Here is a 56,189-nt window from a genome sequence, read left to right on the forward strand (position 1 = left end):
GTTTTAACGGTGTCCTTCGTGCTCTCCTCGGGGAGCGATGCACTATTGCCCCCGTCGTCTTGCGGGTGACCGATGCGCGTGACCGGTTGGCCGCTGCATCACCGCAAGCCTTGACGCCAGACCCCGGGCGTCAGGACCACACGACTTCTCCGTCCGCGGACGGCCCCGCCGAAATCCCCGAAGGCTTGCGTGTGCTCGCCCTCAGGTCTCAACGAGACCGCTGTGACCGCGCCGGGTCGTATCGCGTCGCCCGATGGCTCACGGTTGCCCGCCCTGTCATGAGCTGATCGCGCCGGCGCTGCCGCGTCCACCGCACCCCGGCCCGCATCTCGTGACGATCGCGAAGCGCCCCTTTGGAAAGGGCCGGGATGACGGTGTATGCCACAAATCCGAAATTCGGGAAAGTGGAATATTTTTGGAGCGAGGGCTTGACCAAGTGTTTTGCCCGACGCCTCGCGAAGCGCCTGCCCGGGCAGATGCTGGTCATTCCGGGGCGCCCCGAAAGGGCGAACCCGGAATCCATGGTGCGGCGGAGCACGCGGCCCGATAAATTCCGGGCCTGCGTGCTCGCGCACGCATCCCGGAATGACGGTGGTTGCGGTGACGGTTCATTTCAGCGGCAGAAACAGATCCGCGGTCGCCTCGTGCTCACCGACCTCGGGGACGAAGCTCAGCCGCTGGCAGTAGATCGGGAAGTCGCGGGCTTCCTCGCCGCTGGCCGGAAGCCAGTCGCGATAGAGGTAGAGCGCGGCGGGCTCGAGATTGTCGGTATTGCCGACAACGCGCAGCACGGCGCAGCGCCCGCCGGGAATCTCGCCGCACCTGATCGCTTCGCCGTTTGCCTCGATCGGCTGGTCGGTTCCGACGCAGAGATCCACGCTGTAGTCGGCCGGCGAGGCCGGCCGCCGCTCGGACCGCCAGACATTGAAGGTCGGATTGGTCCTCGGATGCAGGCCGGTGGCTTTGCGCCAGGCGATGAAGCGCTGGATGGTGGCGGGAAGGGTTGCCGGGTCGCCCCGATGCTCCATGATCGCCACGGCCGTCGTCGGCACGTTCCGGATCGTCACGTCGTCGGTGGTAAAGGTCTTCTGCATGAACTTGCTCCTCGCGATGTCGAGAGGCCCGAAGGCCGCAAGCCACGGCTCCCAGTCGGGAGACTTCCGGAACGACGACGGCGATTGCCCGAACCGTTGCCGAAAGGCGCGGGCGAAGGCGTCGGGTGCGTCGTAGCCGGCATCCATGGCGATGTCAGTGACGCTTTCGGCGTCGCTGTAGGCCAGCTGGTATGAAGCACGCTTCATGCGGGCGAGCTGGATATAGCGATGCACCGACAGTCCGAAGGTCGCCGTGAACTGCCGGTGGAAATGAAATTTCGAATAGGCCGCGACGCTGCTCAGCGTGTCCAGGTCCAGATCGTCGTCCAGGTGCCGGTCGATGTGATCCAGCACCCGCAGCATCCGGGCATGGTAGTTTTGAAGCGCCGCCGTCATCGTTCCGTTCTCCGTGGCGGCACCAGCTAAAGCGCAGGCCGGCGTCGCACGCTCGACCGATCTTGCGGTTTTGCCACGGGCGACAGAACGTCGCCAGTCGGCGACCGGCACGGCGCGGAACTCGTGGCCGCGGATGTGCTCCAGGGGCGTCGCAGGGCTCATGAAGGGTGGCTCGGCCTGCAGTGACGGGGTGAATGCAACTCTGTGCGTTCGCGATTGGAAACCCGTGCGTCCGTCTCGCGTTCTAGTCCGCTGAACCAAGGCCGGGCGCATCATCTGATGGAGCCGGCGTGTTTTTGGCGGCCCCATGGACAAAGCCCACGACGTGCTGATCCGGAACCTGTGCGCGCACACGGTGCTCGCCGAGGAGGATCTTGCCGAGATCCGCGCGCTCACCTTCACACAGCGGGATTTCGCGCCGAACGAGGATTTCATCCGTCAGGGCGACAAGCCCGAACACTCGGCGCTGGTCGTCTCCGGCATGGTCGCGCGCTACCACCTGCTCGGCAGCGGGCGGCGGCAATATCTCGCCTTCCATCTGTCCGGCGACCTGCCGGACTCCCAGGGACTGTTCATCGACCAGATGGATCACGGGTTGAGCGCGCTGGGGCCGGCCACGGTCGCCTTCATCCCGCATCGCGAATTGTTCAGGGCCTTCCGCCAAAGGCCGAGCTTCGGGCTCGCCGTCTGGCGCGAGACGCTGCGCGATGCGGCGATCTTTCGCGAAGCCATCACCAACAACAGCGCTCGGCCGATGCAGGCGCGCATGGCGCATTTGTTCTGCGAGCTGTTCTACCGCGCCCGCGTCGCGCAGCTCGTTCGCGGCAATCGCTGCCGCGTTCCGATCAGCCTGGCGCAGCTTGGAGAGACGCTGGGCATGGCGATCGCGACGGTGAACCGGACGCTCGCCGCGCTCCGGCGCAGCGAAGTCATGGATCTGCGCGACGGCGAGCTGATCGTGATGAAGTGGCGGGAATTGCAGCGGCTCGGGGATTTCAGCCCGATCTATCTGCATCTGAAGCGGCAGTCGTCGCCTCAGGCATGAGGGCGGCGTTAGCCGCGGGCAGCCGCAGCGCCCAGCACTTCGTCAAAATGCTTCCTCACCCAATCGTTGCAGCAGCAGGCCCTGGCTTCGAGCGCCGGCTTGTCGAGGATCAGGATGGCGCCGCGGCGGGTGGCGAGGATGCGCCTCGCCTTGAACATCTGGATGACGCGGCTGGCATAGCTGCGGGAGACGCCCAGCATGCCGGCGAGCTGCTCGTGGGTGAGGGGAATCTCGGCCCGGCCGATGCGTTCCTGCGTGGAGATGATCCACTTGGCGGCGCGCTGCTCGATCGAATGCGCGGCGTTGCAGGCCGCGGTTTGCAGCAATTGCGCGAACTGGCAGTCGGCATAGCGCGAGAACACCTCCTGCAGCACGGCCGACCTCGGCTGTGCCTGCTCGAGCGCGCGCCGGGGCAGCCGGATGAGGGTGCCGCCCAGCTTCACGACGATGCGGGAATAGGCGAGCGAAGGATGGGGTCCCGCAGCAACGCCCACCGCACCCTCATGCCCCACCAGCAGGCTTTCGACCTCGCGATCATCCTCGACCGGCACGGCGAACGAGACCAGCGTTGGACCGCAAGGGAAGTGAATCGCCGCGACGGCGTCGCCGGCGTGATGCAGGATGTGGCTCGCCTAGACTTCGACCGGCTGGAGGTAAGGTGCGAGCAGCTCGAAATCCTGGCGGGGGAGCAGCCGGAGCAGATCGTTGTGGGGCCGACCGGTCACAGTTTCTTCTCTGGGCTGGCCGGGAATCGGCGCCAGCCAGAACCCTACGTTTCTGCGGCGGAACCGACGGTTCCAAAGTGCACACAACGGCGCCTCGATGCCCCGGAAGTTGGCGCGGCGGAATTTCGCAAATCCGGAAATTGGAAGGAGAGGTTGTACCCGACCAGGCCGCGGTGATCGCCTGAGGTCTGTTCAGGAGTGAACATAGCGGGCTTGCGGATTGGCGTACCGTCCCGGTGCCGGGCGCCGTACCCCGTGCGCTCTGCCCAACGGACCGCCGGCCTCAATCTGCCCGAATGCCGCCGGGCCGGCGGCCCCGAGGGGCGGCAGGATGTTCAGCACAAGCGCGTTTCGCGAATCTGCGACAGGCGATGTTGGGCCGCCTGCGCGCGGTAGGCATCGATCGCCTTGTTGGCGAGCATCAGCTGCCGGCGTTCGCCGGTCCTGAGCTGGGCTTCGATGGCGTCGAGGATGACGTTGGCGCTCTCGTCCGGCGAGCCGAGCTCGCCGCTCTGCTCGAGGCAGCTCCAGGCGATGAAGAATGCGCTTTCGACGGTGCAGCGGATGGACATGCGCTGCCAACGCGGCGGGACCGCAGGCGTTCCGTGCGGCGGGAGCGACCTGCGCCGGGCCCGCCGCAGCGATGCGGTCAGTTCTTCAGCACGATGCGGCCGACGACCTTGCCGGCGCGAAGCTCGTCGATCCATTTCTGGACGTCGCCCATCGGCTCCTCGCGCATCGGCGTCGGCTTCATCTTGCCGGCGCGCGCCAGCGCCATCAGCTCGTGGGCCTCGGCGAGCGTGCCGACCATGAAGCCTTCGATGGTCATGCGCTTGTAGACCCACTGCACCATCGGCAGCGTGAACTGGCCGCCCATCAGGCCGGAGACCACGATCTTGCCGCCGCGCGCGGCGACCGCGACCGCGAAGGCCATCGACTTCTCGTTGCCGGCGAAATCGACGATCTCGTCAAAACCGCCTTCGGTCTCTTTCAGGATACGCTTGATCACGTCGGGCTCGGACGGATCGTAGGCATTGGCGGCGCCGTTCTTCAGCGCGGTGTCGCGCGCGGCCGGCGAGAGGTCGGCAACCGTGATCGGCTGCTTGAACATGGCTTGCGCGAACGACAGGCCCATCATGCCGACGCCGCCGAGACCGATCAGCAGCAGGTTGCGCTGACGCGGACGGTCGACCAGGCGCTTGAGCGCGCCATAGGCGGTGACGCCGGAGCACATCAGGGTCGCGGCCTGGTTGACGGGCAGCGGATCGTAGTCGAGCAGATATTTCGCGTCGGGCACCAGCACGTGGGTGGCGAAACCGCCGTCGATGGAGACGCCGAGGAAGCGCTGCTTCACACAGAGATTCTCGTCGCCATTGGCGCAGTCGCGGCACTGACCGCAGCCGATCCACGGGAAGACGGCCTTCTTCGTGCCGACGAGACCCGCGGCGACGTCCGGGCCGACCTCGTCGACCACGCCGGCGATCTCGTGGCCGAGCGTGAAGGGCAGCGTCATGCCGCGTGTGGTGTCGAGCTTCTTGCCGCCGCCGAGATCCGCGTAGCCGTCCTGAATGTGCAGGTCGGAATGGCAGAGGCCGCAGCGCTCGATGCGCACCAGCACTTCGCGTCCCTGCGGCTTGGGCGTGTCGACGATGGTCTCGCACAGCGGCGCATCGAACTTGACCAGGGACTGCCGACGCATCAACGCCATTTTCTTTCCTCCGGAATATGAATTTCTCAGCTTTCGCTGCGTATATCCGCCAATTCACGCGCCATGGCAACAAAGCCGGCGATCGGAATCGTCTCGGCGCGACGCGTCGCATCGACGCCTGCGGCGGCCGCAAGTCGCGCCGGATCGACGCCCAGCGATTTCAGGCTCTGCCGCAGCATCTTGCGGCGCTGGCCGAAGGCGCTCGCTGCGACCTGCTCGAGCATCTTGCGATCGCAGGCCAGCGGTTCTGCGCGCGGCGTGAGGCGCACGACGGAGGAGGTGACCTTCGGCGGCGGCACGAAGGCGGACGGCGAGATGTCGAACAGGATCTTGGTCTCGCAGCGCCAATTGGCGAGCACGCCGAGCCGGCCATAGGCCTCCTCGTCCGCGTGCGCCACGATGCGCTCGCCGACCTCGCGCTGGAACATCAGCACCATCAGGTCGAACCACGGCGGCCAGGGCTCGGTGGTGAGCCAGTTGATCAGGAGCTGGGTTGCGATGTTGTAGGGCAGGTTGGCGACGATCTTCGCGCGCTCGCCGGCGAGAAGCGGGCGCGGATCGAAGGTCATGGCATCGCCATGCACGATCTCGAGCCTGCCGGGATAGCGCGCGGAAATATCCTGCAAGGCCGGGATCGCGCGCTCGTCATGCTCGACGGCGATGACGCGCCGCGCGCCGAGCGCGAGCAGCGCGCGCGTCAGGCCGCCGGGACCCGGGCCGATCTCGAGAATAGTGGAATCCTCGAGCGGCGCTGCCGCGCGCGCGATCCGGGCGGTGAGGTTGAGGTCGAGCAGGAAATTCTGGCCGAGCGATTTGCGCGCCGACAGCGCGTGCTGGCGAATGACCTCGCGCAGCGGCGGGAGGTCGTCGATCGCGCTCATTCGCCGTTGGCAGCCGCCATGCGGCTGGCAAGCTGGAGCGCCGCGATCAGGCTCGCCGGATTGGCCTTGCCGGTGCCGGCGATGTCGAAGGCGGTGCCGTGATCGGGCGAGGTGCGGATGAAGGGCAGGCCGAGCGTGACGTTGACCGCATCGTCGAAGGCGATGGTCTTGATCGGGATCAGCGCCTGGTCGTGATACATGCAGACGGCGCAGTCATAGCTGCGGCGCGCGGCCTCGTGGAACATGGTGTCGGCCGGCAGCGGGCCCCTGGCCTCGATGCCCTCGCCGCGCAAGGTCTTGAGCGCGGGAGCGATGACCGTCTGCTCCTCGTGACCGAGCGAGCCGTCCTCGCCGGCATGCGGATTGAGGCCGGAAATCGCGATGCGCGGCTGCGCGATTCCGAAGCGGGATTTCAGCTCGCTTGCGACGATGCGCACGGTCGAGACGATCAGCTCGCGGCTGAGCTCGCCCAGCGCATCGCGCATCGAGACGTGGATGGTCACGGGCACGACGGCGAGCCGCGGCGACCACAGCATCATCACCGGCTGCGGCACGCGGCCGTTCGCCGCGGCGAGCTCGGCGAGGAATTCGGTGTGGCCGGGATGACGGAAGCCGGCGCGGTAGAGCACGCTCTTGGCGATCGGATTGGTGACGATTGCGCCGGCACGGCCCTCGCGGACATCGCCGACGGCCTGCCGGATCGAGGCGAGCGCGGCGGGCGCGCTTGACGCGTCGGGCTTGCCCGGCTCGGCGGTCGCGCGCTCGCTGGTTTCAACGATGGGGAGAGCCTCGGTGAAGGCGGAAGCGGCCTCGCCGGGGCTCACCGCGGCGGTCCTGACGTCGACACCGATGGATCGGGCGCGGCGGGCGATCAGCGCCTCGTCGCCGCGCAGATAGAAGGCGGGCAGGTTCAGCTCACGGCGCCTCAGCCAGGCTGCGATCGTGATGTCGGGCCCGATGCCGGCGGGCTCTCCGAGGGTCAGCGCGAGGGGCTTTGCTGCGGAAGCGACCATCAGCGGTGGTTGCGATATTCGATCATCGCCGCCTTGCGGAGCTCGTCGAGATAGGCCTTCTGGGTCTTCTCGTACTTCTCCTGATACATCTTCTCGCGGACCTCACGCTTCTTGGGCGTGTCGATCATGGTCGGCTTGCGCGAGCACAGCACCACCATCTCGATGCCGTTCTTGGTCATCTCGGGCGCGGTCAGGTGGCCGATCGGGGTGTCGTCCAGCACCTTGCGCAGCGCCTCGGGCAGCTCAGCGGTGGTCTTGGTGACGGTGTCGCGGATGGTCGCGTTCGGCGTCGAGCGGAACAGCGAGTTGGCTTCCTCGCAGCTGCCGACGCGGGCGCGATAGGTTTCGGCTTCCTTCTTCCGCGTCTCCAGGAACGCCGCCGACGAGCCGCGCGGCACGATCAGCACGATCGGCTGCATCTTGTATTCGGTGCCCTCGATCTGGAGCTTGTCGCCGGTCTGGGCCTGCACGGCCTGCGCGACGTCGCGCTCGCCGACCTGGAGGCGCTCCTTGTAGCGGCCGCGCACGAGACTGGTCCAGACCATCTCGGCTTTCATGCGGCCCTTCAGCGTCTCGGGGCGGACGCCCTTGGATTCGAGCGACTTGGTGAGCTGCTCCGGCGTGATGCGCATGCGCTGCGCCATGCCCTCATAGGACTGGTTGATGTCGGAGACGCCGGGATCGACCCCGTACTTCTTGCCCTCCTTCGTCTTCACCTTGTCGTCGATCAGCTCGTTGATGACCTCCTGCCGGCTCGGGGTCTTCTGCGTCGTCAGCTGGTCGAGCTTGGAGCGCTGCTCGATGTCGAAATCGGTGATCGGGTCGCCGTTGACCATCACCACGATGTTCTGCGCGCGCGAGGGCGAGGGCAGTCCGGTCAGGATCAAGCCGGCACTGATGGCGAGCAGGAGGCGGAAGGCGGGCAATTGGATCGTCATGATTGTCGCTCGCATGTCAGCCGCGTCGAGCCTGTGTTGGGGGCAAGCGCGGCCGGCACTTCAAACCGTTCACTGGAGGCCGGCGGAACTGCTGGTCGTCGATGAGTTCGCCAGCGTGCGCAGGCCGATCTGGAACATGAACGCGTGGCTCAGTACGGGCGGCGCGGTGCCCGCAGAATAGCTATACGAAGTTACGTAGTTCGCCGCCAGCACGAAGCAATCGTCGACATAGCCGGCACCGAGCACATACTGGTTGATCTTGTTGGCCTCGAGGTCCCACCGCGCCGAGCCCGACACCACCCAATTGGTCGCAAGCTTTATGGAGCCCGAGGTCAGGATGCCCTCGCGGCGGGTCAGATAGCCGAGCTCCGGCTGCGGCGCGTAATTGCCGTACATCACGCTGACCGCCCAGCGGTTGAAGTTGGCACGGCCTTCCGCCTCGAAGCGCTGCACGTTCCAGGTCTGCTCGTCCATGCGGGAGCGGACGCTGAACGTGTAGGTGCTGTTGGGCGAATAGCTGGCGCCCGCGACGTAATCGGAGCGCGGCTTGTCCAGGCCGGAATCGAGGCCGGTGTTGATGGAGTCCTGGACCGCGAAGGAGTTCATGCCGAACAGCTGGTAGGACTGGCCGAACAGCACCTTGACCGCGCCGCCCTTGTCGAACTGCGTGGTGGACTGCACGCCGACATTGGCGCGGCCGCCGCCCTCGACGCGGTCGTAGCCGGAGAACTTGTCGACGCTGAACAGGTTCGAGGCGTCGAACACCATGCTCTGGGCGTCCTCGTTCGGGAGCTTGCCGGCATAGGTCTCGTTCGGCCGGATGATGATCTGCGCGATCGGCTCGACGGTGGTCGAACCCCAGGGCTGAACGTTGATGAAGGGATAGCGGTATTCCAGGCCCACCGTCGGCATCAGGCGGAACGCCTGGGTGTCGCCGACGGGAAGATAGTTCGACACGCCCGGCTGGTTGGAGACCGAGGAGTTGATCGCGTCGGCGCGCAGGCTGGCGAACGGCGTCCAGATCTGGCCGAACGGATCGGTGAACGACTTGCGCCACTGCGCTTCGGCCGTGAGGCGGGTATAGGTGCCGGGGAAGCCGCGCAGCAGGCACTGCGACGGCGTGCGGGCGAGCGGATCGGCCGATGCCGTCGTGCACAGGCTGTTGGTGTTGGCGATCGTCGTGATCGGGTCGAACACCGCCTGGTCACGCGACAGGTTCACGAAATTGGTCTTGTAGCTGAACTCGCCGCCGAAGACCGGATAGTTGAGCACGTTGGAATAGTCGATCACCGGGTAGACGATCGGCACCTGGCTCTGGTTGCCCGAATAGCTCAGCCAGTACATCGTCCGCGCGTCGAAGAAGCTGCGGTTGCCGACGCCGGTCAGGTAGAGCTGCGACAGCGCTTCCGTCGGCAGCAGCAGGAACGAGCCGAGCGGATCGCGGTACTGATAGAGGCGGTAGTCCGAGAAGAAATAGTAGTCGGACATCAGGACGCCGTCCCAACCCCAGACCCATTTGTCGTTCAGCGCGAACTGACCCTTGGTGTCGACGGCGCCGCGGAACTGCTTGTCGCCGGGCTGCCCGGAAAACGCGCCGGGATCGAGCTGGTCGATGCCATAGGCGCGGATCTGGTAGGCGCCGTCGATCAGGCGCTGCCGGAACTCGCCCTGCAGCAGCACGCCCTGCCGCGACAAGATGCGGGGCGTGATGGTGGCGTCCATGTCGGGCGCGATCGCCCAATAGTAGGGAACCTCGACGCCATAGCCCGTGTTCGACGTGCCGGAAATGTAACCCGGCATCAGGAAGCCGCTCTTGCGCTTCACGGTCGGGTCGGGCGTCGAGAAATAGGGCATGTAGGCGAGCGGCACGCCGAAGAACTCGAGCTGGGCCGTCTCGAAATACAGCATCTTCTCCTGCTGGTCGTGGATGATGCGCGCACCCTTGACCTGCCACAGCGGCGGCTTCTTCGGATCGTCCTTACACGGCGCGCAGGCCGTGTAGACGCCGTTCTCGAACACCGTGTAGTTGCCGCTGGAGCGGTCGGCGCGGCTCGCGGCCATGCGGGTCTGGTCGGCAGTGTCCACGCGCAGCGAATCGACGAACCCGTCGCGGTAATCGTCGGAGAGATCCATGATCTCGGCATAGGTGATCTTGCCGTCGGCATCCGTCATGCGGATGTTGCCTTCGGCATGCAGCCGCTTGGTCTTCTGGTCGTAGATGACCTTGTCGGCCTCGACGCTGGTGCCGTTGTAGAACAGCTGGACGTTACCGACCGCGGACACGCGCGAATTGTTGTAGTCGTAGTCGACCTCGGTCGCCTGAACCAGCATCTGGTTGTCGTTGGGGGCCTTCGGCGGCTTGGGGCGCTGCGGCAGCGGATTGTAGGTGAAGCTCTGGGCCGAGGCGGGGGCGACAGTGGCGACATCGATCAGCGCGCCGAGCGATGCCACGGCAGCGACAGCCATCATGAGCCTGCGCAGGGACAAGCCGCGCCCGTTCGCGCCCATCACGATGCGGCGCGTCAAACGAGACACGGGTCCTCGATGGACGGCAGTCACTAACCGTCCTCCTGGTACAACAAGGCCAAAAAGCCGGTGAGGCCGCCCACCACCACGGGCAACCACGCCGCAGCGATCGGATGCATCAACTCAGCCTTGCTCAAGTCTTCAGTCACTTTCGACAAAACGTAGAGCAGAAAGCCTGCGCCCACGCCACTCAAAACCATCTTTTGCACGCCGCCCATCCGGAAGAAGCGCAACGACACGGAGGCCGCGAGCATCACCATGGCCGCCAGCAAAAACGGCTGCGCCAGAAGCTTTTGATACTGGAGTCGGTATCCCGCTGTCGCGAAGCCCGAGCTCTCGGACGAGCGGATGTAGCTCGGTAGTTGCCAAAAGGACACAGTCTCTGGGGTGGAAAAGCTGTTGCGGACCTGCGCTTCGGTCAGGGTCGTCGGAATCTCCAGGATGGCCTGGTCGACCGGCGGCGCGTCCAGCGAGAAGCGGCGGACCCCCTTGAACAGCCAGCGGCCGGTCTCGAGCGTCGCCTCGCGCGCCTCGACCCGTTCCTTGAAGTGCTGCTCCGGGTCGAACCGGAACAGCGTCAGTCCCGTCAGCCGGACGCCCTGCTGCTCGCTGCGCGCCGCATTGATGATGGTCTGGCCGTCGTTGGTCACCTGATTGAGCCAGAAGCCGGAGGCGTCCTGGATGCCGCCGCCGGGCGCCGAGCCGAACAGCTCGGCCTCCATGCGCTTGGAGAGCTCGCGCAAGTTCGCCGACATTGGATTGTAGGCGACGGTGGCGATCACCCCGATCAGCAGCGCGCTGCCGAGCGCCGGCGAGATGAACTGCCAGGCGGAGATGCCGGCGGCGCGCGCGACCACGAGCTCGAGCCGGCGGGAGAGGGCGAGATAGCATGTCATGGCGCCGATCAGCATGCAGAAGGGCGTCAGCTTCTCCAGAAGCTGCGGCACCCGGAACAGCGAGGTCTCGGCCACCATGAGCGCCGAGGCCGAGGCCAGCCCCGAGGTCTTGCGCACCATCTCGATGTAGTCGACCAGCACCAGCAGCAGGAAAATGCCGGCGAACACGCCGAGCGCCGCGACCACGAAGCGGCCGGCGAAATAGCGCCCGAGTGTATTGGTGAGCATGCTCATGCGGCGGCCGGACGTCCGAACAGCCGCGCGATGCGCGCATTCGACCTGTTGATGGCCTCCATCAGGCCGGGCGGCGGCTCGACCACGATGCCGCCGATGATCATCCACAGCCCGACGCCGATGCCGCCAAAGACCATCGCGTATTGCACAAGCACCGGGGCAGACGACTTCACGGCCATCACCGAACAGGCAAATCCCGCCATGCGCAGGCCGAACACGGCGAGCACCGAGCCGCCGATCGAGAAGTTGCGGCTCTGGCGGGTGGTGCGCGGCGCCCCGAGGAAGGCGAAGGTCAGCACGGCGAAGGCGAAGGGATAGATCGGCGCGAGCAGGCTGTCATGCAGGGCCGAGCGGAACTGGCCGGGAATCTGCTTGTAGACGGGATCGTTCTCGGACGGCGAGAACAGCTCCCAGAGATAGCGCTCGCGGATGCCCAGAGTGACGTCGCGGCCCTGGTTGGAGAATTTCGACATGTCGAAGCCGTAGCGGCCGAAAGCCACCAGCGCCGGATCGCGCTTGCCTGCCTCGAAGCGCTGCAGATTGCCTGTCTCCAGCACCAGGAACGAGCCGGTGGCGTTCTTCACGACCTCGCCGCGTTCGGCGACGATCGAGACGCGCTCGTTGGGATCGCGGCGGTCGTCGATGAAGATGCCGGCAAGGATGCCGCCGGGCTGGCGTTCGCGAATCCGGATCGTGAGATTCTTGTCGAGCTGGGCGAAGCGGCCGGGCTGCAGGATGTTGGTCAGCACGTCCGCGGTGATCTCGGCATCCCACTGCTTGATCCGCCGCATGCCGTCGGGGGCGAGATAGGCCGCGATGAAGGCGACCAGCAGCGCCACCACGCAGGTGGCGTAGAAGAACGGATAGAACAGCCGGAATGGCGAGAAGCCGGCGGCGTTCATCACGATGATCTCGGAATCGGTCGCGAGCTTGTTCAGCGTGTGCGAGATCGCGATCATCAGCGCGATCGGCGAGATGATCAGGACCAGGGCCGGCACGACGAGGCTGGTGATGCCGAGGAAGGTGAGGATGGTCTGACCCTGGCTCGTCATCAGGTCGATGCCGCGCAACGCTTGCGTAATCCAGATCACGCCGGTGAGGCTGACCAGGACCAGCGCAAACGACGCCAGCGTCGTGCGGAAGATATACCTATCGATCGACCCCATGCGCTACCGCACGAACCCCACCACGTCCCCAATGTCGGCCGGAAATCCGGCTGTCCGACCAATCCCCGAAAGGGGATCCCCAAGGTCGACCGGCAAGGCTCTTCCGACGGTTCACTCTCTCACTACCATCCCTTTGATCCGTCAACAAAATGGCTGCCCCGTGGCACCCTCAATATATGGTTAATATTTCCCTCGTTGTGGCCTTGAGGCCACGGGGGGTGCTTGGCATCTGCCGGGCCGCTGGCCCATAGTGCGCTCGGCTCAGTGAATCGTCATTCAGATGCGGCCTCGGCCGCGACCGGGAATGATCAAAAGATCAAGATTTTTGAAGGAGTTACCCATGTCCAATGCCATCAAGGTCGGCTTCGTCCCGCTGTCATCAGCCGCCCGTGGCATCATGGTCGTGTTCTGTGACGACAGCCTGATGGTCGGTCCGGCATCCGCCAAGGCCCTCGGCGGGGGTATCGAAGTCGTGAAGCGCGCGGCGGCAGCCGCCGCCTTCAAAGGTAAAAGTGGGGCCGTGCTGGACATCCTGGCGCCGGAGGGGGTGAAAGCCACCCGTCTGCTCGTGATCGGCGCCGGCAAGGCAACCGGCCTGAAGGCGAACGATTTCCTCAAATTCGGCGGCGTGGCGGCGGGCAAGCTTCCCGCCGGGACCGCCGCCATGACCCTGATGGCGGAGCTGCCCACTGGAGCCATGACCGGCGAGCAGGCGGCCACGATCGCCTCGGGCCTGCGCCTGCGCGCCTACAAGTTTGACCGTTACAAGACCAAGAAGAAGGACGGCGAGGAGGGCGGCTCGCGCGCCGACATCTCGCTTGCGGTCGGCGACGTCGCGGCTGCGAAGAAGGCGTTTGTCGCCGCCGGCCACGTCGTCGACGGCGTGGTCATCGCGCGCGACCTCGTCAACGAGCCGCCGAACGTGCTCTTCCCCGAGGAGTTCGCGCGCCGCGCCAGTCAGCTGCGAAAGCTCGGCGTCAAGGTCGAGGTGCTCGACGTCAAGGCGATGCAGAAGCTCGGCATGGGCGCGCTGCTCGGCGTCGGCCAGGGCTCGGCGCGGCCGAGCCGCACCGTGATCATGCGCTGGGACGGCGGCAAGAAGGGCGAGGCGCCGGTCAGCTTCATCGGCAAGGGCGTCTGCTTCGACACCGGCGGCATCTCGATCAAGCCGGCCGGCAGCATGGAGGACATGAAGGGCGACATGGGCGGCGCGGCCTGCGTCGTCGGCCTGATGCACGCCCTGGCGGCGCGCAAAGCCAAGGCCAACGTGGTCGGCGCCATCGGTCTCGTCGAGAACATGCCCGACGGCAACGCGCAGCGGCCGGGCGACATCGTCACCTCGATGTCGGGCCAGACCATCGAGATCATCAACACCGATGCCGAAGGCCGGCTCGTGCTGGCCGACGTGCTCTGGTACGTCGCCAAGAAGGTGAAGCCGAAATTCATGGTGGACCTGGCAACGCTCACGGGCGCCATCGTGGTCGCGCTCGGCACCGAGCATGCCGGCATGTTCTCCAACAATGACGAGCTTGCCGCCCGGCTGCTCGCGGCCGGCGCGGAGAGCGGGGAGAAGGTCTGGCGCATGCCGCTCGGCCCCGAATACGACAAGCTGATCGATTCCCAGTTCGCCGACATGAAGAACACCGGCGGCCGTCACGGCGGCTCGATCACCGCGGCGCAGTTCCTCCAGCGCTTCGTCGACGGCACGCCGTGGGCGCATCTGGACATCGCCGGCACCGCCATGGGCGCGCCCAAGACCGACATCAACCACAGCTGGGGCGCGGGCTACGGCGTCCGTCTCCTCGACCGGCTGGTTGCCGACCACTACGAGCGCAAGTGACCTCACGATGACGGAAGTGCTGTTCTACCATCTGCAAAACATGACGGTGGAGAACGTGTTGCCGCCGCTTCTCGAGAAATCGCTCGAGCGCGGCTGGCGCGTCGTGGTGCAGTCGACCTCGGAGGAGAGGGCCGACGCGCTCGACGCGCATTTGTGGACCTATCGCGACGATTCCTTCCTGCCGCACGCGACGTGGCGCGTGAACGATGTCGCCGATCAGCCGATCGTGCTGGCGATCGAGGAGGGCAATCCCAACGGTGCGCATGTCCGCTTTCTGGTGGACAGCGCCGCCCTCCCGCAGGACGCCCAGGACTATGCGCGCATGGTGCTGCTGTTCAACGGCGACGATCCGGATGCGCTCGCGCTCGCCCGCAGCGCCTGGACGGATTGCAAGGCGCGGGGATTTGATGTCACCTATTGGCAGGCCGACGAGCGGGGCCGGTGGCAACGTCGGAATTAGCGTCCTTGGCTATCATCCCAGGCAATTAATGATAATTTGCACTTTTCGAGCGATGCTGGCTTTTGTCACCTTCGTGCCGCAAAGTGATGTTGGGACAATCGCTTAGGGCTGGTCCTTCACGCAGGGAATTTGGTTTATCGTGCGACATCAAAAGCTTCCCGGCTCGCTCATAGTTGCGTTGATTACCGTAGCACCGCTGGTCGCGGGCTGTTCGGGCGGCTCCGATCTGTTGTCGAAGGACGCCGAATGGTTCCAGAAGCCCGGCCGTCTCTTCATCAAGAACATCTCGATCGAGTCGCCACCGCTGACCCCGGACAAGCCGGTCGGCGCTGAGGATCTCGTCAGCGCCGACGGCGCCTGTCCCGGCATGGCGCCGCCTCCCGGTCCGTCTGATGCCAATGCATCGACGTCGCCGGCCCCGATAGGCGGCACGGTCGCGCTCGGCCATACCGAATGCGACGTGGTGCGCGGCATCGGCGCGCCCTCGAATGTCAATCTCTCCAACGACGCCGCCGGCCGCCGCGTTGCCGTCGTCACCTGGGCCACGGGGCCGCGCGCCGGCATCTACACCTTCACGGCCGGCCGCCTGTCATCGATCGAAGGCAATCCCGAGCCGCAGCCGGTGCCGAGGGCGGTGAAGCCGAAGAAGAAGCACGCGTAAGGCGAGCCCGCAGGACGGCTATGGCCGTCCTTTCATCGCATCTTCGAACGACAGGATCTGGCCGCTAGGTCCCCGGAACGTGGTTTTCTCGGGCCACATCTTCTCGATCTCATCGAGCAGATGGCGGGCGAGCAGTCTCCAGCCCGAGTCCGGCTTGAGCGAATAGATGCTGAAGGTCATGCCTTCATCCGCGCGAGGCGAATGCACGCCAGCGAGCCATGGCTCGTCGCCTACGCTGATACTCACTCCGGCATCGTTGCACAGGTCCATGCTGCGCCACATGATGCGTCCATCCCGGGTGTGTACGTCGCGTCGAATCGACAGCGCTTGCGCTTGACCGAAGGCAGCGAATGTTTGCTCGAGTCTCTTCCAGTCTTCGGCTGGCACCTTCAAATTTGCGTAGACTTGCGGTCTGACGGACGTGCGGCCGTCTCTGAAGACATTGTGGCAGCTTGTGTCCCTTACGACGATCGGCAGGACGAATACGCCGCCCGTCAGAAGGGCGGCCGCAGAAACGACACTCCACGATCGCCAGCCAGACAAAGACGATCTCATGGCAGCCCAAAAAGTGAGGCCGCCAACAAGGCCCGACGAGCCCAGCAGTGCTACGGCACTAACGTACTCGATCCAACTAAACGAGGGTGGCGCGCCATTGAACCGATTGACCATTGCTGGCGCGCCGCCACCGATCAATGCGAGGACGCTGAATGGCGCTGCAGCGATGAGGAAGCCTGTTAGAGCGCAGGCCGCAATCCCGACGCGCGGTCGCCTACGGCGGACGAAAAGATAGAGTGGAACACCGAACAACATGGCATGGGTCGTTGCGACCATGAACGTCGTCATCGTCAAGGTCAGGACCTGCTTGACGACGATGATGTTGATCGGCTCTTCGATCTGCACGCAAAGCGGGATGACCAACGCCATGGTGGCGCCAAACGCTGCAAGCAGGGTTGCTCCCAACAGGCGCAAATACTGCTGAAGTCGCATGTCCGGCCGTTGCCCCTTGGGTTGTCGTGTGGTCGATCCCACAACTGGCCAACTTAAGGCACGATGCGGAAGAGCGCGAAGCGGCTTTCTGGAGAGATTATGCGCAAACGATATCGCATCGGCGGCGCGATCATGACCGTGATTGCGACACTTTTGCTGAAGTCACTTTCCTGATGGCGGCGCGGCCGGGAATGCGCTCATATTGCGTAAGAAGAAATCTGGAGGAAACTATGCGGTTCATTGCCCTCGTATCGGCTCTGCTCTTGTCGTCTGGCGCGGCGGTCGCCCAGGACTATCCGACGAGGCCCATCACCATGCTGGTTCCATTCGCGGCGGGCGGGCCGACGGACACCATCGCCCGCCTGACGGCCGCAGGCATGGGGAAGTCGCTGGGACAGCAAATCGTCGTCGAGAACGCGACCGGCGCCGGCGGCACCATCGGCACGACCCGCGCCGCGCGCGCCCAGCCCGACGGCTACACGCTGCTGATCCATCATGTCGGCATCTCGACCGCGGCAACGCTCTACCGAAATCTGAGCTACGACACCAAGACGGCCTTTGCGCCGATCGGGCTCGTGACCAATGCGCCGATGACCATCATCGCGCGCCCGGATTTTCCGGCCGACACGCTCAAGGACCTGGTCGCCTACGCCCAGCAGCAGGGCGACAAGCTGACTTACGCCAATGCCGGGTTAGGTGCGGCATCGCATCTGTGCGGCATGCTGTTCATGACGGCGATCCAGAAGCAGCTCACCACGGTGCCCTACAAGGGCAACGGCCCGATCATGAACGATCTGCTCGGCAAGCAGATCGATCTCACCTGCGACCAGGCGACGAACACGACGGGGCCGATCACCGCCAAGCAGGTCAAGGCCTATGCGATCACCACCAAGGAGCGGTTGAAGAGCCTGCCCGACCTGCCGACGGCCGACGAGGCAGGCCTCAAAGGTTTCGAGCTCGGCGTCTGGCACGGCATCTATGCGCCCAAGGGCACGCCGCCGGCGGTCATTCAGAAGTTGACGGCAGCGCTCCAGGCCGCGCTGAAGGACCCCACCTTGATCGCGCGGTTCAACGACATCAACACCGAGCCCGTCCCGCAGGACAAGGCGACTCCGGAGGCGTTGGGCACGATGCTGGTGAGCGAGATCGACCGCTGGGCGCCGATCATCAAGGCCGCCGGGCAGTACGCCGACTGAGCGATTCCTGCGCACCGTCGGCGCGCTGGCGGCTGCGCATAAAGCAGCCCGTTCAATGGCTCAGTGACCGGTATTATAAGGCCGGTACTGTGCATGGGGTCGTTTTGCAGAATTTTGGTGAGGCGGCCCCGCCGGGCGAGGCCGTCAGCCCGCCGCTTCGTCAAACTGCGTGCTCGCCTCCAGCCACTGCTCCTCGGCGCGCGCCAGCGCATCGGCAGCATTGGCGCGCGCCTTGGACAGCTGTGCGGCCTGCTTGGGATCGCGCGTGAAGATGTCGGGCAAAGCGAGGGCGGTGTCGATCTTGGTGATGATCTCGCTGACGCGGGCGATCTCCGCTTCGGCTTCAGCGATGCGCTTCTTCAGCGAGCCGCGATTGTCCGATCTTGCGCGCTGCGGCTTCTCGGCTGGCGCGCTGCGCTCGCGCGGAGCTTCGGCGTTGCGCGTGGACAGCACGAGGCGGCGATATTCGTCGAGGTCGCCGTCGTAATCGGTCACGGTGCGGTCGGCGACGATCCAAAGCCGGTCGGCGCAGGCCTCGATCAGATAGCGGTCGTGCGAGACCATGATCACCGCGCCGGGAAACTCGTTGATCGCTTCGGCGAGCGCGCCGCGGCTGTCGATGTCGAGATGGTTGGTCGGCTCGTCCAGGATGATCATGTTGGGGCCGAAGAAGGTCGCAAGGCCGAGGAGGAGCCGCGCCTTCTCGCCGCCCGACAGCTTGCCGGCCTTGGTGTCGGCCGCCTTGCCGGAGAAGCCGATCGCGCCGGCGCGGGCGCGCACCTTGGCCTCGGGCGCATCGCCCATCAGCTTGCGGACGTGATCGTAGGCGGAGGCGTCCTCGTTCAATTCGTCGAGCTGATGCTGCGCGAAATAGGCGATCGACAACTTGTCCGCGCGCGTCACTCTTCCGGAGAACGGCGCGAGGCGGCCGGCGAGCAGCTTGACGAGCGTCGATTTGCCGTTGCCGTTGGCGCCCAGCAGCGCGATGCGGTCGTCATTGTCGATGCGCAAGGTGACGCGGCTCAGCACCGGGCTGGCCGGATCGTAGCCGACCGAGGCGTTGTCGACGGCGATGATCGGCGGCGACAGGATCTTCTCCGGCGCGGGAAAGCTGATCTCGCGCACGTCCTCGGTGACCAGCGCCGCGATCGGCTTCAGCCGCTCCAGCATTTTCACGCGAGACTGTGCCTGCCGGGCTTTCGAGGCCTTGGCCTTGAAGCGGTCGACGAAGGCCTGCAGCCGCGCGCGCTCGGCCTCCTGGCGCTTGACCGCCTTGGCATCGAGCAGCTCGCGCGCGGCGCGCTGCTCCTCGAACGAGGAATATGAGCCCTTGTAGAGCGTGAGCCTGCCGCGCTCCAGATGCAGGATCTGGTCGACCGAGCTTTCAAGCAGGTCGCGATCGTGGCTGATCACGATCACTGTGCGCGGATAATGGGCGAGGTGATCCTCCAGCCACAGCGTGCCTTCGAGGTCGAGATAGTTGGTGGGCTCGTCGAGCAGCAAGAGGTCGGGGGCCGCGAACAGCGTCGCGGCGAGCGCGACGCGCATGCGCCAGCCGCCGGAGAATTCGGCGCAGGGACGCAGTTGATCGGCGGCGGAGAAGCCGAGGCCGGAGAGAATCGCGGCCGCACGGCTCGGCGCCGAATGTGCGTCGATGTCGACGAGGCGGGTCTGGATCTCGGCGATCCGATGCGGATCGGTCGCGGTCTCGGCTTCGGTGAGCAGGGCGTCGCGCTCAAGATCGGCCTGGAGCACGACGGAGATCAGGCTTTCTGGTCCGTTCGGGGCCTCCTGGGCCAGGCTGCCGATGCTCCAGCGCGGCGGCAGGGTCACCGAGCCGTGCTCGGCCGCGAGTTCCGCGCGGATCACCTTGAACAGCGTCGACTTGCCGGTGCCGTTGCGCCCGACCAGACCGACGCGCGATCCCGGCGTGATCTGTACCGAGCTCTGGTCAATCAGAAGGCGTCCGGCAAGGCGGATGGAGAGGTCGGAGATGACAAGCATGCGGCCTTGTCACCGCAGCCGAGGTCAAACGCAAGCCGCAACTTAATGCGGCTCGCGGTCGCGCCGCTCCAGCTCGTTGAGGAGCTGCTCCAGATGGGTCGGGAGCCGGGGTTCGGGACGAAGGCTTTGCTGGAGCCGCTCGCCCACGGCATCGCAGATTGATCGGCTGGTCCGCCGGTCGATCTGTTCGCTGTCATTGGCAGAAAGGCCAGCCATCGCGTTGGGTTCCGTGTTCTCATGGGTTCGACACGGTACCAAGTCATTGGCCCCCAAAATGGTTTCGCGATTCCTGGGGATCGGCTGGCATTCTCGTCAAAATTGTATGAATCGCGCCATGTCCGCCCAAAATGCGAAGCCCCGGCGGGGGGATCGCCGGGGCTCCTCTTGGAAGGTACCTGTGGGGGCGCAGGTACCCTTGGTTTTCAGGAAGGTGCTGTCGGGCTCAGTAGCAGCGGTTGATCAGCCGCCAGCGGGGTCCCCAGGGGGTCGGGACCAGCCGGCGCACATAGCAGCCGCCATAACCGTAGGAGACGGGGGCATAGAAGCGCGGGCCGCCCCAGCCGTAACCGCGGTGCCAGCCACCGCCGCCGCCGTGCCAGCCCCAGCCGCCGCCATGCCAGTGAGCGGAGGCCGAGGTCGGCGCCAGAGCGGCACCGAGCGCAACCGCAGCGACAGCGGCAAGCGAAAGTTTCCTCAACATGGTGATCTCCTCAAAACTGCCGGCGCGGAGGGGATCCGCGTCGATGGAAAGGCCGCCGAAACGGTCCGCCTCGCGATCAGGCTTCGGTTTCGATGGAATGAGCATAGGCCGGCAGGCCGAACCAAAGCCTGAATGGAGCCTTCAGATTGGGTTCATCTGGGTGAAATTGTCGTAACCCAAGCTGAAATCGCCGGTCCCGGTCCTGCGGCGAAGCGCCTGTGGCGTCATCCCGGCGGTCGCTTGCCGGATGGCGAAGGCGCCGATATAAGCCCCGCAACTCGACAATCCCGCTTTTCTTCCCAAGGACAAGATTATGGCCATCGAACGCACTTTCTCGATCATCAAGCCCGACGCGACCGCGCGTAACCTGACCGGCGCCGTCAACGCCGTGATCGAAAAAGCGGGCCTGCGCATCGTCGCGCAGAAGCGTATCCGCATGACCAAGGAACAGGCCGAGACCTTCTATGCCGTCCACAAGGCACGGCCGTTCTTCGGCGAGCTCGTCGAGTTCATGACCTCGGGTCCGGTCGTCGTCCAGGTGCTCGAAGCCGAGAACGCCATCGCCAGGTATCGCGACGCGATGGGGGCGACCGATCCGTCCAAGGCTGCCGACGGTACCATCCGCAAGCTCTACGCAAAGTCGATCGGCGAAAACTCAGCGCACGGCTCGGATGCGCCGGAGACGGCCGCGATCGAGATCGCGCAGTTCTTCTCGGGCAACGAGATCGTCGGCTGATCAACCAGCCGTAAGTGAAAGACGAGGGCGAAAGGATTCATTGTGGACTGGCTCTGGCAGATCTTCGATCCCGCGACGATCGGGGCATTCTTCACCCAGTTTCGCAATGAGATGGCTGCGCCGACCTTCTGGATCGCGGTCGGCAAGATCATCTGGATCAACATCCTGCTCTCCGGCGACAACGCGCTGGTGATCGCGCTCGCGTGCCGCGGCCTCTCGCCGCGACACCGGCTGTGGGGCATGATCTTCGGCGCCGGCGCAGCGGTGATGCTGCGGATCATCTTCACCGGCATCGTCGCAACTCTGATGGAGCTGCCGTATCTCAAGCTGGTCGGCGGCCTTGCCCTGATCGTGATCGCGGCCAAGCTTCTGGTGCCGGAACACGAGGACGAGGACGACGTCGACGCGGCCTCGCATCTGTGGCAGGCGGTGCAGATCGTCGTGGTCGCCGACATCGTCATGTCGCTCGACAACGTCATTGCCGTGGCCGCCGCGGCCAATGGCAGCGCGCCGCTCCTGGTCCTCGGCCTTGCCATCAGCGTGCCGCTGATCGTCGCCGGCGCGGCGCTGATCATGGCGCTGCTCGAAAAGCTGCCGGTGCTGGTCTGGGCCGGTGCTGCGCTGCTCGGCTGGATCGCGGGCGAGGTGATCTCGACCGATCCCGGCGTCGCACCGAAGCTCCACACGCTGTTCGACGGTCCGTTCGGCGCCTCGCTCGACGGCATGCTCGGCGCCTTGCGCATCCCGCCGCAGTTCGGCCATGGCGGGGCCGGCGGTGAATATTTCTGCGCCGCGCTCGGCGTCGTCGTCGTGCTTGTGGTCGGCACCATCTGGCGCCGGCGCAAACTGACCTCTGCCGCGCTGGAATCGTCCGAGCGCCACGCCCGGGCCTCGGCAGAGTAGGGCCGGCTCACTCGATCATGCCGAGTTCCGTCACCGGCGTCGTCCAGTAGACCAGCCTGGTTCCCGCAAACGAAACCCGCAGGCGCTCGAGCAGGCGGCTGGCATCGGTGCCCGCCAGCACCACTTGCACGATGGTCTGGTCGGCATGGCCCTTCACGCGTTCGGCGGCCGTCAGCAATCGGACCTCGGCGCCGTGACCGGAGCCCTGCGCGGCCGTGAACCCCGAAACCAGGTCGGTTTGCTCGGCGAGATGGTCGAACACCTCGTCGCGAAGCTGATGCGGCACGATCAGCGTGAGACACACGGGCTGGTCGATCATTTCGTCACCTTCGACGTCCCGCCATAGCGGCGGTACAGGATCGGCAGGAGAATCAGGGTGAGCAGGGTGGAGGACAGCAGTCCTCCGATCACGACGACGGCGAGCGGGCGCTGCACCTCGGATCCCGGGCCGGTGGCGAACAGCAGCGGGATGAGGCCGAGCGCCGTGATGCTCGCCGTCATCAGCACCGGCCGAAGCCGGCGCATGGCGCCTTCGACCACGATGCGATCCTCGGGCAGGCCGTGGGCGCGGAGCTGATTGAAGTAGGAGACCAGCACGACGCCGTTGAGCACGGCGATGCCGAGCAGCGCGATGAATCCGACCGAGGCCGGCACCGACAGATACTCGCCCGTCACCACCAGCGCGAACACGCCGCCGATCAGGGCAAAGGGAATGTTGACGAGCACCAGCAGGGCCTGGCGGATGGCGCCGAACGTGGTGAAGAGCAGCACGAAGATCAGACCGATCGCGACGGGGACCACGATCGACAGGCGCGCGGCGGCGCGCTGCTGGTTCTCGAACTGTCCGCCCCAGGTCAGCCGGTAGCCGTTCGGAAGCGGCAGCTCGCTCGCCACCTTCTGGCGGGCCGCTTCGACGAAGCCGACCATGTCCCGACCGCGGACGTTGGCGCGCACCACGCTCATGCGGGCGCCGTCCTCGCGGTCGATCTTGACCGGGCCGTCGACGCGCTGGATGCGGGCGACCTGCGACAGCGCGACATGCTGCCCGGACGCCAGCGTCAGCGGCAGGCTCGCCAGCAGCGTCGGCGCTTCCCGCGTCGTCTCGCTGCCCCGGACCAGGATCGGCGTGCGGCGCCCTTCCTCGAGCGCGGTGCCGATGGTCCGGCCCTCGATCTGGGTGCGCAGCGAATTGACGATGGAATCCACGGTCAGGCCAAGGCGGCCGGCCTCCATGCGATTGACCGCCACCGTGTAGTATTGGGCGCCTTCGTTCAGCGTGGTGTAGACGTCCTCGGCGCCGTCGATGCTGGACAGGATCGACGACAGCTTTGCCGCGGTTTCGTTCAGCCTTGCGATGTCGGGGCCGAAGATCTTGACGGCGACGTCGCCGCGCACGCCGCTGATCATCTCCTGCACGCGCATGTCGATCGGCTGGGTGAAGCTGAGCGAGATGCCGGGAAAGCCGGCGAGGACCTCGCGAAGCTTCTGCAGCAGGGCTTCGCGATTGTCGGTCTCGCGCTCGGCTGCCGGCTTGAGCACCAGGAACGTGTCGGTCTGGTTCGGGCCCATGGGGTCGAGGCCGAGCTCGTCCGACCCGGTCCGGGCGACGATGCCGGCGATGTCAGGCACCCCCAGCAGCGCGGCCTGCAGCCTCGCATTCATCGCGAGCGACTCGTCGAGGTTGACGGAGGGAAGCGTCTCCACGCTGACGATGACGTCGCCTTCGTCCATCGTCGGCATGAAGGTCTTGCCGAGCTTGGTGTAGGCGAAACCTGCCGCGACCAGGGCGATCAGCGCTGCAACCATCACCTTGCGCTCGTTCCGCAAGGCCCAGTCCAATGCCGGCGCGTAGATCCGTTGGGCCGCGCGCACCAGCAGGGGATCGCGATGCGAGGCAGACTTCAGCACATAGGAGGTTGCGACCGGGATCACGGTGAGCGCCAGCAGCAGCGAACCGGCCAGCGCGAAGATGATGGCCAGCGCGACCGGGATGAACAGCTTCCCCTCGAGCCCCTGCAACGTCAGCAGGGGGACGAACACGATGATGATGATGAGCACGCCCGAGGCGACCGGCTCCAGGACCTCGCAGACCGAGCGGTAGACCAGATGGATCAGCGGGGTCGCTTTGCCCGGGTCGTGCTTGCCGAGGTTGCCGACGATGTTCTCGACCACGACCACCAGCGCGTCGATCAGCATCCCGATCGCAATCGCAAGTCCGCCGAGGCTCATCAGATTGGCCGACATCCCGACTAGGCGCATGATGATCAGCGCGATCACGATGGCGAGCGGCAGGCTGAGGGCGATCACCAGCGAAGCCCGCCAGTTGCCGAGGAACAGCAGCAGCAGGACGATGACGAGCACTGTGGCCTCGGCGAGCGCCCGCACCACGGTGCCGACGGCGCGGTTGACCAGGCGGCTGCGGTCGTAGAACACGTTGATCGACACGCTCTTTGGCAGCGCGCCTTGCAGCTCGGCAAGCCGGGCGCGGACGTCGCGGATGAGCTGACCCGCATTGGCGCCGCGCAGGCCGAGGACGAGGCCCTCGACGGTTTCGCCGCGGCCGTCCGAAGTGACGGCGCCATAGCGCGTCAGCGTGCCGATCTTGACGCTCGCGACGTCGCTGACCAGGATCGGTACGCCTTCGCGAGTGTCGACGACGATGGCCTTGATGTCCTCGACCGATCGGATGCTGCCTTCGATCCGAACCAGAGCGCTGTCCTCGCCCTGGTTCACCCGCCCGGCGCCGTCGTTGCGGCTGTTGGTCTCGATGGCCCGGCGAAACAGCTCGTAGGAGATGCCGCGCGCGGCCAGCGCATCGTTGCGCGGCACGATCTCGAAGGCACGGACGTAGCCGCCGAGCGCATTGACATCGGCAACGCCGGGCACCGTCCGCAGGGCAGGGCGGATCACCCAATCGAGCAGGGTGCGGCGCTCGGCGAGCGAAAGCTCGGGGCTGTCGATCGTGAACATGAACATTTCGCCCAGCGGGCTCGTGATCGGCGCAAGTCCGCCGGTCACCCCTTCCGGGAAATCGCGCGAGATGTTCGACAGCCGCTCCGAGACCTGGTTGCGCGCCCAGTAGATGTCGGTGCCGTCCTCGAAATCGACGGTGATGTCGGCCAGCGCATATTTCGTGGTCGAGCGAAGCACCTTCTTGTTCGGCAATCCCAGCAGCTCGAGCTCGACCGGGACGGTGATGCGCTGCTCGACCTCTTCCGGGGTGAGGCCCGGCGCCTTCATGATGATCTTCACCTGAACCGGGGAGACGTCGGGAAAGGCGTCAATCGGCAGGCCGGGCAGGAGGACGGCGCCGGCGCCGATCACCAGCAGCACGCCCAGCATCACGAACAGCCGCTGCGACAACGCGAACGCAACCAGGCGGCGGAGCATCTATTGCCCCAGTCCCGAGAGAATGCCGCGAAGCGTCGAGATTCCGCCGACCGCGATGGCGTCCTGCTCCGTGATGGGGCCCGACACGACGACGTGGTCCTGATCCTCCGCGAGCAGCTTGACCGGGACGAGGCGGAAGCCGCCGTCGACGGCGACGAAGACCGACGTCTGCTCGCCGCGCCGGATCAGCCCGCTATAGGGAATCTCGAAGGCGCTTTCGCCGGCGGAGAGAAAGCCGATGCGCGCCGCGGTGGTTTGACCTGGGTGCAGCTCGCCGTCGTTGGGGACTTCCGCGCGAACCAGAATGGTCTGGGTGGCGGCGTCGATGGTCTCGGAGACCAGCACGACCTTGCCGGGAGTGGAATAGCCCTCGATCTCGATCTTCGCGCCGGTGCGGATCGATCGAATGTTGGCGGCGGGCACTGCGATCTCGGCCCAGAGCGGCGACAGCCGCGCCAGCTTGACGAGCGGGGCGGATTGTTCGAGCCGCTGTCCCGGCGACACCGCCAGATCGACCACGGACGCGGTCTGCGGCGCATTGACGGTGAGTGTCGCGCTGATCGCCGCTTCCTGGGCGAGCCGGGAAATGGCCTCGTCGGACATCCCGCTCAGATGCAGCATCTGGCGCCGTTCGGCGACGACGAGAGCAGCCTGGCGCGCTTCGGCCTGGCTCGCCTCGAGCACCCGTTGCGGCACGGCCTTGCCCTCGAACAGATCGACGTTGCGATTGAGCTGCTGGCTGGCGAGACGCTCCTGCGCCATCGCGTGCAGATAGTCGCGTTGCTGCGAGACGAAGCTCGGACTCTCCAGCGTGACCAGCGACTGGCCGGCCGTGACGCGGTCACCGCGCCCGACCAGGAGGTTGGCGACCATGCCGGCCACCGGTGCGCTGACGACCCACAATTGCTGCGTGGGGATCACGATCTGGACCGGATAGGGCAGCGTCAGATCGGTGCGGCTCACGACCGGGTGGGTGACGCGGACGCCGAGATTGCGCGCCTGCGCATCGCTCAGCTTCACCTCGTCCTGCGCCATCGACGCGGACGGCAGCAGGCTCAATGCAGCGGCCAAAAGCGGAATGACCAAGCGCGCGCGAACGGGTACGCCCCCTGACGAGGTGAGACGGAGGCGTCTGCGAAGGACTCGCATGAGGAATAACCCACACCCGGAGGTGAGCGAAGCGCTGATCGATGACTGGTCTCGAGTACTCCACTGGCGCGGTGGTGGGTTGATTTGCCTCAAACGGGCGAGCCATTGCGGAGATCTGCTCGGCGTTGGGGGAGCGCTTCGGCTGATCTTGCTCAAGACCACTGGCGAACCAGCCTCGCTCACGACGGACGCTTCCTTCCGGTGATCATCGCCTTCACCAGGTTCTCGCTGTGCTCGAAGCTCGCCACCAGGACGCCAAGCACATGAACGACGACGAGGCCGATCGTGAGGTTGGCGAACGCCTCATGCACCTCTTCCACCCATTTGGCTCCCCAGAAGCTGTCGGTCGTCATCATGTAGCCGGTGGTGCAGGTGCCGATCAGCATGACGATCAGCGCCACCACCATCGCGCCGCCCGCCGGATTGTGCCCGAGATAGCGTGGCGCCCTGAGCCGCGCCACGTCGCGCATATAGGCGAGCACGGCGCGCGGCGAGCGCACGAAGTCGCTGAAGCGGGCATGGCGTGGTCCAACGAGACCCCAGACGATCCGCAGCGCCAGCAATCCGGCAATCGTATAGCCGGCGGCGATATGGACGTTCTTGATCTCGTCGCTCGTCGCAAAAGCGAGCAGAAACAGCCCGGCCAGCGACCAATGGAACACGCGCACGAAGCGGTCCCAGACCTTGACCGAGGCCGACGGCGTCTCGCCGTCGGTCTCGGTCGCGTCGTGAATGGCGCTCATGATGTGCCCTTTACATCTGACCGACGATCTGGCCGCTGGTCGGATCGACGAACAACTCGACCCGGCTGCCGGACTTGTCGATCGTGTAGAGTTCGCCACACGCATTCTTGAGCTTGGCCTTCTGGACCTTGTAGCCTTGGGCTTCGATCTTGGCCTGCAATTGTTCGAGCGATAGCCAGCTCGTCTGTGGCGCGGCGGTGCAGGGGCGCCCGAGGCTGCCGGCATGAGCTGTCGCTGCGGCTGCAAGCAGGGCGGCGGTGGCGGCGATGATGGTGATCTTGCGCATGGTTCTCTCCGGCATGTGGCGCCCTGGCTGCGTCATGCGGCGAGGGCGATGCGGGGACATTGGCAGAGGAGCCCTGACCGGCGCCTGTTGATCCACGTCAGCAATTTGTCAGGTTGATTGAGGCATTCTCCGCTCATGCGATCCCCTGGTTTCCTGGAATTCCTCGCGGTGCCGCTGCTGGCAGGCCTCGTGCTCGCGCCGCTGCCGGCAACCGCGGGCGAGCACGAGAGAGTCGCGCCCGAGGCGGTTCGCCGCGCAGTCGAGGCGGGCGAAATCAAGTCGCTCGCCGACATTCTCGCCTCGCTTGGTGGCAAGTTGCCGGGTCAGGTTGCCGGCGTCGAAATAGAACGCGCGCGCGGTCGCTGGATCTACGAGTTTCGCATCGTCGACGAGAAGGGCCGCCTCTACGAAGTGCACGTCGATGCGCACAGCGGCGAGATCGAACGCATCAAGGAGAAATGATGCGCCTGCTGCTTGTGGAGGACGACCGACGGATCGCGGCCGATGTGGAGAGGGCGCTGCGCGCGGCCGGCTATGTGGTCGAGACCGTCCACAACGGCGAGGAGGCTTGGTTCCGCGGTGATACCGAGGACTACGGCGCCATCATCCTCGATCTCGGCTTGCCCGGCATGGACGGCCTGGCGGTGCTCAAGCGCTGGCGCGCGAACGGACGGACCGTGCCGGTGCTGATCCTGACGGCGCGCGGCAGCTGGGCCGAGCGCGTCGATGGGATCGACGCGGGCGCCGACGACTACCTGCCCAAGCCGTTTCGCATCGAGGAATTGCTGGCACGGCTGCGCTCGATCGTACGCCGCTCGGCGGGCCATGCGTCCTCGCGGATCGTCGCCGGCGACGTCGAGCTCGACGAGCGTCAGATGAAGGTGACGCTGCGCGGCGTACCGGTCGCGCTGTCACCATTGGAATACCGCCTGGTCGCCTTTCTCCTGCACCATCGCGGCCGCGTGGTGTCGCAGCAGGAGCTCGACGAAAACGTCTATGGCCACGGCGAGGACCACGAGTCGAACGCGCTCGAAGTGCTGGTTGGTCGCGTCCGCAAGAAGCTCGGCGCCGATCTGATCGAGACCAGGCGCGGCTTCGGCTACCTCGTGCCGGACACAACGCCGTGAGCTGGGGCTCGCTACGGCTGAGACTGGTGGCCGGCGGAGTGGTGGCCATCCTGATTGCGCTCACCATTGCCGGCGCCGGGCTGACGCTGCTGTTCGAACGCCACGTCTCGCGGACCGTCGGCGACGAGCTCGACGTCTATCTCAAGCAACTCGTGGCGGGCATCGACGCCGACGCGCAGGGCAAGCTGACGGTCGGCCGTCCGCCGGCCGATCCGCGCTTTGCCGATCCGCTCTCGGGCCTGTATTGGCAGGTGTCGGACGACGGCGGCCAGGTGCTGCGGTCGCGTTCGCTGTGGGATACGGCACTGGACCTGCCGCGGGATGAGCCGTCGCCTGGTGAATTGCACCGTCACGTCATCGTTGGCCCGGCGAACGCCCGCCTCCTGGTCAGCGAGCGTCGCGTGCTCCTGACCGTGGGAGATCGCCGCGCGCCGGTGCGCGTCGCGGTGGCGGCTGATCTCGGCCGTGTATCGGCCGCTGCCTCGCACTTCGCCAGGGATCTGGCGCTGGCGCTTGGCGTGCTGGGTCTGGTGCTGGCGGCGGCCACCTCGATCCAGGTTGGATTGGGCTTGCGCCCGCTCGACGCGCTTCGCCGCGGCGTCGCGGACGTCCGCTCCGGGCAACGCAAGCATCTCCCCGTCGATGTCCCTGCCGAGGTCAAGCCTCTGGTGGAGGAGGTCAACAGCCTGATCGACGCCCAGGAACGCGAGATCGAGCGTTCGCGCAGCCGCGCCGCCGACCTGGCGCATGGGCTGAAGACGCCGCTCGCCGCACTCGCGGCCGATGTCGCGCTCTTGCGCCAACGCGGCGAGCAGGACGTCGCCCAGGCGATCGAAGCCGTCGGCGATGCGATGAGTCGGCACGTCGATCGCGAGCTGGCGCGCGCCCGGGCAAGAGGAACGGCACGACTGCGCGGCGGTATTTCCACGCCCCTCAGACCACTTGTCCAGACCCTGATGCGAACACTGGCGCGCACGCCCGCGGCACAGCGGCTCGACTTCAAGACCTGCATCACGGGCGAGCCGAGCGTGCCGCTCGATCGAACCGATCTGGCGGAGGTGCTGGGCAATCTCCTGGAAAACGCCGCCCGTCACGCCAAGAGCCAGGTGCGCATTGGCGCGGATGCCACCGCGAATCCGGCGATCACGGTCGAGGATGACGGCCCGGGCATCGCGCCCGCCGAACGTTCACGCGTGCTCGAACGCGGGGCAAGGCTGGATGAGCGTGGCGAGGGAGCCGGCCTTGGTCTCGCGATCGTTCAGGACGTGCTCAGTGCCTATGGATGGCAGCTCATTCTTGCCGAGTCCGAACTCGGCGGATTGAAAGCCATCGTCGTCCCCGACGGCAGCCGCGACGGGATGGCTGCTGCTGTTGGTTGAACTCTGACAGCTTGCTTGACGTCACTGTCCCCGTGTCAGCGCCGCACGATCGAGCCGGCACGGCCGATCAGGCGGGCGAGCTGGCGGAAGCGGCTGCCGACGCGATCGGCGACGAGGTCGCCGAGACGGTGCTCGAACACCAGCATCAGCTGGCGGCCCTGGCTGCGAAAATGCGTCGCGGGCAGCACGCCCGGGCGCGCCGCCGAGATGAGATGCGCGACGCGGAACGCGGCGCCGAGCAGGCGTGCGCGTTCGAGCTGTGCCGGCGTCAACAACTCCTGCATCGTGGTGGGCGGCTGGTTTTCCTCGCTCAGCCCTGCATAGCGATAGAACACCGACAGGCCGACGAAGGCGCGCTCGGTGTGGGTGATCGCGCCGAAATTGCCGTTGACGACGAGGCTCAGCGTCTGCTCGCCGCGGTGATCGGGATGCACGCGCCAGCCGATGTCGGACAGCAGGCAGGCGGTGTGGCGCAGGCGGCGGTCCTCCTCGGTCTCACGCAGCTTGACCACGCGCGCGAGGCGGTCGGTCCAGGCGATCAGCTCGTGGGCGTGCTTGGCCGAGCGTGACAGCAGCTGGTTGAGCTCTTCCGCGGCGCAGATCAGGCCGTCCTTGTTGCGTTCCGCCTCCGACAGCTTCTCGTGCAGCAGGCCCTCGCGCACGCCGAAGGTCGAGAACACGATGGTCTTCGGCTTCGCCACGCGGATGATGTGCTCGAGCACCAAGGCTGCGTAGGTGAGGAGAGGGCGGCGCGCGTCCGCGACGCTCTCGATGTCGGCGAGCATGCCGGCAGCCGCGAGGCGCCTCAGCCGGCGGGAAAAGTCGAGCGCTTCCGCCGCGGTCAGCGAATAGCCGTGCATCACCTGGAGCGAATAGCCGCTCTGGATGATGTGGATACGGGCAAGTGCACGCCAGGTGCCGCCGACCGCGTAGAAGGTGCGGCCCCGGCCTGCGGTGAGCTGCGGCACCTCGTCGAGCTCCTCGCGCACGATGCGGTCGGCGCGCTTGAGCGATTTGTGCGCGAGATCCTGCAGCGCGAGACCGCCGAGCGGCAGCGTCACGCCGCTGCGCACGCTGTTCCTGCGCACGTCGATCAGTTCGAGAGAGCCGCCGCCGAGGTCACCGACGATGCCGTCGGGGTGATGGATGCCGGAGATCACGCCGAGCGCCGACAGCCGCGCCTCGCGCGGGCCCGAGAGGATCTCGATCTTCACGGCGCAGATGCGCTCGGCACTGGCGATGAAATCGGGGCCGTTGGAGGCATCACGGCAGGCTGCGGTCGCGATCGCGAACACACGCCCGACCTGCATGACCCGGCACAATGCACGAAAGCGCTTGAGCGAGGTCAGCGCCTTGTCGACGGCGTCGGGCGCGAGCAGGCCCGTGCTCTGCACCTCGCGTCCGAGGCCGCACAGCGTCTTCTCGTTGAAGATCGGAATGAGGCTCCGCGTCAGCCTCTCGTAGACGACGAGACGGACGGAGTTGGAACCGATGTCGATGACCGCGACGCTCGAGCCGCGCTTGCGCGGCCGCTTCACGTCGAACATCCCTGGTCAGGACGGGTGGCGTTCGTTCCGGCGCGTGAGACGACGCGGCGAGGATTCCTTGAGCGACTTTCCACGGCCAGACAGACTCGGATTTGTCATGAAGTAGTTGTGCACGTTGAAAGGCTCCTCGCCCTTCGCGGTCTTCATACGCGTTGAGGACCCGTCCGGCAACAATTGCCAGCTCTGCTCGTTGTCCTTCAGGTTCGCGACCATGATCTGTTCGAGAACCTGCTGATGCACCGTGGGATTTTGCAGCGGACAGAGCACCTCGACGCGGCGGTCGAGGTTGCGCGGCATCATGTCGGCGGAGGAGATATACACAGCCGCCTTGGCGCTCGGCAGACCCTGGCCCATGCCGAAGCAGTAGATTCGGCCGTGTTCCAGGAAGCGGCCGATGATCGACTTGACACGGATGTTCTCGGACAGTCCGGGAATGCCGGGGCGCAGGCAGCAGATCCCGCGCACCACGAGCTCGACCTGCACGCCGGCCTGGGAGGCCTCGTAAAGCGCGTCGATGATGTCGGGGTCGACAAGGGCATTCATCTTCATCCAGACCGCGCCGTGCCGGCCATGCCGCGCATGCGCGGTCTCGCCCTGGATGTGCTCGATGATGCGCTTGCGCAGGGTCAGCGGCGACACCGCCATTTTTTCCAGATCGCTCGGCGCGGCATAGCCGGTGATGAAATTGAACACCCGCGCGGCGTCACGGCCGATGGTCGGATCGGAGGTGAAGTAGGAGAGGTCGGTGTAGATGCGCGCGGTGACCGGGTGATAGTTGCCGGTGCCGGTATGGACGTAAGTCGTGAGGCTGCCACCCTCGCGGCGGACCACCATCGAGAGCTTGGCGTGCGTCTTCAACTCGAGGAAGCCGTAGACGACCTGCACGCCGGCGCGTTCGAGATCGCGCGCCCAGCGGATGTTGGCTTCCTCGTCAAACCGCGCCTTCAGCTCGATCAGCGCAGTGACGGATTTGCCGGCTTCGGCGGCCTCCGCGAGCGTGCGCACGATCGGCGAGTTGTTGGAGGTGCGGTAGAGCGTCTGCTTGATCGCGACGACATCGGGGTCGCGCGCGGCCTGCTGCAGGAACTGCACCACGACGTCGAAGGATTCGTAGGGATGATGGACGACGAGGTCCTTCTGCCGGATCGCGGCGAAGATGTCGCCGCCGTGCTCGCGGACGCGCTCGGGATGGCGCGGTACGTAAGGGGTGAATTCGAGGTCGGGCCGGTCGAGGCGTGTGAGCTGCGAGAGCTCGTTCATGGCGAGCACGCCATCGACCAGGAAGACCTCGTCGTCGGCGGCCGAGAGCGCGTGCTGCACGAAGCTGCGCAGCTCCTCCGGCATCTTGGCGTCGATCTCGAGCCGGATCACCGACCCGCGGCGGCGGCGCTTGAGCGCCGTCTCGAACAGGCGGACGAGGTCTTCCGCCTCTTCCTCGATTTCGAGCTCGGAGTCGCGGATGATCCGGAAGGCGCCCTGGCCGTGCAGATTGTAGCCGGGGAACAGGCGGTTGATGAACAGCGAGGTCGCCTGTTCCAGCGAGATCAGCCGAACGATCTTGCCGTCGGCGGGCAGGCGGATGAAGCGGTCGATCTTGCCGGGCATGCGGATCAGCGCGTTCATCTGCCTGCCGTCGGCGGCGCGCGTAAGCTGGAGCGCGATGGTGAAGCCGAGGCTCGGGATGAACGGGAAGGGGTGGGCCGGGTCGATCGCCAGCGGCGTCAGCAGCGGGAACACGTTGCTGAGGAAATAGTCCTCAATCCAGGTCCGCTCCGCCTTGGTGACGTCCTTGCCGTCAACCAGCACGATGCCGACATCGGCCAGCGTGCCGCGCAGGTCGCGCCAGATCGCCTGCTGGTCGGACGCAAGCTCGGACACGGTGCGGTTGATCAGCGCGAGCTGTTCGGACGGGGTCAAGCCGTCGGGGCTGCGTTCGGCAATGCCCTCGCGCACCTGGGCCTTGATGCCGGCGACGCGGACCATGAAGAATTCGTCGAGGTTGTTCGCTGAAATCGACAGGAATCGCACCCGCTCCAGCATGGGATGGCTGGGATTGACCGATTCCTCCAGGACGCGGCGGTTGAAATGCAGCCAGGACAGCTCGCGATTGATGAACCGTTCGGGGCTCGATGCGATCGCCGGCAGGCCTTCGGGTTCGGGGACTTTTTCTTTAGTTTCAACAGCTTGCGCAGAGTCCATCAGAAGTCGGTCCATTCCTGTCTCGCCTCACTTTGCGATCTATGCGCAAAACCTGCGGGAGCATGTGTTAGAGCGATGACGTTTCGATGACATTGATGTTCCGCCGCTTCGCTCCGTCAAGCGGACTTCGGCGTAACCCTGGGGTGGGCGGAACGGCTCAGGCGTCCCGGAGCAGCTCGGCGGCCAGCGCGCGGGTGACAGGGCGGCCGAGCCGCAAGGCCTCGCTGTCGAGCAGTTCAACGGCCTGGCGGGCGGCGGCCGACGAACGCTCCAGGCGGGTGGCGAGGTAGCCGACCACGCTCTCGTCCACGGCGAGCTGGCGGTCGGCGCAGAATTTGACGATCAGCCCGCGGAACAGCTGGTCGTCGGGGGGCAGCAGCGCGACCACGGGCAAGGCGCGCAGGCGCGAGCGCAGGTCGCGAAGCTCGATCTGGAGCGCGGCCGGGACCTGGCGTCCCGTGAACAGGACATAGGCGCCGTCCTCGCGGGCGAGGTTCATGAGGTGGAAGAGGGCGCGTTCGTCGAATTCGCCGGCCTTGAGATCCTCGACCACCAGCGCGCCGGTGGCGAGCGCGCCCGGAACGGCCGCGGCGGTCAGGGCGTTGGCCGCGGTCGAGCGGGCGCCCGAGATCTCGGCCCAGATCGCGGCGAGATGGCTCTTGCCGCTGCCTTCCGGACCGGCCAGCCACATGATCCGGTTCGGCCATTCCGGCCAGCTGTCGATCAGGGCAAGACCGGCCGCATTGGCCGGGCCTTCGAGGAAATTGTCCCGGCTGAGGCTTTCCGCATGTGGAAGCGAAAACGCCAATTGTCGGGGATGGACGCGGCCTGCCACGCTCGTTTTGCTCCATGCCGGCGCGCCGGCCCGTTTGAAGAGAATTCGACTTGATCGAGGGCGAGTTGGCCTTTTGCAGGGCCACGCTCCCTCTCATTTGGCCTCGATCGCGCTACTTGGCCTCGACCGTACTCATGTGCCGCAGCCACTCGACGAGATAGAGCGACACCGAGGAGAGCGTGAAGACCGTAACGAGGCCCATCAGGATGATATCATAAGGGGCCGGCTTGAAGCCGAAGGCAAGCGCCGCCAGCACCAGAGCCGCGAACGCCACCTGTGCCACGGTGTTGAGCTTGGACACTTTCGACGGCTTCATCTCGACGGGCCGGTCGAACAGCCAGGATACGATCACGGCGGCGACGATCATGATGTCGCGCGAGACCACCAGGATCACGATCCAGCGCGGGATCGCGCCCCAGATGCCCAGCGCCATGTAGATCGAGACCAGCAGCGCCTTGTCGGCGAGGGGGTCGAGAAGGGCGCCCAGCTCGCTCGTCATGTTGAAGCGCTTGGCCAGGAAGCCGTCCACGGCATCGCTGATACCGGCGATCAGGAAGACGGCGAATGCGACCTCCATTTGGCTCGACACGATGGCCCAGACGATGATCGGGACCAGCAGGATGCGGCCCAGGGTAATGATGTTCGGAATACTCACGAAAGCGCTTCCCGGCACCCGGTCTGACCTCGAATCCGGCCCCTCGAGGAGGCTGAACCGGTTGATATCTACATAGTATAGGCAGGAGCGCCATGCGAGCCATTGCGCGTCCCCGGAATTCGACGTAACCAGCCGCAAACCCACTGGAAATCGGGCATGACCGACCGCAAAAACGGCCTCACTTACGCCGATTCAGGCGTCGATATCGACGCGGGCAACCGCCTGGTCGACCTGATCAAGCCGATGGTGCGCGCCACCGCGCGGCCCGGCGCCGACGCCGAGATCGGCGGCTTCGGCGGCCTGTTCGACCTCAAGGCGGCCGGCTTCAAGGACCCCGTCCTGGTCGCCGCGACCGACGGGGTCGGCACCAAGGTGAAGATCGCGATCGAGACCGGGCTGCATGGCGGGATCGGCATCGACCTCGTCGCCATGAGCGTCAACGACCTCGTGGTGCAGGGCGCCGAGCCGCTGTTCTTCCTGGACTATTTCGCCTGCGGCAAGCTCGACCCCGAGGCCACGGCCTCGATCGTCGCCGGGGTTGCGGAAGGCTGCCGCGAATCCGGTTGCGCCCTGATCGGCGGCGAAACCGCCGAGATGCCCGGCCTGTACAAGGACGGCGATTACGACCTCGGCGGCTTTGCCGTCGGCGCCGCCGAGCGCGGTACGCTGTTGCCGCGCAAGGATATCGCCGCGGGCGACGCCGTGATCGGCCTTGCCTCGTCGGGCGTGCATTCCAACGGCTTCTCGCTGGTGCGCAAGATCGTGGAACAATCCGGCCTCGGCTTCGAGGCGCCGGCGCCGTTCGCGCCGGTGATGACGCTCGGCGGCGCGCTGCTCACGCCGACGAAGCTCTACGTCAAATCCTGCCTGCGCGCGATCCGCGAGACCGGTGCGGTGAAGGGCCTTGCCCACATCACCGGCGGCGGTTTCACCGACAACATTCCGCGCGTGCTGCCGAAGAACCTCGGCGTCGGCATCGACCTGGCGCGCCTGCCGGTGCTGCCGGTGTTCAAATGGCTGGCGGCGCAGGCCGGCATCGCCGAGCTCGAGATGCTGCGCACTTTCAACTGCGGCATCGGCATGATCGCGATCGTCGAGCCCGACAAGGTCGACGAGGTCGTGCAGGTCTTCACCGATGCCGGCGAGACGGTGGCGCAGCTCGGCACCGTGATCCCGGCCGAGGGCGAGCACCGCGTCGTCTATAACGGCCATCTCGACATGGCGCTGTGATGATTGGCGCTGTGATGAAGCGCCGCGTCGCCATCCTGATCTCCGGCCGCGGCTCCAACATGGCCGCGCTGATCAAGGCCGCCAGCGCGCCGGATTTCCCCGCGGAGATCTCGCTCGTCATTTCGAACAAGGCCGATGCACCCGGGCTTGAACGCGCTGAGGCGGCCGGCGTGAACACGCTGGTGATCGAGAGCAAGCCGTTCGGCAAGGACCGCGCCGGCTTCGAGAAGGTGCTGCAGGCAGCCCTCGACGAGCACGGCATCGAGCTGATCTGTCTCGGCGGCTTCATGCGCCTGTTCACGGCCGAATTTACCAGAGCCTGGTACGGCCGGATGCTCAACATCCATCCCTCGCTGCTGCCGTCGTTCCCCGGGCTCGACCCGCACGGCCAGGCCTTGCGCGCCGGCGTCAAGCTGTCCGGCGCGACAGTGCACTTCGTCATCCCCGAGACCGATGCCGGTCCGATCGTGATGCAGGGCGCGGTTCCCGTCAGCGATCACGACACGGGCGACACGCTCTCGGAGCGCATCCTCGAAGTCGAGCACCGCATCTATCCCGAAGCGCTGCGGCTGCTCGCGACCGGCAAGGTCAGGATCGAGGGCGACGTGTGCAAGACGGATGGAAGCGGGCCGTCGGAGAATTTTCTGGTTGCGCCAGTGGTGCGCTGAAGCGCGTTTGCGCTTCACCGTCCCAAACAAAATCCCCCGGCAGAGCCGGGGGCAACGTCATGATCTCTCGCGTATCGACTTGAGAGAATTCAGGAGACCTTGAGGTTCTCCGCGGATGCCTTGCCGCGGTTCTCCACGAGGTCGTATTCAACCACTTGGTTCTCGTTGAGGGTGGAGAGTCCGGCACGCTCGACGGCGGAGATGTGGACGAAGACGTCCTTGTCGCTACCGTTCGGCTTGATGAACCCATAGCCCTTGGTCGGGTTGAACCATTTGACGGTGCCCTTTTGCGGCATCGCTAGTCTCCTCCACTAGATATAAAAAAGACGCGGCCGCTTTTTCGCGTGCCACGCCACAAACGGGCTTCCGAAGTCTGTTCGAGTCTTGAGGCTCAATGTCGCGAAACGCACAGTCGAGCGGCCAATTCCGATTGTGGCCAATATTGCAACATGAAAATCGCCGGTTAGCAAGCTGCGCGTAGATTTCAAGACCGAGGCGGGTGCGTTCCTCTGCAATTTGCGACCTGTGGCCGTGGAACCACAATCGAGGGCAATCACCCCTGTCTCAGCGCTCCAACCGATTGACGCTCCGTGGCAGTTCAGCACAAATCGCCGCAGGCTGCGGCGCGTTCGTGTTGTATTTTTGCGTGTCGCCCTCGCTTCGGGATTATCGTCATGCGCTGCACCTTGCAGCACTCAGGGACACGGCAGGTGATCGGGCTCGACCGCGTTCGCGGGATCGCGGCGTCGGTCGCGATCGCGCTGGTGCTGGTCGTGACGATGGCGGCGGCGACGCCCGGCTTCGCCCAGACCCCGACACCGGCCGCGTCGCCGACGCCCACGCCTTCACCGACGCCGGTGTCGACGTCAATCGCCTACGATCGCTCGGTCGGCAACAGCGCACTCGATCTCGGCTCGAACTTCCTGGAGCGGCTCGGCAACCAGGCATCGAACGGTATCAACCGGACGTTCCGCACCAATCCCGGCGGTGGCGGCGCCTCCGCGAGCACGGAAGATCCGCGCTACCGGACCTGGTTCGAGGGCTACGGCATCTCGGTCCGCACCGACCCGCAAGGGGACTTCGTCGGCGACCGGCGCAAGACGGTGGGCGGCGTTGCCGGCTTTGGCGCACGCGTGGCCCCGGGCGTCAATCTCGGCTTCTCCGTCGATCAGAGCCACACCGACGTCGACGTGCCGCTGGCGCTGCAATCGGCGACGCTCGACCTGACGCAGATCGGCTTCAACGGCTCGGTCGACAAGGGGCCGTGGACCTGGGCCTTCGCGGTCGTGCACGGCTTCGGCAAGGTCCGTTCCAGCCGGGACACCGGCCTCGGTCTTGCGACTGCGAGCTATCACGCCGCGATCGACGGCGCGCTGACCGAGATCAGCTATTACTGGACCAAGGACCAGATGCGCATCGTGCCCAAGGGCGCGCTGGAATATGTCCGCGCCACCAGCGCGGCTTTCCAGGAGGTGGGCGGGCTCGACCCGCTCAATGTCGGCTCGACGGCGCTGTCGCGCGCCCGCATCATGATCGGGGCCGAGATCGGTCGCTACTTCATCATCGACCAGAAGATCCTGGACCTGTCAGCCTATGGCAAGTTCGTCGACAATTTCCACCAGGACCTGGGATCCGTTCAGGTCAGCCTCGGCGCCCAGAACATCGTGGTCCCCGGTATCGGCGAGAGCCGCTACGGCATGGATGCGGGAGCCTCGGCCTCGCTCAGCCTGACCAGCGTGGCGCGGCTCTACGTCAATTACGACGGCAAGTTTCGCAACGAGCTGACCTCACACCAGGGCACGGTCGGCTTCGAATACAAATGGTGAGTCGAACGAGGGCCCGACGCGGTCGTCGTAGGGCTCTGGATTCTCGTTACGAGGCGCTTTCTTCACGCGAACCGGTGTCCAGTTCGCTCGAAGGCGCGTTGGACTCTCAGGCCGGCGTCGCCGCGACATATCCCGTCAATCCAAATCCCTCTCGCGCCGCCGTCATCATCGGCACCAGCGCGTTCGGATGGATGAACTCGTCGCGGAAGCAGGGATAGGTCCTGGGGTCGAAGATCTTCTTCAGCCAGTCGACCACGATCTTGTGGCGCTCGGAGGCGCGGAACTCCTTGTGATAGGTGAGCCAGAGATCGGCGTGGTGGCTGACGCCGAGATCGACGGCGATCAGCGGCGCGCCGAGCGCGATCGACACCGTCGGCAGGAAGCCGATGCCGGCGCCGCGCTCCACCGCGTAGAGCACGCCGACCGAGGAATTGGTCTTGATCCCGACGATGCCTTCGAGCGATTTCAGTCCGAGCACGCGCGCATAGGCGCTGTCGTCGACCTGCGGCGCGCTCTGCTTGATGATGCGGTGGTTCTTCAGCTCTGCCAGCGACGCCGGCACACCGTAGAGGTTTTCGTACTCCTTGGAGACGAAGGGATAGATGTGGAGGCGACCGAGCTTGGCGACGATCAGGTCGGGATTGGTCGGCGGCTCGAGCTGGATCGCGATGTCCGATTCAAGCCGGGCGACGTCGGCCTGCTCCATCGCGCAGCGCAGATCCACGGTGATCCTGCGATAGGTCTTCTGGAAGTCGATCAGCCGCGGCAGGATCCAGAAATTGCCGGGGCCCTCCGTCACCGCGACGCGCACGGTGCCCGAAGTGTCGTTCGACGATCGCGAGGCGCGGCGAAAGACGTTGAAGGCATGACGCTCCATATGCGTAACGTCCGCGATCATCGCAGTGCCTTCATCGCTGAGCGTGAGTCCGCTCTGGTCGCGCAGGAACAGCTTGCAGCCGATGCTCTCCTCGAGCCGGTCGATGCGGCGCATCAGCGTGGTCGAGGTGAGGCCGAGCTCCTCGGCGGCATTGCGAAAACTTTTATATTTGGCGCACGCTAAAAATAGCTTCAAATCGTCCCAGGACGCGTCCAGGGCTTCTTCACGGTGCTGCGTCATCGCAGCACCCCGGTGCAATAACTGCTGCATACTCCTGATCCCCAGCCGCTAAGCTCGTCGGCGTAGCGGGGCACGAAAGCCTCGAACGATAGAGGCGCCACATGGGTATGGAAAGAGGCTCGTTTGCCGCAAGGCATGATTTCGATGCCTTGCCGCTGAGCACGGACGTCGACGTCCGCTGTGCGCAATTTTCCGAAATTGCCGCGCTTGCCGGGATGGCGCACCGCCTGGTGCCGGGTGTGCGGATCGGGGCGGCCGAGCTTGCGCGATATTTCGCGTTCGATCCGCAGAGCATCCTGACGTTCAGCCGCAAGGGCGATCTGGTGGGCGGCATGGCCTTCCTGTTTCTCAATGATCGCGGTCACGACGCGCTGCTGCTCGACGAGATCTGCCTCGCTGCGCCCGAGACGCGCTATCTCGCTTCCGCGAAGGACGACGTCGCCGCCATCTACATCTGGGCGATCGCGGCGACGGGGCGTGGGATCGCCGGTCTCGGCAAGGCTGCGGCGCATCTGCGACAGCTAAGGTTTCGCGGCGCCGATTGCTATGCGCAGCCGTCAACGGTGGCCGGACGCGACATCATGAAGGCGACCGGCTTTGTGCCGGTCCCGAGCTTCCAGCCCGACCTCTGGTGCTACGAGCGGCCCTGGCATCGGCAGCCGATGCAGATGCCGGGCGCCATCATCCAAGCAAGGAGTTTTGCAGATGCACGGTACTAGAATTCCTCTCGCCAAGCCCAGTTCCCGCGTCATCACCGTTCGCCTTGCGCGTGATCCCAGCGATCTCATGCTGGTCACGGCCATTCGGTCCGCGGTCTATCTCGCCGAGCAGGATTGCCCGTTCGAGGAGGAGTTCGACGGCAACGACATGGTCGCCGCGCACTTCATCGGTTTCGTCGGCAACGAGCCCGCAGGCTGCCTGCGGGTGCGCTTCTTCGGCGATTTCGCCAAGGTGGAGCGGCTCGCGGTGCGCCACCAGTACCGGCGCTCGCGCGTCTCGTTCAAGCTGGTGCAGGCGAGCGTCGATTACGTGAAGCGCAAGGGGTTCCGCAAGATCTACGGTCAGGCCCAGGACAGGCTGGTCGATTTCTGGGCCCATTTCGGCGCCAAGCCGCTCGGCCACAATCGCAAGATCACCTTCTCGGATTTTTCCTACACGGAGATGCTGCTGGAGATCGAGCCGGGCCCTGACGCGATCACGCTCGACAGCGATCCCTATGTGATCATCCGGCCCGAAGGCGATTGGGATCGGCCGGGCGTGCTCGATGCCTCGGCGGGGCGGTCCGTGACCTCGCCGCTGCGGGACCTCGCGCTCGCCGGCAGCTGAAATTGGTGCAGCTCGGCGCAAGACAATGCTGGCTTCAATCCATGACGATCCGCCGATCCTGATCTGCGCGGACCTCCAGGTCGAGTATCTCACCCCCGGGCGTCGCCACGTCATCCTCGATGGCGACGCCGCAACCGCACGCTGCCTGGAACTACTGACGCTGTGGCGCGGCAATCTGTGGCCGGTGATGCATTTGAAGCGCATTGCGCAGGCCGCCTGGTTCAATCCGGCATCGAGGCTGACCGATTGGATCCCCGAGGCCAGGCCGCGGCCGGGCGAGATGACGTTCGAGCACCCGCTGCCGTCCGCCTACAGCTCGTCGCGGTTTGTGGACTACATGTCCAATATCCGCACCGTGCGCTGTCTTCTGATCGGTTATTCCCTCGACGAGACCATTCTGGCCACCGCTGTTGACGGGTTTCACCGCAGCCATCGGTACCAGGTGGTCGCCGACGCCGTGGCTTGCCGGCAGCCCGGCACGGGCGATGCCGCCGCCTACAAGCATGCGGTAGTGAATGTCATTGCGAATTTTGCTACAATCGTTCCCAGCGCCGAACTGATTAGAACCAGCGGCGCCGTTGCGGTGTAGACCACCGCGACCGGCGGATGGGGTGCAAGATTGTCACGGGGAGACGAGCTCAAGGAGCTGGCGAGCGACCTGTCGCATGCCGCCGAAAAGGCGCGCAGGCTCGGTCTGCCGACGACGGTCTATCTGCTCTCGATGGCGCTGGTGGAGGTGAGGGAAGCCGCTGCCAGTGCCGACGACGGGCATGACGATGATGCGACGTAAGAGCTGCCCAGTCTCGATATGCGGCTTTGTGCAACGCTGCTGAGCGCTTGCTGCCGAAGAATTGGCGTTGCAAGCTTCGCGTTGTCGCAATAGCCAAGGCGCTTGATCATCGAGTGATGACGCCGGCTCCGCCTGCGACGTGACGCTTTCAAGGATCCCAAGCAAATGTCCATGCTGCCCAATTCGCAAGAAGCCCGGGATGTGGCCTATCAGCTCCATCCCTACACCAACGCACGCACGCATCAGCAGGCCGGTCCTCTGGTGATCGAACGCGGCGAGGGACCTTACGTGTTCGACGCCTCGGGCAAGCGCTATTTCGAGGCGATGGCGGGCTTGTGGAGCGTCGGGCTCGGCTTCAACGAGAAGCGGCTGGTCGAGGCCGCGCACAAGCAGATGCAGGCGCTGCCGTTCTATCACACCTTCTCGGCCAAGTCGCACGGGCCCTCGATCGACCTCGCCGAGAAGCTGGTTGCGCTGGCGCCTGTGCCGATGAGCAAGGTGTTCTTCACCAATTCCGGCTCGGAAGCCAACGACACCGTCCTCAAGCTGATCGCCTATCGTTCGAATTCGCTCGGCCAGCCCCAGCGCAAGAAGATCATCAGCCGGATGCGCGCCTATCACGGCGTCACCATCGCCTCCGCCAGCCTCACGGGCCTGCCGAACAACCATCGCTCGTTCGACCTGCCGCTGCCGAACATCCTGCACACGGGCTCGCCGCACTTCTACAAGGACGGCGCCCCCGGTGAGAGCGAGGAAGCCTTCGCGACGCGCCGGGCGGAGGAGCTCGACGCGCTGATCCAGAAGGAAGGGCCCGACACGATCGCCGCGTTCTTCGGCGAGCCCGTGATGGGGGCGGGCGGCGTCATCGTGCCGCCGGCGACCTATTGGGACAAGATCCAGGCGGTGCTGAAGAAGTACGACATCCTCCTGGTCGCCGACGAGGTGATCTGCGGCTTCGGCCGCACCGGCAAGATGTTCGGCTGCGAGACCTACGGCATCAAGCCCGACGTGCTCGTGGTCTCCAAGCAGATCACCTCGAGCTATTTCCCGTTCTCGGCGATCATCATGAACGACCGCATGTTCGAGCCGATCGCGGACGAGAGCAACAAGATCGGCGTGCTCGGCCACGGCTTCACCGCGGGCGGTCATCCGGTCGGCTCGGCGATTGCGCTGGAGAACCTCAAGATCATCGAGGAGCGGGGCCTGGTCGCGCACGCCGCCGAGCTCGGCGCCTATATGCAGGGCAAGCTTCGCGAGCTCGCCAGCCATCCGCTGGTCGGCGAGGTCCGCGGCGTCGGCATGATCGCAGCTATCGAGCTGGTGCTCGACAAGGGTCGCAAGACGGCCGCAAGCACGCCCGGCGCCGTCGGCGGCATGGCCGCCCGCATGCTCCAGGAGCGCGGCGTGATCTCGCGCAACATGCTGGATGCCATCGCCATCTGCCCGCCGCTGATCGTCACCAAGGCGCAGGTCGACGAACTGGTCGCGGCGATCTCGGGCGTGCTGAACGACATGAAGGCGGAAGTGGCGAAGCTGACGCCGGCGTAGGGGCCTCGCTCTCCCCACGTCATTGCGAGGAGCTCTTGCAACGAAGCAATCCAGCCTGTCTCTGCGCAAAGACTCTGGATTGCATCGCGGCGCTCGCAATGATGATGTGGTTGGCATTGCGCCAGCCACAAAAGGCGCTCGCGGGCTATTCGGCCCGCTGCACCCCGATCACGCGGCCCTTCTCGACTGCCAGCGCCAACTCGCCGCGCTTGAGCTTCAAGGCGGCATCGCCGAACAGCTCGCGGCGCCAGCCGCGCAAGGCGGGGACGTCGGCCTCGTCGTCGGCAGCGATCTCTTCGAGATCGTCGACCGTCGCGATCACCTTGCTGGCGACCGCATGCTTTTCGGCGGTCATGCGCAGCAACACCTTCAACAGCTCGACAATGGCCGCGCCGTTGTTGTTGTTGCGCGGCTTCTCCAGCTTCGGCAGCGTGGCAGGATCGCGCGCCAGTCCGCGCGTGACCGCGGCGACGATGTCCGCGCCCCATTTGGATTTCTCGAAGCCCTTCGGGACCGAGCGCAGGTTCGCGAGCTTCTCCAGCGTGTTCGGCGCGTGAGTGGCGATGTCGCTGATGGCCTCGTCGCGCAGCACGCGGCCGCGCGGCACGTCACGGCTCTGCGCTTCCTGCTCGCGCCAGGCGGCGACCTCCATGAGGACGGCGAGGTCCTTGGGCTTGCGCACGCGCGTCTTCAGACGCTCCCAGGCGCGCTCGGGGTGGAAGTCGTAGGTGCGCGGCGAGGTCAGGACCTCCATCTCGATCGAGACCCATTCGCTGCGACGGCGCTTCTTGAGGTCGGCATCGAGCGCGGCGAACACGTCGCGCAGATGGGTGACGTCGGACACCGCGTAATGCATCTGCTCCTTGGTCAGCGGCCGGCGCGACCAGTCGGTGAAGCGGTGGGTCTTGTCCGGGCGGTGACCGGTGACCTTCTCGACCAGGGCGTCGTAGGCGATGCTGTCGCCGTAACCGAGCACCATCGCCGCGACCTGGGTGTCGAACACCGGATGCGGAATGATGTTGGCCTGGTGCCAGATGATCTCGATGTCCTGGCGGGCGGCGTGGAACACCTTCAGCACGCTCTCGTTGGCCATCAGCTCGAAGAACGGCTTGAGGTCGATGCCGGCGGCGAGGGTGTCGATGACCACGGCTTCCTCGGCGCTGGCCATCTGCACCACGCACAGCAGCGGGTAGTAGGTGGTCTCGCGCAGGAACTCGGTATCGACTGTTATGACGGGGTGCTTGGCCAGCCGGCTGCAGGCAGCCGCGAGGTCAGCGGTGGTGGTAATTAAATCCATGAACGGCCCATGACACTTGCCATCAGCCGTTCTGCCGAAAGTGCTGTGATGTCAAGGGGCTCGATGCGAATTCGAGCCTTGCATTTGGACCGGAATCGCTTTTTCCGACGAAATTCCTATTCGTAGCGGACCCGGTGCGAGGATTTGCGGGCGCAAGGCAGCGCCACCACGACCACGCACATGCCGACCAGCGCCAGTCCCAGGAACTCGAAAACCAACAGATCCACGGCGAAATCTCCAGAAACATTGATAGATTTGTCGGGGGTGCGTTGAGGGTCTGTTAATTTCAATGGTTACCGGCGGCGGGGCGGGCCGGATGGTGGACGGGGGGTTAACAGGGCGGGGGTGGGCGCGGTGCCGGTGGGGTGGATTGGCCGAAGGCGTAATCCACCACTGTCTATATCGGCGGGCAGATGAGGTGGATTACGCCCGCGACTACGCTTTCGCGCAACCGCGAGCTAATCCACCTACGAAGCCGCGAAGCCTCCTTACGGCAGCTTCAGCGACGTCTCCGCGTTGTACGGCTTCAGCGTCTCGTCGGCGGCCTTCTGCGCGGCGGCGAGGGCTTCCTTCGGCTGCTTCTTGCCGTTGAGCACCAGCATCACCTCGTCCTCGAGGTTCTTGCGGACGGGTACGGTCTTGTAGGTCGCGAACCAGGGCTTTGCGACGTCGAGCTGCTCGACGGCGGTCTTGGCGTCCGGGTTCTTGTTGAGGAAGTCGACCATGTCAGGCGTCTTGTAGGCGGCCATGTTGGGCGCGAAATAGCCGGTGGCGCGGCTCCACCAGCCGCTCTTCTCGGGCGAGGTCATCCACTTGATCAGCGTCCAGGACGCCTTCTGCTTCTCGGCCTCGAGGCCGGCCGGAATGATCAGCGAGGCGCCGCCGATCGGTACGGCGTTGCGAACGTTGCGCGGGATGAAGGCGACCTTGTAGTTGAACTTGGCGTTGTCGCGCACATAGGTGAGCGAGCCCGTCGAGAGCATCATCATCGCGGCGTTGCCCGATATGAAGGAGGTACTGACGGCAGGTCCGGGCGTCGCGCCGGGCGTGTGGACCTTGTGCTTGTAGATGAGGTCGTTCCACCACGTCAGTGCGCCGAGCATCGAGGGCGTGTCGTAATAGACCTCGCCGCCGAACTCCTCGTTGTAGTAGCGCCCGCCATTGCTCATGGTGAGCGTTTCCATCATCCAGCCGCAATAGTCGTAGGCGCAGGGGATCGCGATGCCCCATTGGGTCACCTTGTCGCCCTCGCGCTTGGTCAGCTTCTTGGCCCAGTCGGTGAGCTCGGCCCAGGTCTGCGGCGGCTTCTCCGGATCAAGGCCCGCTTCCTTGGCCTTGTCGGCGTTGATGTAGAGCAGCGGCGTCGAATTGTGGAACGGCACGCCGTAGACCGAGCGGTTGATCACCGCGTTGCCCTGCAGCGCCGGGAAGAACTGGCCGAGGAATTGGTCCTTGGTGGTGCCGTCGGCCTTGATCAGGGCATCGAGATTGGTGAGCTCGTTCTCGATCTGCATGTCGAGCAGGAAGTTGGCGGACATGATCACGGCGGACGGCGGCTTGCCGGCCTTGATCGCGGCGCGCGTCTTGATCAGCGTGTCGTCGTAGGAGCCGGTGTAGACGGCGGTCGCCTTGATGTCGGGGTGACCGTCGTTGAACTCCTTGATCAAGGTGCCCATGTCGCGGGCGAGCTTGCCGTCGACGGGGACGGGGAAGAACAGATCGATCTCGGTCGGGCCTTCGCCGGCGAGGGCCGGAAAGGCGAGGGCGCTGGCAAAAGAGCCTGCCATGGCGAGGCCGAGCATGAGCCTGCGGGAGAACAGCATCGGAAAATCTCCTATTTGATGCCTGAGGTGACGAAAGAGCTGATGAAGCGCTTCTGGAAGATCAGGAAGGTGACGAGCAGCGGGGCGATCACCATCAGCGTGCCGGCGGCGATGGTGCCCCAGGCCTGCGTGCCTTCGGCGGTCTTGGTGAAGACGGAAAGGCCGACCGTGAGCGGCCGCTTGTCCGGCGAGTTGATCACCATCAGTGGCCACAGGAAGTCGTTCCAGTGGCTGGTCACGGAGATGATGGCGAACGCCGAAAAGCTCGGCATCGACAGCGGCACGTAGATGTGGCGGATGCGCTGGAGCAGGCTGGCGCCGTCGATCAGCGCGGCGTCTTCCAGCTCGGTCGGAATTGCCTCGAACGCCTGGCGCATCAAGAAGGTGCCGAAGGCCGAGGCGAAGAACGGCATCATCACGCCGGTCAGCGTGTCGTAGAGGCCGAGCTGCGCCACCAGCGACAGATTCGGCACGATCAGCAGCACCGGCACCAGCATCAGCTGCATCAGGAACAGGTAGAAGATCGGCGTCTTGCCGACGAAGTCGAGGCGCGCGAAGGCAAAGCCAGCCAGCGTGATGGTGACGAACTGCACCAGCAGAATGCCGGCGCAGATGATCGTGGTGTTGAGCGTGTAGCGCGGGAAGTCGCCGATCTCCCAGGCATCCCTGACGTTGTCGAGCGTCGGCTTCAGGCTCGGCATCAGCTCGGCCATGGCGTTGATGCCGTCGGAGGCCGGGCGCAGCGTCGCGACCACCATCCACAGGAACGGAATGAGCCAGACGATCGCGAGCAGCACGGTCAGCAGGAAACCGAGCTTGGGCGTGATCTCGCCACGTGTGGCGAGCGGCGCGTCCTTGGTGAGCCAGTCGATCAGCTTCATGGCCCGCCCTCGCGGTTCGCCATGGTGCGGAAGGAGAGCGCGGTCAGCCCCATCAGCGCGGCAAGCGTCAGCAGCGTCGCGGCCGAGGCTTTGCCGACGTCGTAATGCTCGACCGCCTGCTGGTAGATGTAGAACAGCACGAGATTGGTCGCGTTCGACGGCCCACCCTGGGTCATGACGAAGACGTGGTCGACCTGCGTCACCGCGTTGAGGATCGCGATCACGGTCACGAACAGGAAGGTCGGCTTGAGCTCCGGCAGGATGATGTGGCGCAGGCGCTGGTAAGGCCCGGCGCCGTCGAGATGCGCAGCCTCCATCACATCCTCCGGCACGGCCTGGAGGCCGGCGAGGAAGAACAGCATGTAATAGCCGGCGTTCTTCCAGATCGTGATGATCATGATCGCGTAAAGCGCGATGTCGGGGTCGCCGAGCCAGTTCGGCAGCACCGGCAGTAGCCGGCCGATGTAATAGTCGAGCAGGCCGACATTGGGCAGGAAGATGAACATGAACAGCGCGGAGGCGGCGACCATCGGGATCAGCACCGGCAGGAACAGTGCGGCCCGCAGCGCGCTGCTGACGGCGTGGGTGCGTGCCAGCGTCAGCGCGAACAACAGCGCAAGGGCGATGCTCGGGATCGTAGTGCCGGCGGCGTAGACGAGATTGTTGACGACCGCGCCGGTGAAGGCGGGGTCGGCCAGCACCGCGCTGACATTGTCGAGGCCGACGAAGCGCACCGGCGCCTTGGGGGTTGCGCGCTGATAGAGTGCATCGACGAGCACGCGGCCCATCGCGCCGTAGGTGAACAGCGCGAGGAAAACCAGCGAGGGCAGCAACAGCAGATAGGCACGCAGCGAGGCTTTGAAGCGGGTGGTGAAGCGCCGGAGGACGTCGAGGCGCGGCGCCGCCGAGGTCGCGACCCGGAGAGCCGCGGGTTCAGCGAGGCTCATCTCACCGCGCCGCGAACTTGAGCGCATAGTCGCGGCCGTCCATCCCCGCCGGCGGCTCGAAGGGGAAGCGCAGACTTTCGTCGAGGAAGTCGTGGCTGTGCACAACGAGATTCTCGTCGTCGATCAGCACCACGCCATAGGCCGGCGGCTCGTGGCTTGCGAGGTGCGGCGCGTTGGCATCGAGCTCGAACCAGACCTGGTGGTTGGTGCCGCGCAGGGTGGAGAACGGGATCTTGCCGTAGCTGCCGAAGATCGGCCGGTGCACATGGCCGAAGAAGAGGTGGCGGATGCGCGAACGGTAGGGCGCGATCACCTCGGCAAATTCGGCGCTCTGCTTCAGCCCGATCTCGTCCATCGCGTGGACGCCGACCGGGAAGGGCGGGTGATGCATGAACACGACGAATTGCTGGTCGGCCGGCGCGGCGGCAAGCGTGCTCGCGAGCCAGCCGAGGCGCTTGGCGCACATCTCGCCGGCATGGCTGGTCTCGTCCAGCGTGTCGAGGAAGACGAACAGGCCGTGCTCGGTGGTCTTCGTGCCCTGCACGAAGCCGTTGGCATCGCGCGGCGCGGCCTTCAGCGCGTCGAGGCAGATCACGCGCTTGTCGTGATTGCCGACCATGGCGACGTACGGCATCTTCAGCGCGGCCATGGCGTCGGCGAAATTGGCGTAGGATTCAGCCTCGCCCCAATGGGTGAGGTCGCCGGTCACGACCGCAAACGCGGCGTCGGACTGGTGCTTGTTGATGTCGGCAATCGCCGCGTCCAGCCGGGCGCGCGGGTCGAGGCCGTAGAGCTTCAGCCCGGGGTTCGCCAGGTGCGTGTCGGTGATGTGGATGAATTTGAAGGGCATGGCGCGCTTGTCAGGATTGTTGGAGGATGGGCGCCTCCGGCAAGACGGCCCCTGACAGGCGGTTAGAGCGGGTGTGTTTCAGTTTGATGACAGCGGTTCACTCTCCACAGCGCTGATGCCGTAGGGTGGATTAGCCGAAGGCGTAATCCACCACTGTAGGCCAATTGCAGGTTGTGCTATTTGCCATGCATGTCCGACTACCGCCGCGCATTCGTTCCGGGAGGATGCTGGTTCTTCACCGTCAATCTGCTCGATCGGCGGAAAGCTCTTTTGACCGACCAGATCGAAATCCTGCGGGATGCTGTCGCCGCAACGCGCCGGAGCCATCCCTTCGAGATCGATGCGTTCGTGGTCTTGCCGGATCATCTCCACGCGATCTGGAAGCTGCCGTCAGGCGATGCCGATTTTTCGGTTCGATGGCGGTTGATCAAGACTCGATTTGCCAAAGCACTCCCAGCGAACGAGCGATTGAGCGCAGTCCGTGCCGCGCGAAACGAACGTGGCATCTGGCAACGCCGGTTCTGGGAGCATCTCATCCGTGACGAGGCCGACTATGCGCGCCACGTCGAGTATTGCTACTACAATCCCGTCAAGCACGGATACGTCTCGAAGGTGTGTGACTGGCCGTACTCGTCGTTTCACCGCGATGTCCGTGCGGGATTGTTTCCCGAGGATTGGGGCGGCAACACGAAGGTCGCTGGTGAGTTCGGCGAGCGCGCGTGATGATCGCTGGCAAGGCGACCTGTAGGTTGCGGATCAGCTGAGCTCGTAGGGTGGATTAGCGAAGCGTAATCCACCTCTTTGCTTTCCGGTTGGCGAGAGAAGTGGTGGATTACGCCTTCGGCTAATCCACCCTACGCATCGAGCTTGGGCTAAGTCCCGCAAAACGTCCGCAGCACCCGCTGGTCCGGCAGCGGAGGATCGGCATAGGCGGCGTAATCCGGCTGGTCGTCGAACGGTCTCGCCAGCACCTTCACCAGCTCCTCGAACGGCGCGTAATTGTTGTCGTTGACCGCAGCCTGGATCACGGCTTCGACGCGGTGGTTGCGTGGGATGAACATGGGATTGACGGCGTGCATGGCGGCCTGCCGCTCGGCTGCGCTCTGCGGCTCCAGCGCGGTGCGCGCGCGCCAGCGGCCGGCCCACTCGTCGAAGGCTGCGGGCTCCATGAACTGCGCACGCGCATCTGCGCTGTCATCAACGGCGGCGTCGCCCAGCTTGCGGAAGGTGAGGGTGAAGTCGGCCTGGTTCTTGGCCATGGCGTCGAGCAGGTCCTGGATCAGCGCCTCGTCGCCGTCGCGCTCCGTGAACAGGCCGACCTTCTTGCGCAGGCCAGCCTGATAGGCGGCGCTGAAGATATCGGAGAAAGCACCGAGGATGTCCTGGGCCTCGGCGACGGCCTTCTCCTGCTCGTCCGAGAACAGCGGCAGCAGGCATTCGGCCAGGCGCGTGAGATTCCACAGCGCGATGCGCGGCTGGTTGGCGTAGGCGTAGCGGCCCATCTCGTCGATCGACGAGAACACCTGCGCGGGGTTGTAGGCATCCATCAAGGCGCAGGGGCCGTAGTCGATGGTCTCGCCCGAGATCGAAGAATTGTCGGTGTTCATCACGCCATGGATGAAGCCGACCAGCAGCCAGCGCGCGACGAGCTCGGCCTGGCGCGCGACGACGCCGGCAAGCAGGGCGTGATAGGGCCGCTCGACATCGCGCAGCTCCGGATAGTGGCGGGCAATGACGTGGTCGGCGAGCCGGCGGATCGCCTCGGTGTCGCGGCGGGCGGCGAAGAACTGGAAGGTGCCGACGCGGATGTGGCTGGAGGCGACGCGGGTCAGCACCGCGCCGGGCAGCGCGGTCTCGCGGATGACGTGCTCGCCGGTGACGACGGCGGCGAGCGAGCGCGTGGTCGGAATGCCCAAAGCGAACATCGCCTCGCTGACGATGTACTCGCGGAGCACCGGGCCGAGCGCGGCGCGGCCGTCGCCGCGTCGGGAGAACGGGGTGGGGCCCGAGCCCTTGAGCTGGATGTCGCGGCGGACGCCGTCCCGGTCGATGACCTCGCCGAGCAGGATGGCGCGGCCATCGCCGAGCTGGGGCACGAAATGGCCGAACTGGTGGCCGGCATAGGCCATGGCGATGGGGTCGGCGCCGGCGGGAACCGTTTTCCCGGCCAGGATCGCGGCACCTTCAGGCGTGTCCAGCAGGTCCGGATCGAGCCCGAGCTGCACCGCCAGCGGCCGGTTCAGCTTGATCAGCCGGGGGGCGGCGACCGGGGTCGGCGCGACGCGGGCGAAGAAGCTGTCCGGCAGCGCCGAATAGGAGTTCTGGAAGGGGAAATGCACCGTCATGGCCTCAAGATAGGGCTGGAACGCCCGATGGCAAAGGTTCGGCCTCCGATATGCCAAAAATGGGCACTTCCGGCCCCAAGCAGGCCGTTCCCTTGGTTGCCGCCTTGGGGCGCGTCGGGTAAACCCTGCCGCAATCTCGGACCGGCCATGACAGCCGGTTCGATTCGTTATCCTTCAGACATCGATTTTGGGACGACCATGCATCGCTACCGGTCACATACATGCGGCGCGCTCCGCGAGAGCAACATCGGCGAGACGGTCCGCCTGTCGGGCTGGGTCCATCGCGTTCGCGACCATGGCGGCGTGCTGTTCATCGATTTGCGCGACCATTACGGCCTGACCCAGTGCGTGGTCGATCCGGACTCGCCGGCGTTTGCGCAGGCCGAGAAGCTGCGCTCGGAATTCGTGGTGCGGATGGACGGCAAGGCCCGCCGGCGTCCCGAAGGTACCGATAACAACGATCTGCCGACCGGCAAGGTCGAGGTCTATGTCAGCGAGATCGAGGTGCTGGGCCCGGCCGGCGATTTGCCGCTGCCGGTGTTCGGCGACCAGGAATACCCCGAAGACATCCGCCTGAAGTACCGCTTCCTCGACCTGCGCCGTGAGAAGCTGCACCAGAACATCATGACCCGTGTCGAGATCATCAAGTCGATGCGCCGGCGCATGGAGGGGCAGGGCTTCTTCGAGTTCAACACCCCGATCCTGACCGCGTCCTCGCCGGAAGGCGCGCGCGACTTCCTGGTGCCCTCGCGCATCCATCCCGGCAAGTTCTACGCGCTGCCGCAGGCGCCGCAGCAGTACAAGCAGCTGCTGATGATGTCGGGCTTCGACCGCTACTTCCAGATCGCGCCCTGCTTCCGCGACGAGGACCCGCGCGCCGACCGTCTGCCCGGCGAGTTCTATCAGCTCGACGTCGAGATGAGCTTTGTCACGCAGGAAGACGTCTTCGCGGCGATGGAGCCCGTCATCACCGGCGTGTTCGAGGAGTTCGCCAAGGGCAAGCCGGTGAGCAAGAACTGGCGCCGCATCCCGTTCGCCGAGGCGCTGCGGAAGTACGGCAGCGACAAGCCGGATTTGCGTAACCCGATCGAGATGCAGGACGTCTCCGAGCACTTCCGCGGAAGCGGCTTCAAGGTGTTCGCGCGCATGCTCGAAGATCCCAAGAACCAGGTCTGGGCGATCCCGGCGCCGGGCGGCGGCAGCCGCGCGTTCTGCGACCGCATGAACTCGTGGGCGCAGGGAGAGGGCCAGCCCGGCCTCGGCTACATCATGTGGCGCGAGGGCGGCGAGGGCGCAGGCCCGCTCGCGAACAACATCGGGCCTGAACGCACCGCGGCGATCCGCGCACAGATCGGCACCAAGGAAGGCGACGCCGCCTTCTTCGTCGCCGGCGACCCCGACAAGTTCTGGAAGTTCTCGGGGCTCGCCCGCAACAAGGTCGGCGAGGAATTGAACCTCACCGACAAGGAGCGGTTCGAGCTTGCCTGGATCGTCGACTTCCCTATGTACGAGTACAACGAGGACGACAAGAAGGTCGACTTCTCGCACAACCCGTTCTCGATGCCGCAAGGTGGCCTGGAGGCGCTGAAGGGCCAGGATCCGCTGACCATCAAGGCGTTCCAGTACGACATCACCTGCAACGGCTACGAGATCGCCTCGGGCGGCATCCGCAACCACGTGCCGGAAGCCATGGTGAAGGCGTTCGAGATCGCGGGCTATGGCGAGCAGGAAGTGGTCGACCGCTTCGGCGGCATGTACCGCGCCTTCCAGTACGGCGCGCCGCCGCATGGCGGCATGGCCGCGGGCGTCGACCGCATCGTGATGCTGCTCTGCGGCACCACGAATCTGCGCGAGATCTCGCTGTTCCCGATGAACCAGCAGGCCATGGATCTGCTGATGGGCGCGCCGTCGGAAGCCACGACGAAGCAGCTCCGCGAGCTGCATGTGCGGGTGAACCTGCCGCAGAAGTGAGGCTGCGCGATCAGTCTCGTGCCCCGGACGCAGCTCAGCACACAGTGATGCGCTGCTGAGCCGGGGCCTGATCGCGGTCAACTACCGGCCCTACAGCCCCGTCGATGCCTCGATTCGAAACTGCGCCAGTGCGCTCTCGGGGTCGGTTTGCGACAGCTGCATCAATTGCATCAGCGACACCTTGGCGCGGGGCGTCAGCTTGACGGTCAGCGTCTGCCCTGACGTTTCGACGAAACCGGCAAGTGTGTCGACTGCCGTTCTCATGTCGCCATTGGCCCCTGCAATCTTCTCGCCCTGCGCCCGGATCATCGCGACGATGGCGCTGCGGGCGGCGTCGCGGCTGACGTCCTGCATGCGCGCGAACTGTGCCACGACGAGATCGACCACGCCGCTGTCGCGCAGCGAAAGCTCGAACGCGCCGGTCTCGACCTGGGCCGCCTGGCTCATCGCCTGCGCCGGGTCGGTCGTGAACAGGCCGCGCGGCACGTTGGCGAGCGCAAAGCGGGCCTGCGCCCTGGCGAGGTTGCCGAGATCGAGCGTCGCCGGCGCGAATGCGAAGGCGCCCGACGATTCCGTCCAGGCCGCGCCGAGATCGAGGTCGATCGCGAGCCTGTCCACGCCCGCCATGATCAGCGGCTGCAGCGCCGGATTGGCGGGATCGGTCGGCGTGACCATCTTCACGACCAGACTGGCCTTGCTCGGGATGGAGCCGACCAGCTGGCCCCAGTTCAGGCTGATCGTGTCGATCGTGAAGAGCTGCCGCGTGTTCTTGTAGGGCGAGACCACGCCCTTGATCTCGGCGCCTTCGAGCACCCGGAACAGGCCCAGCATCTGATCGGGCGAGGGCGGCTGCCCCGGGCTCTTGAGGCTTGCCGCCCAGCGCATCAGGTTGGCGGCACTGAAGGACTTCAGCGCGAAGCGCTCCATCTTGAGCTGGCCCTGCGGCATCGGCATGTCGAGGCCTTCCAGCGCAATCCTGTCCGGATCATATTTGATGGCGTTGAGCCGTCCCGTCCCTTGCGGCGTCTCGACCGTTTGCTTGCCGATCTCGGCCTTGCCGATCTGAAAGCCCTCGAAGAAATCGGCGACCTTCGCGATCATGTCGCGCGACTGCGCCGGCGTCGGGATCGCGCCGTCGGCCGGCACCAGCGCGATGATCTCGGCCGGGCGGAATTTCGAGGGCCGGATCGCAATGTCGTCGAAGGTGAAACCGTCGACCTGCACGAGCACGCTCGGCGCCGTCGTCACCACATAGGAGTTGACCGAGATGCGCCGATAGATCCTGTGAAGACCGTCGTCGCTCGATCCTTGCTGATCGAGCGCGGCCCGCACGGCAGTCGCGTCGAAATCGTAGGCGGCAAGACCTGACATCTCACCGGTCATTTTCGCGGGCTTGCCCGGCTGGGCGAGGTCGATCGTAAAGGTGATGCGGTCCGTCTTCGCCGTTTCGATCTTGCCGCGGTCGACGTTCTGGACCGACAGGCCCGAATAGACGTAGTCGCCGCTGCCGGCAGTGCCGGGGCCTGCATCGACGTTGACCGTGACGGTCGGCACCGCGATCGAAGACGCCGAGACGGTTGCGTATTGCGCCAGCATGAAGCGGTACATATCGATGATCGAGCCGGACAGGGGCGTAGCATCTGCCCGGGTCGGGCCGGAAAAGTCGCGGGCGCTGACCTGCGGGATCTTGTAGTGCGCTTTCAGCTTCGCCCGCTCGTTGGACGTGAAGGCGACCTCGACCCCCGACACCTCAATGCCGTCGGCCGCGAAATGGGCTTCGTCCAGCTTGCGCACGCCGACGGCCTTGACCTTTGCGACCTTGACATTGGCGAGCTGCGGCTGGGCAGGCTCGACCGCGATGTCCTCGATCGTCAGCGTTCGGGTCGCAAACTCGAATTCGACCTTGCCATGGCTCGCCTTGCCGCCGCCTGAGCGCATCTGCTCGAATGCCGCCTCGACCTCAGATGAGGCCCGGTGCTGGACGTAGAGGTTGAAGCCGAACCATCCGCCCGCGCCGAGCACGAGAGTTGCGATCACGCCGATCAGGATGCGCTTCATTCCCAGCTCCAGTTGCCCGTTTTGCACCGCGCAACCTGCCATATTCGCGAAATGTCGCGCGGTCCAGGGAAAGCTATGGTTTTCAATTATTTG

The 56,189-nt window shown here is 65.5% G+C and carries 51 protein-coding genes and 1 pseudogene; 20 read left to right on the forward strand and 32 right to left on the reverse strand.

Features of this window, described 5'->3' with window-relative positions:
* Positions 1–608 precede the first annotated feature (608 nt).
* The gene (locus tag CO669_RS15810) at positions 609–1,490 is read right to left on the reverse strand and encodes an AraC family transcriptional regulator (RefSeq protein WP_097660736.1); all 882 of its coding nucleotides are present in this window, start codon (positions 1,488–1,490) and stop codon (positions 609–611) included.
* A 307-nt stretch (positions 1,491–1,797) separates the two neighbouring features.
* Here CO669_RS15810 and CO669_RS15815 point away from each other — a divergent pair, with 307 nt between their 5' ends.
* Positions 1,798–2,535, forward strand: a complete 738-nt coding sequence (locus CO669_RS15815; RefSeq protein ID WP_097660737.1) for a Crp/Fnr family transcriptional regulator — start codon at positions 1,798–1,800, stop codon at positions 2,533–2,535.
* Positions 2,536–2,543: 8 nt separating this feature from the next.
* Here the strand turns inward: CO669_RS15815 and CO669_RS15820 are convergent.
* From CO669_RS15820 to lptF, 9 genes and pseudogenes are all read right to left on the reverse strand, one after another.
* A pseudogene (locus CO669_RS15820) lies at positions 2,544–3,260 on the reverse strand (Crp/Fnr family transcriptional regulator).
* A 335-nt stretch (positions 3,261–3,595) separates the two neighbouring features.
* Positions 3,596–3,832, reverse strand: coding sequence for a hypothetical protein (locus tag CO669_RS15825; protein WP_097660738.1), 237 nt, complete (start codon positions 3,830–3,832; stop codon positions 3,596–3,598).
* Between the two features lie 77 nt (positions 3,833–3,909).
* Positions 3,910–4,968 (reverse strand): alcohol dehydrogenase, encoded by a 1,059-nt coding sequence (locus CO669_RS15830; RefSeq protein ID WP_097660739.1) that lies wholly within the window; start codon positions 4,966–4,968, stop codon positions 3,910–3,912.
* A 26-nt stretch (positions 4,969–4,994) separates the two neighbouring features.
* Complete coding sequence (rsmA, locus tag CO669_RS15835; RefSeq protein ID WP_097660740.1) at positions 4,995–5,849, reverse strand: 16S rRNA (adenine(1518)-N(6)/adenine(1519)-N(6))-dimethyltransferase RsmA; 855 nt, start codon at positions 5,847–5,849, stop codon at positions 4,995–4,997.
* Positions 5,846–6,862: a 4-hydroxythreonine-4-phosphate dehydrogenase PdxA gene (gene pdxA, locus CO669_RS15840; protein WP_097660741.1), complete on the reverse strand. Its 1,017-nt coding sequence runs from the start codon at positions 6,860–6,862 to the stop codon at positions 5,846–5,848. The genes rsmA and pdxA overlap by 4 nt, the downstream gene beginning before the upstream one ends.
* Positions 6,862–7,800: a SurA N-terminal domain-containing protein gene (locus CO669_RS15845; RefSeq protein WP_198964046.1), complete on the reverse strand. Its 939-nt coding sequence runs from the start codon at positions 7,798–7,800 to the stop codon at positions 6,862–6,864. Before CO669_RS15845 ends, pdxA begins: the two co-directional genes overlap by 1 nt.
* 69 nt (positions 7,801–7,869) lie before the next feature.
* Positions 7,870–10,359 carry an LPS-assembly protein LptD gene (locus tag CO669_RS15850; RefSeq protein ID WP_198964047.1) on the reverse strand — a complete coding sequence of 830 codons (2,490 nt, stop codon included), beginning with the start codon at positions 10,357–10,359 and terminating at the stop codon, positions 7,870–7,872.
* The gene (gene lptG, locus CO669_RS15855) at positions 10,359–11,456 is read right to left on the reverse strand and encodes an LPS export ABC transporter permease LptG (protein ID WP_097660744.1); all 1,098 of its coding nucleotides are present in this window, start codon (positions 11,454–11,456) and stop codon (positions 10,359–10,361) included. Before lptG ends, CO669_RS15850 begins: the two co-directional genes overlap by 1 nt.
* Positions 11,453–12,622: an LPS export ABC transporter permease LptF gene (lptF, locus tag CO669_RS15860; protein ID WP_097660745.1), complete on the reverse strand. Its 1,170-nt coding sequence runs from the start codon at positions 12,620–12,622 to the stop codon at positions 11,453–11,455. The genes lptG and lptF overlap by 4 nt, the downstream gene beginning before the upstream one ends.
* A gap of 340 nt (positions 12,623–12,962) precedes the next feature.
* Between lptF and CO669_RS15865 the strand changes: the two genes are divergently transcribed.
* The 3 genes from CO669_RS15865 to CO669_RS15875 all read left to right on the forward strand — a co-directional run bounded on the left by CO669_RS15865 (position 12,963) and on the right by CO669_RS15875 (position 15,583).
* Positions 12,963–14,462 carry a leucyl aminopeptidase gene (locus tag CO669_RS15865; RefSeq protein ID WP_097660746.1) on the forward strand — a complete coding sequence of 500 codons (1,500 nt, stop codon included), beginning with the start codon at positions 12,963–12,965 and terminating at the stop codon, positions 14,460–14,462.
* 7 nt (positions 14,463–14,469) lie between these two features.
* On the forward strand, positions 14,470–14,922 hold the full coding sequence (locus CO669_RS15870; RefSeq protein WP_097660747.1) for a DNA polymerase III subunit chi: 453 nt from the start codon (positions 14,470–14,472) through the stop codon (positions 14,920–14,922).
* Between the two features lie 178 nt (positions 14,923–15,100).
* Positions 15,101–15,583 carry a hypothetical protein gene (locus tag CO669_RS15875; RefSeq protein ID WP_198964048.1) on the forward strand — a complete coding sequence of 161 codons (483 nt, stop codon included), beginning with the start codon at positions 15,101–15,103 and terminating at the stop codon, positions 15,581–15,583.
* A gap of 18 nt (positions 15,584–15,601) precedes the next feature.
* Here the strand turns inward: CO669_RS15875 and CO669_RS15880 are convergent, their stop codons facing one another.
* The gene (locus CO669_RS15880) at positions 15,602–16,570 is read right to left on the reverse strand and encodes a hypothetical protein (protein ID WP_097660749.1); all 969 of its coding nucleotides are present in this window, start codon (positions 16,568–16,570) and stop codon (positions 15,602–15,604) included.
* Between the two features lie 230 nt (positions 16,571–16,800).
* On the opposite strand from CO669_RS15880, the gene CO669_RS15885 reads away from it, so the two are divergent.
* Positions 16,801–17,766: a tripartite tricarboxylate transporter substrate-binding protein gene (locus CO669_RS15885; protein ID WP_097660750.1), complete on the forward strand. Its 966-nt coding sequence runs from the start codon at positions 16,801–16,803 to the stop codon at positions 17,764–17,766.
* 144 nt (positions 17,767–17,910) lie between these two features.
* Here CO669_RS15885 and CO669_RS15890 read toward each other — a convergent pair whose 3' ends face one another.
* From CO669_RS15890 to CO669_RS15895, 3 genes are all read right to left on the reverse strand, one after another.
* Entirely contained in the window at positions 17,911–19,770 is a 1,860-nt protein-coding gene (locus CO669_RS15890; RefSeq protein WP_097660751.1) for an ABC-F family ATP-binding cassette domain-containing protein, read from the reverse strand.
* Between the two features lie 42 nt (positions 19,771–19,812).
* Positions 19,813–19,986, reverse strand: a complete 174-nt coding sequence (locus CO669_RS35970; protein ID WP_174719102.1) for a hypothetical protein — start codon at positions 19,984–19,986, stop codon at positions 19,813–19,815.
* Between the two features lie 226 nt (positions 19,987–20,212).
* Positions 20,213–20,470: a sulfur globule protein precursor gene (locus CO669_RS15895; protein ID WP_097660959.1), complete on the reverse strand. Its 258-nt coding sequence runs from the start codon at positions 20,468–20,470 to the stop codon at positions 20,213–20,215.
* Between the two features lie 313 nt (positions 20,471–20,783).
* Here CO669_RS15895 and ndk point away from each other — a divergent pair, with 313 nt between their 5' ends.
* Together ndk and CO669_RS15905 are read left to right on the forward strand one after the other, a co-directional pair.
* Complete coding sequence (gene ndk, locus CO669_RS15900) at positions 20,784–21,206, forward strand: nucleoside-diphosphate kinase (RefSeq protein WP_097660752.1); 423 nt, start codon at positions 20,784–20,786, stop codon at positions 21,204–21,206.
* 42 nt (positions 21,207–21,248) lie between these two features.
* The gene (locus CO669_RS15905) at positions 21,249–22,109 is read left to right on the forward strand and encodes a TerC family protein (protein WP_097660753.1); all 861 of its coding nucleotides are present in this window, start codon (positions 21,249–21,251) and stop codon (positions 22,107–22,109) included.
* A 7-nt stretch (positions 22,110–22,116) separates the two neighbouring features.
* Here CO669_RS15905 and CO669_RS15910 read toward each other — a convergent pair whose 3' ends face one another.
* The 5 genes from CO669_RS15910 to CO669_RS15930 all read right to left on the reverse strand — a co-directional run bounded on the left by CO669_RS15910 (position 22,117) and on the right by CO669_RS15930 (position 27,677).
* On the reverse strand, positions 22,117–22,428 hold the full coding sequence (locus CO669_RS15910; RefSeq protein ID WP_097660754.1) for a DUF3240 family protein: 312 nt from the start codon (positions 22,426–22,428) through the stop codon (positions 22,117–22,119).
* A complete protein-coding gene (locus CO669_RS15915) occupies positions 22,425–25,499 on the reverse strand; it encodes an efflux RND transporter permease subunit (RefSeq protein ID WP_097660755.1) in 3,075 nt (1,024 codons plus the stop codon). Before CO669_RS15915 ends, CO669_RS15910 begins: the two co-directional genes overlap by 4 nt.
* Positions 25,500–26,534, reverse strand: coding sequence for an efflux RND transporter periplasmic adaptor subunit (locus CO669_RS15920; RefSeq protein ID WP_245444332.1), 1,035 nt, complete (start codon positions 26,532–26,534; stop codon positions 25,500–25,502).
* 293 nt (positions 26,535–26,827) lie between these two features.
* Positions 26,828–27,391, reverse strand: a complete 564-nt coding sequence (locus tag CO669_RS15925; RefSeq protein WP_097660757.1) for a cytochrome b/b6 domain-containing protein — start codon at positions 27,389–27,391, stop codon at positions 26,828–26,830.
* A gap of 10 nt (positions 27,392–27,401) precedes the next feature.
* Positions 27,402–27,677, reverse strand: a complete 276-nt coding sequence (locus CO669_RS15930) for a PepSY domain-containing protein (protein WP_097660960.1) — start codon at positions 27,675–27,677, stop codon at positions 27,402–27,404.
* A 135-nt stretch (positions 27,678–27,812) separates the two neighbouring features.
* Here CO669_RS15930 and CO669_RS15935 point away from each other — a divergent pair, with 135 nt between their 5' ends.
* From CO669_RS15935 to CO669_RS15945, 3 genes are read left to right on the forward strand one after another with little or no spacing between them, the layout of a single operon-like run.
* Positions 27,813–28,139 (forward strand): PepSY domain-containing protein, encoded by a 327-nt coding sequence (locus tag CO669_RS15935; protein WP_097660758.1) that lies wholly within the window; start codon positions 27,813–27,815, stop codon positions 28,137–28,139.
* Complete coding sequence (locus CO669_RS15940) at positions 28,139–28,804, forward strand: response regulator transcription factor (protein WP_097660961.1); 666 nt, start codon at positions 28,139–28,141, stop codon at positions 28,802–28,804. Before CO669_RS15935 ends, CO669_RS15940 begins: the two co-directional genes overlap by 1 nt.
* A complete protein-coding gene (locus tag CO669_RS15945; RefSeq protein ID WP_097660759.1) occupies positions 28,801–30,183 on the forward strand; it encodes a sensor histidine kinase in 1,383 nt (460 codons plus the stop codon). The genes CO669_RS15940 and CO669_RS15945 overlap by 4 nt, the downstream gene beginning before the upstream one ends.
* Positions 30,184–30,218: 35 nt before the next feature.
* On the opposite strand, the gene ppx is transcribed toward CO669_RS15945, so the two are convergent.
* From ppx to CO669_RS15965, 4 genes are all read right to left on the reverse strand, one after another.
* Positions 30,219–31,721 (reverse strand): exopolyphosphatase, encoded by a 1,503-nt coding sequence (ppx, locus tag CO669_RS15950; protein WP_097660962.1) that lies wholly within the window; start codon positions 31,719–31,721, stop codon positions 30,219–30,221.
* Positions 31,722–31,736: 15 nt separating this feature from the next.
* Positions 31,737–33,929: an RNA degradosome polyphosphate kinase gene (locus tag CO669_RS15955; RefSeq protein ID WP_198964068.1), complete on the reverse strand. Its 2,193-nt coding sequence runs from the start codon at positions 33,927–33,929 to the stop codon at positions 31,737–31,739.
* 157 nt (positions 33,930–34,086) lie between these two features.
* Entirely contained in the window at positions 34,087–34,764 is a 678-nt protein-coding gene (locus CO669_RS15960; protein WP_097660760.1) for a P-loop NTPase family protein, read from the reverse strand.
* Positions 34,765–34,876: 112 nt separating this feature from the next.
* A complete protein-coding gene (locus tag CO669_RS15965; protein WP_097660761.1) occupies positions 34,877–35,419 on the reverse strand; it encodes a CDP-alcohol phosphatidyltransferase family protein in 543 nt (180 codons plus the stop codon).
* A gap of 156 nt (positions 35,420–35,575) precedes the next feature.
* Here CO669_RS15965 and purM point away from each other — a divergent pair, with 156 nt between their 5' ends.
* Positions 35,576–36,649: a phosphoribosylformylglycinamidine cyclo-ligase gene (purM, locus tag CO669_RS15970; protein WP_097660762.1), complete on the forward strand. Its 1,074-nt coding sequence runs from the start codon at positions 35,576–35,578 to the stop codon at positions 36,647–36,649.
* Between the two features lie 14 nt (positions 36,650–36,663).
* The gene (gene purN, locus CO669_RS15975) at positions 36,664–37,317 is read left to right on the forward strand and encodes a phosphoribosylglycinamide formyltransferase (protein WP_198964050.1); all 654 of its coding nucleotides are present in this window, start codon (positions 36,664–36,666) and stop codon (positions 37,315–37,317) included.
* Positions 37,318–37,406: 89 nt separating this feature from the next.
* Here the strand turns inward: purN and CO669_RS15980 are convergent, their stop codons facing one another.
* A complete protein-coding gene (locus CO669_RS15980; protein ID WP_007591938.1) occupies positions 37,407–37,613 on the reverse strand; it encodes a cold-shock protein in 207 nt (68 codons plus the stop codon).
* A gap of 378 nt (positions 37,614–37,991) precedes the next feature.
* On the opposite strand from CO669_RS15980, the gene CO669_RS15990 reads away from it, so the two are divergent.
* Entirely contained in the window at positions 37,992–39,143 is a 1,152-nt protein-coding gene (locus tag CO669_RS15990) for an autotransporter outer membrane beta-barrel domain-containing protein (protein ID WP_097660763.1), read from the forward strand.
* Between the two features lie 106 nt (positions 39,144–39,249).
* On the opposite strand, the gene CO669_RS15995 is transcribed toward CO669_RS15990, so the two are convergent.
* Entirely contained in the window at positions 39,250–40,290 is a 1,041-nt protein-coding gene (locus tag CO669_RS15995; RefSeq protein WP_097660764.1) for a LysR family transcriptional regulator, read from the reverse strand.
* Between the two features lie 71 nt (positions 40,291–40,361).
* Here CO669_RS15995 and CO669_RS16000 point away from each other — a divergent pair, with 71 nt between their 5' ends.
* From CO669_RS16000 to CO669_RS16015, 5 genes are all read left to right on the forward strand, one after another.
* Positions 40,362–40,979, forward strand: coding sequence for a hypothetical protein (locus tag CO669_RS16000; protein ID WP_198964051.1), 618 nt, complete (start codon positions 40,362–40,364; stop codon positions 40,977–40,979).
* Positions 40,966–41,586, forward strand: coding sequence for a GNAT family N-acetyltransferase (locus tag CO669_RS16005; RefSeq protein WP_097660766.1), 621 nt, complete (start codon positions 40,966–40,968; stop codon positions 41,584–41,586). Before CO669_RS16000 ends, CO669_RS16005 begins: the two co-directional genes overlap by 14 nt.
* A gap of 25 nt (positions 41,587–41,611) precedes the next feature.
* Positions 41,612–42,175 carry an isochorismatase family protein gene (locus tag CO669_RS16010; RefSeq protein WP_097660767.1) on the forward strand — a complete coding sequence of 188 codons (564 nt, stop codon included), beginning with the start codon at positions 41,612–41,614 and terminating at the stop codon, positions 42,173–42,175.
* A 30-nt stretch (positions 42,176–42,205) separates the two neighbouring features.
* Positions 42,206–42,376: a hypothetical protein gene (locus CO669_RS35975; protein ID WP_198964052.1), complete on the forward strand. Its 171-nt coding sequence runs from the start codon at positions 42,206–42,208 to the stop codon at positions 42,374–42,376.
* Positions 42,377–42,541: 165 nt separating this feature from the next.
* Positions 42,542–43,924: an aspartate aminotransferase family protein gene (locus CO669_RS16015; protein ID WP_097660768.1), complete on the forward strand. Its 1,383-nt coding sequence runs from the start codon at positions 42,542–42,544 to the stop codon at positions 43,922–43,924.
* Between the two features lie 145 nt (positions 43,925–44,069).
* Here the strand turns inward: CO669_RS16015 and rnd are convergent, their stop codons facing one another.
* The 5 genes from rnd to CO669_RS16040 form a co-directional block, all read right to left on the reverse strand.
* Entirely contained in the window at positions 44,070–45,221 is a 1,152-nt protein-coding gene (gene rnd, locus CO669_RS16020) for a ribonuclease D (protein WP_097660769.1), read from the reverse strand.
* 488 nt (positions 45,222–45,709) lie between these two features.
* Entirely contained in the window at positions 45,710–47,044 is a 1,335-nt protein-coding gene (locus tag CO669_RS16025; protein WP_097660770.1) for an ABC transporter substrate-binding protein, read from the reverse strand.
* Between the two features lie 11 nt (positions 47,045–47,055).
* Complete coding sequence (locus tag CO669_RS16030; RefSeq protein WP_097660771.1) at positions 47,056–47,925, reverse strand: carbohydrate ABC transporter permease; 870 nt, start codon at positions 47,923–47,925, stop codon at positions 47,056–47,058.
* Positions 47,922–48,872, reverse strand: coding sequence for a carbohydrate ABC transporter permease (locus CO669_RS16035; RefSeq protein WP_198964053.1), 951 nt, complete (start codon positions 48,870–48,872; stop codon positions 47,922–47,924). Before CO669_RS16035 ends, CO669_RS16030 begins: the two co-directional genes overlap by 4 nt.
* Before the next feature lies 1 nt (position 48,873).
* Complete coding sequence (locus tag CO669_RS16040) at positions 48,874–49,722, reverse strand: phosphodiesterase (RefSeq protein ID WP_097660773.1); 849 nt, start codon at positions 49,720–49,722, stop codon at positions 48,874–48,876.
* A gap of 189 nt (positions 49,723–49,911) precedes the next feature.
* Here CO669_RS16040 and CO669_RS16045 point away from each other — a divergent pair, with 189 nt between their 5' ends.
* A complete protein-coding gene (locus CO669_RS16045) occupies positions 49,912–50,445 on the forward strand; it encodes an REP-associated tyrosine transposase (protein ID WP_097660774.1) in 534 nt (177 codons plus the stop codon).
* Between the two features lie 149 nt (positions 50,446–50,594).
* Here CO669_RS16045 and CO669_RS16050 read toward each other — a convergent pair whose 3' ends face one another.
* Positions 50,595–52,067 carry a protein adenylyltransferase SelO gene (locus tag CO669_RS16050; protein WP_097660775.1) on the reverse strand — a complete coding sequence of 491 codons (1,473 nt, stop codon included), beginning with the start codon at positions 52,065–52,067 and terminating at the stop codon, positions 50,595–50,597.
* Between the two features lie 198 nt (positions 52,068–52,265).
* On the opposite strand from CO669_RS16050, the gene aspS reads away from it, so the two are divergent.
* Entirely contained in the window at positions 52,266–54,038 is a 1,773-nt protein-coding gene (gene aspS, locus CO669_RS16055; RefSeq protein ID WP_097660776.1) for an aspartate--tRNA ligase, read from the forward strand.
* Positions 54,039–54,128: 90 nt separating this feature from the next.
* Here the strand turns inward: aspS and CO669_RS16060 are convergent, their stop codons facing one another.
* Positions 54,129–56,096, reverse strand: coding sequence for an aq_1923 C-terminal domain (locus CO669_RS16060; RefSeq protein ID WP_097660777.1), 1,968 nt, complete (start codon positions 56,094–56,096; stop codon positions 54,129–54,131).
* Between the last annotated feature and the right edge of the window lie 93 nt (positions 56,097–56,189).

This window comes from Bradyrhizobium sp. Y36, from assembly GCF_002531575.1.
In the GTDB taxonomy this organism is placed as follows: Bacteria; Pseudomonadota; Alphaproteobacteria; order Rhizobiales; family Xanthobacteraceae; genus Bradyrhizobium.

Excerpts from the sequence above, each read along its gene's own strand:
- CO669_RS16060 (WP_097660777.1), bottom strand. The coding sequence starts at position 56,096 with ATGAAGCGCATCCTGATCGGCGTGATCGCAACTCTCGTGCTCGGCGCG.
- CO669_RS15890 (WP_097660751.1), bottom strand. The coding sequence starts at position 19,770 with ATGCTTGTCATCTCCGACCTCTCCATCCGCCTTGCCGGACGCCTTCTG.
- pdxA (WP_097660741.1), bottom strand. The coding sequence starts at position 6,862 with ATGGTCGCTTCCGCAGCAAAGCCCCTCGCGCTGACCCTCGGAGAGCCC.
- CO669_RS15880 (WP_097660749.1), bottom strand. The coding sequence starts at position 16,570 with ATGCGACTTCAGCAGTATTTGCGCCTGTTGGGAGCAACCCTGCTTGCA.
- CO669_RS15920 (WP_245444332.1), bottom strand. The coding sequence starts at position 26,534 with ATGGCGCAGGACGAGGTGAAGCTGAGCGATGCGCAGGCGCGCAATCTC.
- CO669_RS15990 (WP_097660763.1), top strand. The coding sequence starts at position 37,992 with ATGCGCTGCACCTTGCAGCACTCAGGGACACGGCAGGTGATCGGGCTC.
- CO669_RS16050 (WP_097660775.1), bottom strand. The coding sequence starts at position 52,067 with ATGACGGTGCATTTCCCCTTCCAGAACTCCTATTCGGCGCTGCCGGAC.
- rnd (WP_097660769.1), bottom strand. The coding sequence starts at position 45,221 with ATGGATTTAATTACCACCACCGCTGACCTCGCGGCTGCCTGCAGCCGG.
- CO669_RS15885 (WP_097660750.1), top strand. The coding sequence starts at position 16,801 with ATGCGGTTCATTGCCCTCGTATCGGCTCTGCTCTTGTCGTCTGGCGCG.
- CO669_RS16015 (WP_097660768.1), top strand. The coding sequence starts at position 42,542 with ATGTCCATGCTGCCCAATTCGCAAGAAGCCCGGGATGTGGCCTATCAG.
- CO669_RS15940 (WP_097660961.1), top strand. The coding sequence starts at position 28,139 with ATGCGCCTGCTGCTTGTGGAGGACGACCGACGGATCGCGGCCGATGTG.
- CO669_RS16045 (WP_097660774.1), top strand. The coding sequence starts at position 49,912 with ATGTCCGACTACCGCCGCGCATTCGTTCCGGGAGGATGCTGGTTCTTC.
- CO669_RS15915 (WP_097660755.1), bottom strand. The coding sequence starts at position 25,499 with ATGCTCCGCCGCCTGGTTGCGTTCGCGTTGTCGCAGCGGCTGTTCGTG.
- CO669_RS15895 (WP_097660959.1), bottom strand. The coding sequence starts at position 20,470 with ATGTTGAGGAAACTTTCGCTTGCCGCTGTCGCTGCGGTTGCGCTCGGT.
- CO669_RS15815 (WP_097660737.1), top strand. The coding sequence starts at position 1,798 with ATGGACAAAGCCCACGACGTGCTGATCCGGAACCTGTGCGCGCACACG.
- CO669_RS16005 (WP_097660766.1), top strand. The coding sequence starts at position 40,966 with ATGCACGGTACTAGAATTCCTCTCGCCAAGCCCAGTTCCCGCGTCATC.
- ndk (WP_097660752.1), top strand. The coding sequence starts at position 20,784 with ATGGCCATCGAACGCACTTTCTCGATCATCAAGCCCGACGCGACCGCG.
- CO669_RS15995 (WP_097660764.1), bottom strand. The coding sequence starts at position 40,290 with ATGCAGCAGTTATTGCACCGGGGTGCTGCGATGACGCAGCACCGTGAA.
- CO669_RS16010 (WP_097660767.1), top strand. The coding sequence starts at position 41,612 with ATGCTGGCTTCAATCCATGACGATCCGCCGATCCTGATCTGCGCGGAC.
- CO669_RS15825 (WP_097660738.1), bottom strand. The coding sequence starts at position 3,832 with ATGTCCATCCGCTGCACCGTCGAAAGCGCATTCTTCATCGCCTGGAGC.
- CO669_RS15810 (WP_097660736.1), bottom strand. The coding sequence starts at position 1,490 with ATGACGGCGGCGCTTCAAAACTACCATGCCCGGATGCTGCGGGTGCTG.
- CO669_RS35970 (WP_174719102.1), bottom strand. The coding sequence starts at position 19,986 with ATGGCTGGCCTTTCTGCCAATGACAGCGAACAGATCGACCGGCGGACC.
- CO669_RS15980 (WP_007591938.1), bottom strand. The coding sequence starts at position 37,613 with ATGCCGCAAAAGGGCACCGTCAAATGGTTCAACCCGACCAAGGGCTAT.
- CO669_RS16035 (WP_198964053.1), bottom strand. The coding sequence starts at position 48,872 with ATGAGCCTCGCTGAACCCGCGGCTCTCCGGGTCGCGACCTCGGCGGCG.
- CO669_RS16025 (WP_097660770.1), bottom strand. The coding sequence starts at position 47,044 with ATGCTGTTCTCCCGCAGGCTCATGCTCGGCCTCGCCATGGCAGGCTCT.
- CO669_RS15910 (WP_097660754.1), bottom strand. The coding sequence starts at position 22,428 with ATGATCGACCAGCCCGTGTGTCTCACGCTGATCGTGCCGCATCAGCTT.
- aspS (WP_097660776.1), top strand. The coding sequence starts at position 52,266 with ATGCATCGCTACCGGTCACATACATGCGGCGCGCTCCGCGAGAGCAAC.
- CO669_RS15870 (WP_097660747.1), top strand. The coding sequence starts at position 14,470 with ATGACGGAAGTGCTGTTCTACCATCTGCAAAACATGACGGTGGAGAAC.
- CO669_RS15935 (WP_097660758.1), top strand. The coding sequence starts at position 27,813 with ATGCGATCCCCTGGTTTCCTGGAATTCCTCGCGGTGCCGCTGCTGGCA.
- CO669_RS15830 (WP_097660739.1), bottom strand. The coding sequence starts at position 4,968 with ATGGCGTTGATGCGTCGGCAGTCCCTGGTCAAGTTCGATGCGCCGCTG.
- purM (WP_097660762.1), top strand. The coding sequence starts at position 35,576 with ATGACCGACCGCAAAAACGGCCTCACTTACGCCGATTCAGGCGTCGAT.
- CO669_RS15925 (WP_097660757.1), bottom strand. The coding sequence starts at position 27,391 with ATGAGCGCCATTCACGACGCGACCGAGACCGACGGCGAGACGCCGTCG.
- lptF (WP_097660745.1), bottom strand. The coding sequence starts at position 12,622 with ATGGGGTCGATCGATAGGTATATCTTCCGCACGACGCTGGCGTCGTTT.
- CO669_RS15930 (WP_097660960.1), bottom strand. The coding sequence starts at position 27,677 with ATGCGCAAGATCACCATCATCGCCGCCACCGCCGCCCTGCTTGCAGCC.
- rsmA (WP_097660740.1), bottom strand. The coding sequence starts at position 5,849 with ATGAGCGCGATCGACGACCTCCCGCCGCTGCGCGAGGTCATTCGCCAG.
- CO669_RS16040 (WP_097660773.1), bottom strand. The coding sequence starts at position 49,722 with ATGCCCTTCAAATTCATCCACATCACCGACACGCACCTGGCGAACCCC.
- CO669_RS16000 (WP_198964051.1), top strand. The coding sequence starts at position 40,362 with ATGGGTATGGAAAGAGGCTCGTTTGCCGCAAGGCATGATTTCGATGCC.
- purN (WP_198964050.1), top strand. The coding sequence starts at position 36,664 with ATGAAGCGCCGCGTCGCCATCCTGATCTCCGGCCGCGGCTCCAACATG.
- CO669_RS15865 (WP_097660746.1), top strand. The coding sequence starts at position 12,963 with ATGTCCAATGCCATCAAGGTCGGCTTCGTCCCGCTGTCATCAGCCGCC.
- CO669_RS15955 (WP_198964068.1), bottom strand. The coding sequence starts at position 33,929 with ATGGACTCTGCGCAAGCTGTTGAAACTAAAGAAAAAGTCCCCGAACCC.
- lptG (WP_097660744.1), bottom strand. The coding sequence starts at position 11,456 with ATGAGCATGCTCACCAATACACTCGGGCGCTATTTCGCCGGCCGCTTC.
- CO669_RS15845 (WP_198964046.1), bottom strand. The coding sequence starts at position 7,800 with ATGACGATCCAATTGCCCGCCTTCCGCCTCCTGCTCGCCATCAGTGCC.
- CO669_RS16030 (WP_097660771.1), bottom strand. The coding sequence starts at position 47,925 with ATGAAGCTGATCGACTGGCTCACCAAGGACGCGCCGCTCGCCACACGT.